We start from the raw sequence: 56,812 nt of genomic DNA on the forward strand, positions 1-56,812 counted from the left end.
GTCTTCATCATTAGCCGCTCGCAGGACAAGATCGATGCGGCCGTGGCAGCGCTGGGCGGCGATGCAGCCGGCCAGGTCGCCGACGTGCGCGACTACGAGGCGGTCGAAAACGCGGTGGCGGCCTGCGAAGCGGCGCACGGACCTATTGATATCGTCGTATCGGGGGCTGCCGGCAACTTTCTTGCGCCCGCGGCGGAGCTGTCGTCGAAGGGATTTCGCACCGTCATCGATATCGATCTGGTGGGCAGTTTCAACGTGCTCCGCGCGGCTTACCCGCATCTGCGCCGGCCGGGTGCAGCGGCTCTGACCATCTCGGCGCTGCAGTCCTTCATGCCGGCGCGCCAGCAGGTGCACGCCTGCGCCGCCAAGGCGGGGATCGACCAGATGATGCGTTGCCTGGCGCTGGAGTGGGGGCCGCAGGGCATCCGGGTCAACTCCATCGCGCCGGGGCCGATCGGCGATACCGAGGGCATGGCGCGATTGACGCCTACCCCGGAGGCACAGGAGCGGCTGACCGCGACCATCCCCCTGCGGCGTTACGGCGAGAGCAGTGATATCGCCGATCTCGCGGTCTATCTGTGCTCGGAGGCCGGGCGCAACGTTACGGGGGCGCTCATGGTCAGCGACGGCGGTCAGACCGTGGGCGGCAGTGCTATAGAAATGGGCCAGTAGCGCGGCTGCTGATGCCATTTCTCTATCGTGGAAACCGCCAGGAGAATCACTGTGGCGGAAGCCTTTACTGTCGAAGCGCTGCGCACAGCCGGCGGTCGGCGCAATGGTGCGCTGGCGTCGTGGCAACTTGCTGCGGGCAGCTGACTTCCTCCGCGCTGGAGAGCCATCGCCGCGCCGCGCAGGCGGTGCAGGCTATGACCTTTCAACGCCAAGACGAGCTGCATGGTCCTGCATGGCCAGCCTGGAACCCCTTCTTTTGAGAGGCGCCAGCACGCCATGCGCAGGCTAAGTTGAACTGGGCTTCACAAGCTGACGCGGGTCAGCTGCAAGGACCATGAACCAAACGAGCTATCCGCGAGCCGAGCGCGAAGTGCTGGAGCGTATCGTCTCCAAGCCGACTTTCCACAGGATTCACGCCCTGCCCGTCCTGGCCTGGCAGGAGATTCTCCTGGTCGCCGGTTGCTACGGTGCATTGATCGGCAGCTGCTACCTTTTTCTCGCCGGGGCTCTCCCCTACGGCGCTGCGCTGGTGATCAATGCGCTGGCGATCTACGCCATCTTTACGCCTCTGCACGACGCCGCGCACGGCTCGCTGTCCCGGAATCCAGCCGTCAACGACCTGCTCGGCACCATCGCCGCGCTGCCGCTCTTCCCCGGCTTCACGGCGCAGCTGTATCGCTTTCTGCATCTGGAGCACCACCGGCATACCGGCATTGCGCACTCCGACCCGGACGAGGTCATGGTCTCAGCGCGGATGCCCGGGAAGCTTTTCGTCTGGGCCTTCATCGATATCTACTGGATCGCCTGGTATGCGCGCCAGTTGAAGGAGCGCCCGCTGCCGGAGGTCGCCGGAGCTGCCGCCAGCGCCGCCTTCTTCATCGCATGGCATGGGCTCTGGCTGGCCTCCCCCTTCGCCTTGCAGTTCATTCTGTTGTGGCTGATTCCGCAGCGCCTCGGCTTGATGCTGCTCACCTATACCTTCGCTGCGATCCAGCATCCGGAAGGCGTGCGCCAGGACCAGCGCCCGCTCCAGGCGACGCGTATGTTCCGCGGGGGCTGGCCGATGCGCTGGATGACGCTCTCGCAGTCGCAGCACCTCGTACATCACATGTTCCCGGCAGTGCCCTACTATCGCTACAACGCTGCCTGGAGGCTCGCGGAACCGGAGCTTCGCGAGCATGAGATCGTCTGGGATTGGCCCGTCGGGCCGCTGCGTCATCCGGGCGAGCCGCGCTCGCCCTCGTCCGAGCTCCCGCTGAGGGCTCGCGTCGCCGAGGTGGTTCAAGTCTCGGAGGCGGTGCGCGCCTATCTGCTCGAACCGGCGGAGGGATCGCCCTTTCCGTCCTATTCCCCGGGAGCGCATATTGATGTAGAGGTGGCGCCCGGGCGCATACGCCAGTACTCCTTGGTAAGCACGCCGCGAGCGGATGGCCGTTATCGCATAGGCGTGAAGCGGGAAGACCACGGGCGAGGTGGTTCGCTGGCCGTTCACGAGGGGTTTGCGCCCGGGAACGTCATCAATATTGGCGTGCCGCGCAACCACTTCCCTCTGAAGACAGATGCCGCCAGCGTCATTCTCGTGGCGGGGGGTATCGGTATTACCCCCCTGCTGGCAATGGCTGATGCGCTTCATGCGCAAGGCACGCCATTCAGACTGCATGCCTGTGCCCGGAGCCGCGGTTTGCTGCCTTTCGGCGATGAACTGCTCGCGGCGCCCTTTGCCGAGCAGGTACGTTTTCACCTCGGTGACGATGCGGTCATGCCGCGCCTTGGTGCTGCGGATCTTCCCGCGTGGAGCGCCGGGCAGCACATGTATCTGTGCGGGCCGGAGGGCTTCATGGATCACGTCACCGAGCTCGCCTCGGCGCGGGGCTGGCCCGCGGACGCGATCCATACGGAAAGCTTTATTACGGCTGCCTCTTCTGCTGCTACAGACAAGCCCTTCACCGTGACGCTCGCGCGTTCGGGGAAACGCCTCGAAGTGCCGGCCGAACGTTCCCTCCTGGAAGTGCTGCATGCGCATAACTACGCAGTGCCCTCGGTGTGTACTCAGGGCTTGTGCGGAACGTGTGCCTGCACGGTGCTCGAGGGCGAGGTGGAGCATCGCGATGCTGTGCTCAGCCCTGAGGAGCGGCAGGCCGGGAGCATGACGACCTGCGTCTCCCGCGCAGCCGGGGAAGGCTTGCTGCTGGATCTCTGACGCGATCTCGCGGAGCGGCAGCGTACTGCGCCCTGCCCCCGAACTTTCGTCGGGTCATTGGGGCGCCGGCAGCTCGGAGGATTCTTTAGTGTCGATGAATAGGATTCGAAAGTGATCAGTCAGCTTGCCTTGCCCGTCTCGTTGGCCACCGGCCTGATGCTTACCGTACTTTCGCCGCTGACTTATGGCAGCGACGACGAGCCCGAGGTCACGGACCTCGGTGAAGCGGTCGGAGAGTTCGTGAAGACCTGTTATCCGCGCTATCGAGAGATCGATGCGGCTGTGGAAGAAGCCGAAGCCGGCGAGGTGTCCTACAAGAAGATTCCGGGTTTCCCCTATCTGCGCACCGATCGGATGCTTGCGGATGTGCTGCCAACGCTTTCGAGTCGCGAGGAGATTGATCTTTGGCTGAGGGAGCTGCGCTACAACGATGCCTTCGCCAGAGAGATCGAACTCAGGAATCTTGGCTGGTCCGTAAGCGAGCGGGCGAATGCGATGGACGACATGCGGCTTTGTGGCGTCTGGCTGTCGGCGATGGAGTTGCAGGAAGACGAAAACTGGCAACGTCTCACGCGCACGCTGGAATATTCGGACACACTCGCCAAGCCGTCCGATGAAGCTGACAGTAGCGCCGCCGACGACATTCTGGTGGGCAAGCGCATAGCCGAAGAGTCTCAACCCGGTGGCGAGAACACGAGCGCGTTCGAGTTCTGGCGCGCCGCGCCGCACGAGGATACCGCGCGCGTTCTGGATGAATTCGACGAGCTTCCCCGCGACCGTCTCGGGCGTGTCGGTATGACCAGCAATCTGTGGAAGGCGCTGGCAGTCCATCATGCGCCGAGGCTGGCAATAGCGCCGGACGCCCCCTCTGAGAGGCCACGCCGGATCCATTGGAAGGGTGGCGAAATGCGAGGGGATAGCGGTAAGCCGACAGTCTATTACCTGCCGACTTTCACGCGAATCGGCGACGAGATGCTGCTGCAGTTCAACTACGTCATGTGGTTTCGTGACAGCGCGCCGCAAGGTGACGACGGCTCGCTTCGCGGACGTGTTTGGCGGGTAACCCTCGATTCGGACGGTGAGGCGCTTGTCCACGAGACGATTGCGACGACCGGTGAAGACTATCGCTGGGTGCCCGCCGATTCGGATGTCTTGGCCGGGGATGGCGGCGAGTCGGAGGGGCGCGTGCCGCGCATTGCGGCACGCGCCCGCGTCAAGGATGGGGGTTCGCCGGTCGTGGCGGATAGTGCGCGTCGTGATGCCGATCACCGTTATGAGCTGGTTTCCTACGATGACCTTCTCTTCCTGCCAACCGAGGGCGGCGGCACGCGCAGCGTGTTTGATGCGGAGGGCCGTCTGCTCAAGACGCGGAGCGGTAACGCCCTGGACCAACAGCAGCTTCAGCACATACGGGTCGGTGGCGAAGCGGACGATCCGGCCTTCTATGATGCGGAGTTGTTGCGTCGCCTGGTGAATCTGGCGCGAAAGGACGCCGAGCGCTGAGTCGTTTCCGGTTGCTTGTTCCCCGGGGCCGCCTGCTAAGGGATTGGCGGCTTCCAGGGCGAGAACCGCGGCGCCTATAAGAGGCTGAGCTGTCCTTGGTGCAGAGGCGGGCGGAAGCCGCTGCAGTCCAGGTCGAAAGCTTCACGCCCGGCCATCTTGTTGCGCCGGCAGGCCAGCCGGAAGCGTTGCGCGATGAGCTCGGCAACATGGCCCTGGCCGCTCATGCGGTGGCGGAAGTCGCTGTCGTTATCGCGTCCGCCGCGGCTTTGCTGCACGAGGCTCATGACGTGCGCAGCGCGGTCGGGAAAGTGGGCTTCGAGCCAGTCGCGGAACAGCGGCGCGACCTCGTGCGGCAGGCGCAGAAGGATCCAGCCGGCGCGCGCGGCGCCGGCATCGGCGGCAGCTGCGACCAGGGCTTCGATCTCGTGATCGTTGATCGCGGGAATGATCGGCGCCAGCAACGTGCCCACGGAGACGCCGGCGTCGCGCAGTTTGCGGATCATGCGTAGCCGCGTGCCGGGCCCGGCCGCACGCGGCTCCAGGCTGCGCTTGAGGCCGGCGTCGAGGCTCGTCAGGCTGATCCATACGCCTACAAGATTATGCTCGGCGAGTTCGGCCAGCAGATCGAGGTCGCGCTCGATGAGTGCGCCCTTGGTCGTGATCGTCAGCGGATGGCGATGCTCGAGAAAGCATTCCAGCAGCTCGCGGGTGATGCGCAGATCGGCTTCGACCGGCTGGTAGGGATCGGTGTTGGCGCCCAGCGCGATGGGGCTGACCGTGTAGCCGCGGCGGCGCCAATGCTGACGTAGCAGCTCGACGGCGTTGGGCTTGTAGAGCAGCTGTGTCTCGAAGTCGAGCCCGGGCGAGTAGTCCCAGTAGGCGTGGCTGGGACGGGCGTAGCAATAGATGCAGCCGTGCTCGCAGCCCATGTAGGGGTTGATGGAGTTCTCGAAGGGAACATCGGGCGAGCTGTTGCGGCTAACGATGCTGCGGCTCGTGACGGGGTGCAGGACCGTCTCCAGCCGTGGCGCGGGCGCTTCGGGGTCGTCGCCCGGCCAGCCGTCGTCGGCAGCCTCGCGCCCGAAGGCGCTGAAGCGGTGGCCGATATTGTCCGTGGCGCCGCGCCCCTTGCGGGGCGGAGTCTTCTGCGTCATACCGTCCTCCTTGCCGCCGGCAGGGCATCATGAGCGCTCGAGTCCATCAGGGAAGCATCGTGGAAGGCAACGCAATCATCCTGCATCACTACTGGCTTTCCCCTTTCTCGGAGAAGATCCGGCTGCTGCTTGGCCATTGCGAACTGGATTGGCTCTCCGTCGAGCAGCCGCCGCGGCTGCCGCGCCCCGAGCTGACGCCCCTGACCGGCGGTTATCGCAAGATGCCGGTGATGCAGATCGGCGCCGATATCTATTGCGATACGCACGTCATGGTGCCCGAGTTGATGCGTCGCGGCGGACGGCCCGAGCTGCTTCCGGCAGCGCGCGCCGATGAGATCACCGAGCTGGCCGACTGGGTTGACTCGCGGCTTTTCATGACTGTGATCACCGCCTCCATGGGGCTGTCCGCGGTCAATGCGCTGCGGCGCGACCACGGCTACGGCTGGGGCGAGCTGCTGCGCGTGATCACCGATCGCGTGCGCATGATGCGCGGCGCTGACGTGCCGCGCATTCCGCCCAAGCAGGCGCGTGCCGAACTCAAGGAGTTTCTCGATCGCTTCTCGCAGGAGATGGAAGGCGCATATCGCTTTGGTGAAGTACCCACGCTGGCCGACTTCTCGCTCTTTCATGTGCTGGGCTTCGGGCATGCAACGCTGCGCGCCGGCTTCCTGGATGCCTACCCGCGCCTGCTGGAATGGTACGCCCGCATGGGCGCCATCGGGCATGGCCGCTACCGCGACATCTCGCGCGCCGAGGCGCTGGCCGTGGCCGCGGAGAACGAGCCGGCCGAGCTGCCGGTCTTCGACGGTGGGGTGCCCCAGGGCCTAGCCATCGGCGATGCCGTGCGTATCGCGCCGGCGGATTACGGCACGACCCCTACCGAGGGCGAGCTCGTCGCCGCCACCGCCGAGCGCTGGACCATCGCGCGCGACGCCGGCGAGCTCGGTCGGCTGCATGTGCACTTCCCCCGCCAGGGTTTCCGCATAGCCACGCGCTAAGCGCTTTCGTGAGCAACTGAGCCTCCCCGCATCACGGAAAGTTTGGTTCGGGGCTGCCGTACCCCCTGACCTATTGATGCCTCCGGCAAGCAGGCGGAAGAGCTGCTGGAGCCCACAACAGGGCCGCGAGGCCGCCGGCGGAACGGAAGAGGCAGCGTTGTTAGCTACTGGCTGCAGCGGCGCACCGTAAGTGAGCTGCTTGCCGTCGTCGGAGTGATGGATCGCGAACGGGCCAATCGCTTGTGCTATGCCCAACCGTTTCGTGCCTTTCGAGGCGCTTCTCCGCCGGTTGGGCTGCAGGGGGCAGTGCTCCAGTCCGCGCAATGTGCTTCCCGTCGCCCTTTTGCGGGCGCCCTGAGGCCGCGTCATCGCCTTGGTGCGCAGCCCCGGAAGGCACGCCGGCGCGGGCTCTCGGCCCGCTCTGCCAAAACTACCCGGTGGGGTAGTGCCTGGCCCGCCGGGGCCTCCTAGCATCCCTTTCATAACGACTCGTCAGAGCGCCATGCAAAAAGGCGTCGTGGATGGAGGAGAACCCGGCCAGCGTAGCGCGTACCCGCTCAGGGATGCGGCGCACAGCCACCTCCGATGTCCTTCCGGCGGGTTCTCGGGATACCCGTAAGCAGCCGAACGGCTGCGTACGCGTCGATGACGTCACAGGAGGCAGTCATGGCAGCAAGCGCCGAAGAAGTTCAGAACCTCACCAACGCCGAGAGCAGCGGGTCGCGGATTCATCAGTGGCCGGCATCCCCCAAATCCGCACTGGGCATCTCCGGCGCCGAGCCGCCGATGACCGACATCGAGGTGGAGTTCCAGCAAACGCTGCGGCGCTTCGCGCTGGAGGTCATGCGCCCGATCGGTCGCAAGCTGGACCGCATGACGCCCGCGGAGATCATCGCTGATGACTCTCCCTTCTGGGAGTTCCGCAAGAAATACCTCGAGCTGGGCATCGATCTCGCACAGCTCTTCGAGATGCCGCCGGAAGTGCGCTCACGCATGTTCTGCCTGATCTTCGAGGAGCTGGGCTACGGCGACGGGGGCCTGGCAATCTCGGTAGGCGCCGGCGTGCTGCCGCAGTATCTGTCGGCGCTGTTCGGCAACCAGTTCCTGATGGAGCGCTTCCCGCAGGAAATGCTCGGCTGCTGGGCTATCACCGAGCCGGACCACGGCAGCGACACCCTCGACCCGACCGGTGCGGCCCGCCACGCCGACGGCAAGGTCAGTCGCTCCAACTGCATCGTCAGCTTCAAGGGCGACAAGATGGTCATCAACGGCCAGAAGTCGGCCTGGGTCTCGAACGGAACGGTGGCCGAAGTATGCATCCTCTACGCCGCCGCCGATACCGGTAAGGGCGCCGACTACGAGCACGGCTGCGTCGTCGTGCTACCGCTGGACCTGCCCGGCATCTCGCGCGGCAAGCCGCTCGACAAGATCGGACAGCGCGGCGATCCCCAGGGCGAGATCTTCTTCAACGACGTCGAAGTGCCCATGGAGTATCTGCTCGCCGGACCGGAGGATTTCCAGCGCGCGGTCTATTGCATCCACGCCGAAGCCAATGTGCTGATGGGCGCGACCTGGACCGGCGCCGCCCGCGCTGCCGCGGACATGGCCTTCGAGTATGCCCACGAGCGCAAGCAGGGCGGCGTGCCGATCATCCGCCACCAGCGTGTCGCACAACGCATCTTCGAGATGTACCGCAAGGTCGAGGCCGGCTGTGCGCTGACCCGCCGCGCGGCGCACTACAACCAGTCTGCCGACGTGCCGGCGCTGCAGGCGGCGATGATGGCCAAGGTCAGCTGTACGCAATGGGCGCACGAGGTCACCAGCGAGGCGATCCAGATCTTCGGTGGCAACGGTCTCACGGCCGAGTACCCGGTTGAAAAGATGTTCCGCGACGCGCGCTCCTCGATGATCGAGGACGGCTGCAACGAGCTGCTTTCCATCAAGGGCGGTTACCTGATCAGCGACGCCCAGAAGGGCGCCTAGAAGCCAGCGAGCAAACGGGCGCAGACCCGACACGGGGGCGGTATGAAACAGCAGGCCATTGTCGCCGGCGCGGGTATGACCCGCTTCGGCAATCATCGCGACACCGGGCTCAAAGCGCTGGCGGGGGAGGCCATCCAGGCCGCCCTCGCCGACGCCGGCATCGACGCGCGGCAGCTGCAGGCTGCCTACATGGGCAATGTCGCGGCCTCGGTCATCACCGGCCAGGTCTGCGTGCCGGGCCAGATGGCGCTGCGCGAGCTGGGTGTGGGCCGCATCCCGGTGGTCAATGTCGAGAACGCCTGCGCCACGGCCTCCACTGCCTTCGAGCAGGCCTGCTCGATGATCACGCTGGGTCGCTACGACATCGTGCTCGCCTGCGGCTACGAGAAGCTTTACCACGAGGACAAGCAGCGCACCTTCTCGGCCTTCACCGGTGCGGTGGACATCGAGAACATGGACGCGGTGCTGGCCGATATCACCGAGCGCGTGCAGGCCGCCGGCATCGAGGCCGATCTGGAAGGCGCCGGCAAGACGCGCTCGCTGTTCATGGATATCTACGTGGCCTGGGCCGTCGAGCACATGAAGCGCTACGGCACCACCCGCGAGCAGTTCGCGGCGGTGTCGGCGAAGAATTCCTTTCACGGCAGCCTGAATGCGCGGGCGCAGTACCGCGAGGAGCTGACTGTGGAGGACGTGCTGGGCGCGCGCGAGATCGCCTGGCCGCTGACCCTGCCGATGTGCTCGCCGGTCGGCGACGGCGCGGCGGCCGTGGTGCTGGTCAGCGAGCGCAAGGCGCGTGAGCTGGGCCTGGGCGACAAGGCGGTGCGCGTGGCCTCCAGCGTGCTCGCCAGCGGCTGGGACTACACCGCCGAGGACGACGTCGAGCTGCCCGAGGTGGTCGCCCGCCAGGCCTACGAAGAAGCCGGTGTCGGCCCCGAGGATCTGAGTTGTGTCGAGCTGCACGACGCCTCGGCGCCCTCCGAACTCATCTACTACGAACATCTGGGGCTCTGCGAGAAAGGCGATGGTGGCGCACTCATCGAATCCGGCGCCACACGCCTGGGCGGCCGCGTCCCGGTGAATACCTCCGGCGGCCTGCTGCGCAAGGGGCACCCCATCGGCGCCACCGGCATTGCCCAGATCGTCGAGCTCACCGAGCAGCTGCGCGGCACGGCGGGTGACCGCCAGGTCGAAGGCGCGCGCGTCGCACTCGCCGAAAACGGTGGTGGCTACATCGGCCGTGACGCGGCTGCCCTGGTCGTCAGCATCCTGACCCGATAGAGACGAGGCCAAAATGGAAGAACGCAACGAGCTGATTCTCGGCCACATCATCGAAGACTGGGCCGAACGCGACCCCGACCGTCAGATCCTGACCTTCGTCGAGATCGGCGCCGACGGTGGCTTCATCGAGACCACGCGCAGCTACCAGCAGCTGCTGGACAACGGCCGGCGACTGGGTCAGGCGCTGCAGGAAGCCGGCATGGGCTCGGGCAAGCGTTTCGGCATCATGCTGCAGAACCACGCCGAGTTCGTCGACGCCATGGTGGCGAGTTCGGTGGCAGACACGGTCTTCGTCCCCATCGACCCGCGCACGCAGGGCGACAAGCTGCGCTATATGCTCGACTTCGCCGAGTGCGAAGGGTTGGTCACTGCCGACTACGCCCTCGATCAGGTGCTGGCGATACTGCCCAAGCTACCGCACCTGCGCTGGGTCTGGGTGCTGGGCAGCGGCGAGCTGCCCGCCGAGCTGCCAAATGCCCAGCGCGTCGACGATCTGCTGAATAGGCCGGTGCCGGATCTGCCCATGGCCGCGCAGGATCCGAATGCGCCCATGCAGATGCTCTACACCTCAGGTACCACCGGGGACCCGAAAGCCATCCTCGCGCCCTATGCGCGCTGTGGTGGCATTGCCTCGCTGGGCTCGGTCATTGGCCTGCGCGAGGACGACCGCCCCTATACGGGACTGTCGCTGACGCATGCCAACGCCCAGCTCATCACGCTGGGCAATGCGCTGAAGATGGGTACGCCGTGCGTCATCTCGCGCAAGTTCACGAAGTCGCGGCTGTGGGACATAACACGTCATTACGGTTGCACGATGTTCAACCTGCTCGGCGGCATGACCACCGCCATCTACAGCGAGCCACGCAAGCCCGACGACGCTGATAACCCGGTGCGCTACGTGCTGGCTGCCGGGATGCCGGCGCAGATCTGGGAGTCCTTCGCCGAGCGCTTTGACGTCGACATCTTCGAGTTCTATGCCACGGCCGAGGGCGGCATGTGCATGAACCCGCCCGGCACCGGCCCGGTGGGCAGCATCGGCCGGCCACCGCCCACGATGACGGCGCGGGTGGTCGACGAGGACGACAAGGACTGCCCGCCCGGCGTGCCCGGCGAGCTGATCTTCCGCAACGCCGACGGCAGCGTCGCGCCGGTGGCCTACTACAAGAATGCCGAGGCTTCCGAGAAGAAGACGGCCGGCGGCTGGTTCCGCTCCGGCGACATCGGCAGCGTCGACGAAGACGGCTGGTTCTTCTTCCACTTCCGCAAGGGAAGCGCGATCCGCCACAACGGCGACTTCATCAATCCGGCCTTCGTCGAGAAGACGATGGCGGAGCACGACAGCGTCGACGACGTCTTCGTCTACGGCGTGCCGGCCGCCAACGGCGTGCCGGGGGAGAAGGATGTCGTAGCGGCCATCGTGCCCCGCGACGATGCAGCCTTCGATTCCGCGGAGCTATTCAAGCACTGCCGCGCGAGCCTGGAGCGCAACTTCGTGCCCAGCTACATCCAGGTCATGGATGAGATTCCCAAGACCGCCTCCGAAAAACCGCAGGAGCGCTTCTGTCTCGAAGCTTTCGAGAAGCATCAGGAGCGCGTCCACACCGACACCGAAACTCTCAGAAAGCAAGCGTGAGGAGAAAACAATGAGCAAACCACAGGTCGTTATCTACGGGGCAAGTGGCTACACCGGCAAGCTGATCGCCTGGCATCTGGCCGAGCGCGACATCCCTTTCATCGCCGCTGGCCGCGACGCCAAGCGGCTGGAAGAGGAAATGGCCAAGGTGCCCGAGCTGAAGGGCCATCATTACGAGTGCGTGGCCTGCCCGCTGGAAGAAAAGGCCATGACCGAGCTCTTCAGCGGCACGACCGTGGTCTACAACATCGTCGGCCCCTTCATGCAGCTTTCCGAGCCGGTCGTGAAGGCCTGCCTGGCTGCCGGCGTCCACTACCTGGACACCACCGGTGAGCAGGACTGGATCATGATGCTGGAGGATAAGTACGGCGACGCCTTCAAGGCCAAGGATCTGCTGCTCTGCCCAGCCAATGCCTATATGTGGACGGCCGGCGAGATCGCCGCCGAGATTGCTCTGGAGACGCCGGGCGTCGACACCCTCGACATCCTCTACCTGGCGGACTCCAACACCAGCGTCGCCTCGACAGCCTCCTTCCTGCGCATGTGCTGCCGCGACCAGTACTACCTGAAGAACAATGCGTTAGAGGTCTGGCCGCACACCAAGGATTACACCGTCAGCGTCCCCGGCATGAATCAGACCTATCAGGCGGTGCCGTGGAGCGGCGCCGCCGAGCCGGTCTGGTACCGCACCGATGATCGCGTGCGCAACTGCGAGGTGCTGGTGGCCTTCAAGAACCGCGACATCATGAACTGGGTCGTCGGCCGCATCACCGAGTGGTATGAAAAGCACCGCGACATGCCGCGCGAGGAATTCGAGAAGATCAGCAATGATTGGGGCCGCGGTCTGGTCAGCGAGGAGCCCGCGCGCGAGGTGCGCGAGGAGAACCGCAGCATCCTCACTTGCCACGCACGCGGCAACACCGCTTCGCGCACGGTGGTGCTGCGCGGCAACTCGCCCTACATCCAGGCCGGCGTCTGGGCCGCCGAGTCGCTGCGCCGCATCCTGATCGGGAAGCTGCGCGCCACCGGCTTCGCCTCGCCCTGCAAGGCCTTCGGTCATCGCGAGCTGCTCGCTGCCACCGTCGAGTGTGGTTACCTGACCTGGACCGACACCGCGAACTGAAGCGGACCAGGCGCGGGCCCGAAACGGCCCGCGCCAACCAAAAGATAGGCGGCAGCTATGGGACGACTGCAAGGCAGGAACGCGCTGGTCACCGGCGGCGCGCGGGGACTCGGCGAGGCGCAGTGCCAAGCGCTGGTACGCGAAGGCGCACGCGTCGTCATCGCAGATATCGATGTCGCGGCAGGCGACGCGCTCGCCGCGCGCATCAACGGCGAGGGCGGTCACGCGCTAGCGCTGGAGCTGGATGTCACCAATGAGTCGCAGTGGGAGCGCGTCATGCAGCTCGCCACCGAGGAACTGGGCGCGCTGGATATCCTCGTCAACAACGCAGGCATAGCCGCTCTCGGTAGCGCTGAGGACACCACGCTGGAGGATTGGCGGCGCGTCATGGCCGTCAATCTCGACGGTGTCTTCCTCGGCACGCGTGCTGGCATCCGCGCCATGAAGCAGCGCGGCGGGGCGATCATCAATATCTCCTCGATCAAGGGCATCATCGCCGACACCTTCACTGCCGCCTATGACGCCTCCAAGGCCGGCGTGCGCAACTTCACCAAGTCCGCTGCGCTGCACTGCGCGCACAGCGGCTACGGCATCCGCGTCAACAGCGTGCACCCCAGCTACATCATGACTGACATGGTCAAGGATGCCGCCAGCACGATGCCCGACCCCGACGGCTTCATGGCCGAGCTGCTCGCCAAGCATCCCATGGGGCGCCTCTGCGAGCCCGAGGATGTGGCCAATGCGGTCGTGTACCTGGCTTCCGATGAGTCCGGCTACGTCAATGGCAGCGAGATCGTCGTCGACGGGGGCTATACCGCCCAGTAGTCGTTACTTCTGCGCGGCGTCGCTCCCGGCTCGAGCAGTGCGCGGATGCATCGATGCCTTCGTGCTTGGCGGAGGCCTGGCGCAGGCGCGTCTTAGGACTTGGTGTGCAACCGCACCATCATGCGCGAATAGCCGCGTACGAAGTTCGACTGCACGTATTCGGGTTCGCCCAGCACTTCGATGCGGTCGAAACGCGTCAACAGCTCTTCCCAGAGGATGCGCAGCTGCATCTCGGCCAGGCGATTGCCCATGCAGCGGTGGATGCCGAATCCGAAGGACAGGTGATTGCGCGCCCCCTTGCGGTCGATGATGAAGGCGTCCGGATCCTCGATCATCCGCTCGTCGCGGTTGCCGGAGGCGTACCACATCACCACCTTGTCGCCCTTGCGGATGGTCTGACCCTGCAGTTCCACATCCTGCTTGGCAACCCGCCGCATGTAGGCCAACGGCGTCTGCCAGCGGATGATCTCCGAAACCATGTTGGGAATGAGTTCGGGATGGACCTTGAGCTTGTCGAACTCTTCGGGAAACTGGTTGAGCGCGAGCACACCGCCGGTCATGGAGTTGCGGGTGGTGTCGTTGCCGCCGACGATCAACAGCGCCAGATTGCCGAGGAACTCCATCGGCCGATGGATCAAGTCCTTGGTGTCGTCGTTGTTGAGCATGAGGCTGATCACGTCGAAGCCCGGCGCCTCCCCTGCTTGCTGCCGGGCTTGCTTGGCGTGCCACAGGCCCGAGAATGCCTTCGCCACCTCGGCGACTGCGGGGAACAGCTTGTCGCGGTCTGCCAGGCCCCCGGTTGTTTCCGGGCTGGCTGCGGCGATATCCGACCACTGCACTAGCTTGTGGCGCTCTTCGTAGGGGAAATCCAGCAAGGTCGCCAGCATGCGCGCGGTCAGCTCGATGGACACCGTGCGCACCCAATCGAAGGGCTGATTCAGCGGAAGGCCGTCCAGCACTTCCTGGGTGCGCTGGCGAATCAGGTTTTCCATCTCCTTGAGATTCTGTGGCGCCACCACCCCCTGCACCGCGTTGCGCTGCTGGGTATGCCGGGGCGGATCCATAGCGATAAAGGTTTCCACCGCCAGACCCGGCGGCCGATCCCCGAGCGTGATGATGGGCTCGGCGGAAAACAGGTCGTGGCTCTTGTCGACAAAGCGGATGTCTTCGTAGCGCGTGATGGACCAGAACGGGCCGAAGGGGCTGTTCTTCTGATAATGCACGGGCTGCTCGTCGCGCAGTCGCTGGTAGTACGAGCGCCACAAACCCTGCCGCCAGAGAAAGGGGTTGCTGAGGTCGATGTCCTCGATCTTCAGTCTGGATGCCTCGGGCAGGGGGGCTTCTGCAAAGGCGGGTGCCGGCGGCGCCAGGCCCGCTTTCTCAAACATCTGCTGGCCCAGCTGCGCGGCCTTGATCTGCCAATGCATGGGCACTACGGAAGCGCTCAGGTTCATCACGGTGGTTGCGATACGCATATTCGGTACTCCCGTCACATCTGGAACTCGGGAAGACGAAGCACCAGGCCATCGAGCGCATCCGTCACCTTGATCTGGCACGCCAAGCGGGAAGTGCTGGCCCCTTCGGGCGTCATTTCCAGCATCTGTCGCTCCTCGCTGCTCATCCCGCCGGTCCGGTCGAACCACGCCGCATCCACAATCACGTGACAGGTCCCGCAGGCACACTCGCCGCCGCAGTCGGCATCGATACCCGGAACCATGTTCTCGGCTGCATGCTGCATCACGGATTTTCCTGCCTCCAGCTCGATATCGTGCTGAGTGCCGTCGTGCTCAATGAAGATGAGTTTCGCCACGTCATGTTCCTCCTCTGTCTGATGATCTCGGGGCACCGCTCACGGCGGTGCCTCCGGTGCATGCCGGAGAGATTGCTCGCAGCGGGCGCAGGGCAACAGGTCGGGAATTGACAGTGGGGAGTCATTTCAAGACACTCTCAAGAGATTCTCGGCGGTTGCTCACCCTGATCACGCCTACGCCCCCCGACGGCAGCATCACCTGCGCCAGCATCCCGACCACCTACACCCGCGTGATCGCGCAGGAGCTGGGCATGCACGCCCGGGAACTGCCAAGGCTGCTGCTTGCCACCACATTGACCGTGGAGACGCTGCTGGACGAGCACACGCGGTTGAGCGGCGAGGAACAGATCCAGATTCTGGAGAACGCCCTGCAGCTCTCGCCCGACCCAGGCCTTGGGCTGCGGGTGGGCCGCCGGCTAACTCCCGCAGCGCATGGTCCCATGGGCTATCTGGCCAGCAGCAGCCCCAATCTGCTGGCCGCCCTACAAGCGTTTCAGACCTTCGTGCCGACTCGCTTGAGCTTTGCCCGACTGGAATTGCATCCGGTCGACACAGACATGGTGGTCGAATGCCACTTCGACCAGGAGATGCGCCCGGAAGTCAGTCGATTCTTGGCAGAAACCTGTGCGGCCGCTTTTTTCGCCTGCGCCGAATTCATCATCGGGCGGCCCGTCGACGAAGCTGAAACGCACTTCACCCATCCCGACCCCGGCCCGGATATGGACTACCGGCACTACCTGCCGGGCCGGGTGCTGTGCGCCAGTGAACAGATGGTCCTGCGCATTCCCATGACGGTCTGCGAGATTCCCAATGTCCTGGCCAATCACGAGAGCTATGCGCTGGCGCAGACTCAGTGCGAAAGGCTGCTGGCCGAGCTTCGCGCGCATCCGCACAGCCTTCGCCGGAAGATCGAGACCATGATGCTGTCGTACCCGAGCGGTTCCCTGACCGAAGAAGCAGCCGCCGCAGCCTTGTTCATCAGTAAGCGTACGCTGGCGCGAAGGCTCAAGTCCGAGGGCACAGGCTTTCGCGAGATCCGCGACGACATCCTCGCGCGCCAGGCAAAGAATCACTTACTGGACAACCGGCTGTCAGTGGATGCCACAGCGGCACTATTGAACTACCACGACAGCGCCAATTTTCGACGCGCCTTCAAGCGCTGGTTCGGTGTCTCACCGGATCAGTATCGACTCGGCCATCTGCGTTGACGACCGGCCGCCGTGCTGCCCCCACTGCAAGACGGCAGCCGCATGGGCTCGCAATGCGCCAGCCCGATTCTTTCGCAGGGCCCGCACTTCGAGAGGTCCGCGTGATGAGCGGATCAACTCGGTGTCGCCGCTTGCCGCGTCGGCGTGTCGGCGCGCCGTATCGTCGGCTGCCGGGGCCGGTCCGCAACAGATTGCCCTGCAGAACGCAGCGTGACGCGAAGCCATCGGCATCCGGTCAGCTTGGCGGTATCAACCAGCAACGATGGCAGGTATCTGGTCCACGGCGCCGGCCCACCCTTATTGGCGGGCCGGTGATCGGGGCTTAGTCGCCGTAGCTCAGGCAGATCTTGCCGAAGTGTTTCTGCGATTCCTGATAGCGGAAGGCGTCGGCGATCTGCTCCAGCGGGAAGCTGCGGTCGATGATCGGCTTGATGCCAGTGGCTTCCAGCGCCGCCACCATGTCGAGCTGCTGCTCGCGGCTGCCCACCGTGATGCCCTTGAGGCGGATCTGCTTGACCATCATCGATGCGGTCGGGATGTCACCGCTCATGCCGGTGAGCACGCCGATCAGCGCGACATGGCCGGCGTCACGGCAGGCCGCGAAGGACTGCGCCAGGTTGCCGGGGCCGCCGACGTCGACGACGTGGTCGACGCCGCCGGCGGGGCACAGCGCGGCCGCTGCCTTGCCCCATTCCGGTGTGTCGCGGTAGTTGATCAGGTGATCAGCGCCCAGCGCCCGCAGTCGCTCCAGTTTCTCGTTGGAGGAGGAGGTCGCGATGACCTTGGCACCAGCGGCCTTGGCCAGCTGCAGCGCGAAGATCGATACGCCGCCGGTGCCCTGCACCAGCACGGTTTCGCCTGGCTGCAACCTACCCTCGACGAAGAGCGCGCGCCAGGCGGTGACCGCAGCGCAGGGCAGCGTGGCGGCTTCTTCGAAGCTGTAGCCCTCGGGGATCCGCGTGAAAGCGGTCTCCGCGTTGCAGACCTGCTCGGCCGCGTAGCCTTGTGCGGTGTCTCCCGGAATGTTCGCCCAGCACTTGGCGTGGACAGGGCGACCGGAGTGCCACAGCGGGAAGAAGGTACTCATCACCCGGTCGCCCGGCGCGAAGAGGGTGACGCCGTCGCCGACGGCCTCGACTTCGCCGGCAACATCCGACATCGGGATGCGACCGTCCTCGGTGGGCGCGGCCCCGGCGGCCACGAGGTAGTCATGGAAATTCAGGGAGCTGGCGCGGGCACGGACGCGGATCTCGCCCGGACCCGGCTGCGGAGTCTCGGCTTCGGTCAGCTCCAGCTTGTCGAGACCGCCGGGTTTGCGCAGGCGAATGGCTTTCATGGACACCTCTTGGAAATTGGAAAGGAAGCGGGCGACGGTCTGGCCACCCTGCCGGCTAGCCCGCCGTGCCGCCGTTGTCGATGGGAAGGGCCACACCGTTGACGAAGCTGGCGCCGTCGGAGGCCAGGAAGACGGCCGCGGCCGTGACTTCCTCGGGCCGCCCGAGCCGACCCTGCCGCGCATCCAGCATATCGCCGGCCGGTACGCCGTATTCCTTCTCGTAGGTGTCCTTGAAGCGGCTGCCCATGTCCGTGGCAATAACCATCGGGCAGAGTGCGTTGACACGCACGCCGGCTTCGCGGAACTCCTGCGACAGCGCCTTGCTCATCTGGATCACCGCACCCTTGGAGGCGCAGTAGAGCGACAGCAACGGCCAGCCGATGAGCCCGGCCGCCGAGGCGAGATTGATGATGTTGCCGTGCGTTTCTGCCAGATGCGGGAAGGCGTGCTTGCAGCCGAAGAAAACGCCCTTGACGTTGATCGCCATCAGGCGATCCCACTCGGCCTCGCTGATATCGGTGACCGGTTTGATGGTCTCTATGCCGGCGTTGTTGATCAGGCAGTCGAGCCCGCCCATGGCGGCGACCGCATCGGCGACGAGCCGGGCGACATCGGCTTCAACGGTGACATCAGCGCGCAGCGCGTGCGCCTGACCCCCGGCTGCCTTGATCTCGGCGGCGACCGCCTGCGCGCCGCTCTCGTCGATGTCGCTAACGGTAATAACAGCGCCCTCGGTGGCGAAGCGCAGCGCGAAGTCTCGGCCTAGGCCGGCGGCGGCGCCCGTGATGAGCACCCGCTTGTTCGTCAGTTGCATAGAGACTCCTGGTCGCGATTCAGAGTGCGGGGGAAACCTGCGGAAGGGCTGTGCTGCGCAGGAAGCCCAGGTAGAGCAGTGAGTAGGCCAGATCGACGCAGGTCAGCAGCATGAAGACCAGCGGTGCGCCACCCATGGCCCAGAAGCCCACCGTGACCGCCCAGACGCCGAGCTTTCCGACAAAGCCCATGAAGGCGATGCCGCGATTTGCATCGGGGTCGCGGCTGACCATGTAGTAACCGACACCGAAGATCGTCACCAGCCACCAGAACAGCGCATACCAGAGGGCATCGGTCGGCGATCCTTCGAATCCCATTACGGTCATCGTTTGTGCCGGAAGGAAGACGAAGGCTGCCGTGACGAGGATGTTGAAGACGGCGCCGGTGAGGAAGATCAGTTGCCAGTGCTGTCGGCTCATGGCGTGCTCCCCTGCGTTGTGGCCGATGGCAGTATCGGTTTGGGGGGGGATGCCGCACTGTGTTGCCGCTGCGGGGCGGTAGAGCGTGCTTGCCGTCATGACTCCTCCTGGACTTTTGGGCGCGCGGGGCGCGTCGCGCCGCTTCTGTGGCGGCGCTGTATCGATTGGAGGCTAGGTGGCGGCCATTGCGCCGGGAACTACACGAACGGGTAGTTTCCGCAGCGGCCCAGCTGCGGCGCAATGCAGCTACTATGCGTGGCACTACATGGCGCAACCCGCGGGGAGCTTGGAGACGCTCCCTGGCGAGAGCGGGGCGCCGCAGAACAGGGCCCAAAAGCCCGGGACCGCAATCATGACGCTACCCAGTCGAACTACCCCCGCGGAGTCGCCCATCGCCGTCACCATGGCCTGGGCGCAGGCGGGCGAGGTCGACGTCGACGCCGGAGTCCGGCGCGAGGCGATCCTGGACCGGATCTTCGGGGATCCCGCGCCGCGCCTTGTGCTCATGCAGGGGCCCGCCGGTCACGGCAAGACCACGCTCATGCAGCAGGTACGCGCCACCGTCGAGGCCGATGGCGGGGTGACGGGCTGGCTGTCGCTCGATGAGGGAGACAACGATCTCGGCCGGCTTTTCCGGCACCTGCAGAAGCTGCTGGAGGAACTGGAGACGCAGTCCGCCGGTCGTCAGCCGGCGCGCAGTGCGGCACCCAGGGCCACCAGCCGCGCGCCGCGCTCGGACTGGATGGTGGAGCGGCTGGCGCGCATCGACGGTGAAGTGGCGCTGTTCCTGGACGAGTTCCAGTTGTTGCACAGCCGTTCGATTCTCTCCTTCTTCCGTGACCTACTGGAGCGGCTGCCGGAGAACACGCGCCTCTTCATCGGCTCGCGCACGGTGCCCGAGCTGGGGCTGGCGCGCCTGGTGGTCAGTGACCAGGCCCTGATCCTGCGCGCGCAGGATCTGCGTTTTTCGCCGGCGGAAGCGCGTGCCTTCTTCGCCGCGGCGCGGGACTTATCGCTGAGCCGCGACGAGCTGGATGCGATCTACGGGCGCAGCGAGGGCTGGCCGGCCGCCATGCAGCTCTATCGGCTGTCGTTGGCGAGCCACAGCGTGCGCCAGTCGCTGAAGGATATCGGCAGCTTCCGGCCGCGCGAACTGACCGATTATCTCGCCGACAATGTGCTCGGCCTGCAGTCGCCGGATGTGCAGAATTTCCTGCGCCGTACGGCTCAGCTGCGTCGTCTCTGCGGCCCGCTCTGCGATGCCGTTCTGGAGCGTGACGACTCCCAGCAGATGCTGCAGTCGCTGGAGCGTGGCGGACTGTTTCTGCGCAGCCTCGATTCCGACAACATCTGGTTCAAGTACCACACCCTCTTCTCTTCCTTCCTCGCCGAGCAACAGCGCGAGATGGACCCTGACGTGGTGCGTTGCATTCACCGCCGCGCGGCGCGCTGGTATGCGGAGAATGGCTACCACGAAGAGGCCATGCATCACGCCATTGCCGCACGCGAATACGCGCTGGCTGCGGAGGTGCTCGATACCTGGGCGACCCGTCTCATCATGGACGGCAACCTGATGACGGTGGAGCGCTGGTACGACCGGCTCTCGCTCGACGATATCGCCGCCCACCCGGATCTTCTCGTCAAGGTGGCCTATGCGCTGGCCTTCCTGCGCAGGCGTCAGAAGCTCGGGCCGGTGCAGCGGCTGCTGGAACGCTTCGCCGCCGGCGACGATGCCGAGCTGGCCGCGAAGATGAGCGTGGTGCGCTCGATGCTCCTCATTATCCAGGACGATATCCTGGGCGCGCGCAACGTCATCGCCACGGTCGATCTCTTCACCAGCAGCGACGACCCTTTCCGCGGCTTCGAACTGGGTGCCGGTGCCAATCTCGAGGGTTATCTGGGGATTGCCGCCGGCGACAGCGAGCACGCCCATCAGCATCTCTCGCTGGCGCGCGCGCACAGCGAGAACGCCGGAGCCCCCTTCAGCTGGGGGTATTCGGTAAGCACGGCAGGGGTGAATCTGCTCATGCAGGGCATGCTGCAGGAGGGCCTCGAGAAGTTCCGCCAGTGCATGGCCGAGCCGCGCATTACCCTCGACGAGTCGGTGGCCTCGGCGGTGCTGGTCGCCTGCTACGTCCACGCGCTCTATGAAAGTGACGCCCTCGACGAAGCCCAGCACTACTTCGAGCAGTTCCGCGAGGTGATCCATAACGCCGCGCTGCTCGATTACATGGCGCTGGCCTATATCGCGCAGGCGCGCATTCTGGATGCGCGCGGCCGCTCGGCGCAGGCGCAGGAATGCCTTGATGAGGTCGAGTCGGTGGGCTACGCCAGCAACTGGCCGCGGCTGCTGCGCGTCATCAACTGGGAGCGCGTGCGTCGCGCCATCGTGCGCGGCGAAGTCGACCGCGCGCATTCCATCGCCAGTCGCATCAACGCTGAGCCGCCGGCGCGCCCGGAGGGCTGGCTGCCTTTCTGCGAGGACAGCGAAGGCGACGCCATCGGCTGTATCCGGCTGGATATTGCCGGCGGTCGCCCGGATAGCGCGCTGACGCGGATTGCCGAGGAACTGCCACCGGCGGTGGCGCAGGGTCGCGTGCGGCGCCAGATCAAGCTGCACACCCTGGAGGCCATGGCCCACCGCGCGCGTGGCGACGGCGACGACGCGCTGGGTGCGATGCGCCGTGCCCTGGCGCTGGCCGCGCCAGGAGGCTTCGTACGTAGCTTCAGCGAGGAGGGTGCCGAGGCGCTGGAGCTCGTCCGCGAGGTGCAGGTTGCCGCTGCCGGCGAGCCCGCTCCCGAGGAGGCTTTCTGCAGCTTCGCGCAGCGGGTCATCGCGCTGGGCGGCGGCGAAGCCCATCCGGTTCGGCCGCCGCTGGAGGGCGCTCACTATCAGCCGCTGGAGCCCCTGACCGAGCGCGAGAAGCAGATTCTGGCGCTGGTGGCCGGCGGTGCGTCGAATCGCAAGACCGCGGACGCGATCTTCGTGTCCGAAAACACCGTCAAGTTCCACCTCAAGAACGTCTACTCCAAGCTGGGTGTGAGCAGCCGCGCGCAGGCGATCAATGCTGCGCATCAGATGGGGCTTATCTGACGGTCTGGCCGAGGAAGGTGTTTACGTAAAGCCTTCCTTGAAAGACGAGTCCCTGCATGGGGCAGCGTTGGTACCGTCTCGCTCGCGGTTCCGCGCCTCGTAGCAATGACGCTACCGAATGATGCCGAGCGGAGGGCGCGGGTTACTTTGGTTTCGGCCAAAGTAACCAAAGCCATGGTGTCCGCCGGGTGGCCTGCCGCGGCTGCGCCGCGTCAGGTTCCCGAGTCGGGCGACGTGCTCGGAGCACGCGCGAACAGGCCATCCATGGCCTGGTCGCGCTCGCTCGGCATCCATGCCTCGCGACTCCTGCGCGCGCCGCCCGCCTCGGCCACCCTCAAAGGGCACACTTCGTACTGGCTCGTCGCTTCGCGACATCGCGGTAAGAAAGCTTAGAGCCCGAAGCCTTTTGCGTGAATCCGCGAATGTCGCCTCAGTCCTCGGAAGCCGGCCCGCGCCACAGCACCTCGTAGAGGTCGTGGCGGCGGTCCTTCCAGTTCTGCACGGTGCCTGCCTGGCGCGCCTGATAGAGGGCATCCAGATCCAGATCGGCGAAGGCGATCTGCTCGACGTTGGGGGTGGTGTCGGCGGCGACGCCATCGCGCGCGAAGGGGAAGTCGCAGGGCGTGACGATGGCGCTCTGCGCGTAATGGATGTCCATATTGTGGAAGCGCGGCAGATTGCCGACGTTGCCGGCGATGGCGACGTAGACCTGGTTCTCGACGGCCCGGGCGTGCGCCGAATAGCGCACGCGCAGATAGCCGTTGCGCTCCTCGGTGGAGAAGGGCACGAAGAGCATCATGGCGCCCTGATTGACCAGATGCCGGCCCAGCTCGGGGAACTCGCTGTCGTAGCAGGTGAGCACGCCGATGGTGCCGCTGTCGGTCTCGATGGCGCGCACGACGTCGCCGCCCTCGATCTGCCACCAGTAGCGTTCGCCGGGGGTGGGGTGGATCTTGGGCTGCTCGTGCACGGAGCCGTCGCGCAGAAAGACGTGCGCGACGTTCTGCAGGCTGCCGCTAGCGGTTATCTGCGGGTGGCTTCCGGCGATGATGTTGATGTTGTAGCGGATCGCCAGTTCCTGGAAGAGCTCCTCGAGCTGCTCGTTGTAGTCGGCCAGCCGCCGGATGGAGTCCTGCGGCGACATCTCCCGGTCCTCGATGGAAAGCAGCTGGAAGGCGAAGTATTCGGGGAAGAGCACGAAGTCGGACTTGACGTCGGCGACGGCGTCGACGAAGTGGGTCACGATCTTGGCGAACTCGGCAAAGCTGTCGATGCCGCGCTGCAGATACTGCACGACGGCCAGTCGCACGACGTTGGCCGGCCGGTCCGGCGCCGAGGCGGTCTTGTTGCCGGAGCTTTCCACCGCACGGTTGCGCCACACCATGTGGGTGGCGTGGCCCACTGATTCGCGATCGGAAGGTAGGTAGTTGCGCAGCACGCCGATGCACTCGAAGCCTTGCTGCAGCTGGAAGCTCATCACCGGGTCGCGGATGCGGCGCTCGCGCACGGCCTCGCAGTAGGCCTCGACATTCTCGTATTGCTTGCGTCGCCGCCCGTAGCTGGGGAGGCGCCCGCCGAAGACGATGCCCTTGAGCATCTCGTCGACGCAGAGCTTGCGGCGCGCCGAGTACAACCGGTGCCCGATGCGCAGGCCGCGGTAATCGGGGTCGACGCAGACCTCGTAGGCGTAGAGCCAGTCGCCGTCGGGATCGTCGGTGCTGCCATAACCGGCGCCGGTGATCTGCCGCCAGTTGTGCTTGGCCAGCGCGCGTTCCTCCGAGGCCCGCAGCGAGGCCGAGTACCCGACGACGGTGTCCTCGTAGATCGCCACCATGTGCCCCTTCGGATAGTGATTCAGCTGTCCGCGTAGCTGGTCGGGGGTGTAGGGGCCCATGTCCTTGTAGACCTTCGCCACCAGCGCGTTGATGGCGGGGATGTCTTCGGGAGTGGCCTGGCGGATGTAGAGCTTCTGGCCGCGCTTGGGCATGGTGGAACTCGAAGTTGGAGGAGAAAGCGCCGGTCGGTGCCGGCGCGCGCATACCTTAAGGGATTCTGCGCCGCTGCTGGCCGCTGCGCGCTGTCATCAAAGCGTCACCAAATTGTCATGCTCTGACAACGGTGGCCGTCGAGACTGCGCGCGTCTTCCGGAAGACTGGAGTCAGGCCATGCGCATTGCCTATGGTGTCATGGGTTACGGTCGCGGCCACGCCATGCGCACGATGAGCGTGTTGCCGGCGCTGATGGCCGAGCACGAGGTCACCGTCTTTGCCGGCGGCGACGCCCATGAGGTGCTCGCGCCGCTGTATCCGACGGTGAAGATCCCCACCATCGGCTACCGCTACAACGATCGCGGTGGTCATTCCCTGCTGCGCACCGTTGGCGGCAATGCCGGCCCCATGGCCGACTTGCTGCTGGGCGGATCCGGCATGGCGGCGGTGGAGGAGGCCATGCGCAGCCGCGGCATCGATCTGGTGATCTCGGATTCCGAGGCCTGGACGCATCGCGCCGCCGCGCGCCTTCGCATTCCGCGCATCAGCTTCGACCACGTCGGCATCATCGCCTGGTGCCGGCCGCACTTTCCGCCGGATCTGTGGCTCACCGGTCAGCGCGATGCCATCGGCTACCGCAGCCTCATGGGCGAGCCCGAGCGGGTGCTGATCTCAAGCTTCTATCCGGCCGAGCCCTATCGCGACGACGCACGCATCGTCGGTCCCATGCTGCGCGAGGTCGTCAAGGCGCAGAGGCCGACCAGCGGCGATTATCTGCTGGTCTACTTCAACAAGGGCGCGCACCAGTACCGGGCGCACGTCGACCGCACGCTGCGCCTGCTGGACATGCCGGTGAAGGTCTATGGCACGCCCTGGCAGGGCGTCAGCGAGAACCTTGAGTTCTGCGCGCCCAGCAACGACGGCTTCGTGCGTGACATGGCGGGCTGCCGCGCGGTGCTGTCCACCGCCGGCAACCAGCTCATCGGAGAGGCCTTGCATTTGGGCAAGCCCATTCTGGCGGTGCCCGAGGATGCCTTCGAGCAGCGCCTGAATGCGCACATGATCGAGCGCATGGGCGTGGGTATGCGCGTCAATGCGGCGGATCTGACGCCTTCGCACGTGGATCGTTTCCTCGCGCGCGAGGACGGCTTTGCGGCGCGTTGCGCCGACTACGCCGGCGACGGCCGCGACGAGGCAGTGGTCACGCTGCAGCGCTTCATTGCCGAGCTGCGGCAGGGCGATGCGGCACGCAAGCCGGTAGCGCGCCGCTCCGTGCAACTCGCAGCGGGCTGAGCGCGTCGCCGCGTGGCGGCAGCCGCTACCATGCGGCGCTCCCTTTCGAGTCCCGGGCATGTCCGTTTTCCCCCAAGCCGCTTCCGCGCGGATCGCTACGCTCTGCGCGCTGTCGCTGGCCGCCTCGCTCGGCCTCGGTAGCTGCCTGCACGCGGCGGCCCCAGACACGCCTGCGCCGATGGTGAAGATCGCGGATGCCGCGCTCGTCGAGTTGAGTGGGCTTGCCCCGGGCAGCGATGAGGGGCTTTTCTGGGGGCACAACGATTATGGCAACGCTGCGCGCCTGTTCCGTCTGGGCGCCGACGGCGCGGCGCACGGTCGCGTGATGATTGCCGGCGCCGCCAACCGCGACTGGGAGGATCTGGCCTGGCGCGACAGTGATGACGGCCGCTGTCTGTTAATCGGCGAGATCGGAGACAATCGCGCCCACTACGAGGCATCCGCCGTGCATTTTCTGCCCGAGCCGGGGCCCGACGCCGAGCAGGCGGAGATCGCGGGCAGCCTGCGCTTCGCCTATCCGGAAGGTCCGCGTGACGCCGAGGGTCTGGCCTTCGACGCGCGCGAGCAGGCGATCTACGTGTTGTCCAAGCGTGCCACGCCACCGGTGCTTTACCGCCTGCCGGCGGGCCCGGATTGCGCGCCGGCAACGAATGAGGAGGCTCTGGCGGATCCGGTGGCGGAGCTGATCCTGCCGCCGCCGCCATTGTCAGCGCTCTTCGCCAGCCCGCGCCGGGGCCTGATGTTCAATCTGCCCACCGCGCTCGCGATCAGTCGCGACGGCGCGCGTATGGCGGTGCTTAGCTACGGCGCGCTCTACGTCTTCGACCGGGCCGAGGGCGAGGCCTGGGCCGGGGCGCTGCAGCGTATGCCGGGGCGCGCGATCTTCACGCCGATGCGGCAGGCCGAAGCTCTGGTGCTTGAGACCGGCGGGCGCGCGGCGCTGGTTGGCAGTGAGGGGCGACCCGGGCGCCTGCAGCGCGTGCAGTTGCCGCCCTTCGACGCGCAGCGCGCGACGCGTCCGTGGCTCAGGGAACTTCCCGCGCCACTGAGCGACCAAAAGCGCTGAGCCGGGCGGCAGCTCTGCTAGTGTCCTGTTCCTCAGATGCTCTTGCATGGCGCGTGGTCCTCGTCGCGTGTGGTGGCGTTGCGAAAGCGCTTTGTATCCCTGTTACGACTGCCTTACGCGCTTAGCCCGTCACGACGACGACTCGCGTCATTGATCAAGATATATACGGAACAGGACGCTAGCCTCCTCGGCGCAGAACATCGGCACACAACTAAGGGAGAATCCCATGCCCCGACACATTCGCATCGTCGCGACCGTTCTCGGTTGCGCGCTTGTCGGTACTGCCTGGCCGACCCAGGCGCAGCTGCAATCGGGCGTCATCGAAGCCAATTTGGACCGCGAGGTCGCGCCCGGCGACGATTTCTACCGTTACGTCAATGGCGACTGGCTGGCGCGCACGGAGATCCCTGCCGACCGTTCCAACTACGGCAGCTTCAGCATCATTCAAGACCGCACGCGCGAGCAGCTGCGCGTCATTCTGGACGCGCTGCGCACCGGTGAGCCCGAGACGCCGGAGGGCCGCAAGCTGGGCGCTCTCTATGCCAGCTACATGGATCTCGATGCGATCGAGGCGCGCGGCATCGCCCCCGTGCAGCCACTGTTGCAGCGTATCGCGGGGCTGGAAGAGCGCGCGGCGTTGCCGGGGCTGCTCGCCGAGTTGCAGCAGATCGGCGTCGACCTGCCGGTGGGTTTGTCGATCTACCGCGACGCACGTGCACCGGACCGCTATGCGCTCTACCTCAGCCAGTCCGGTCTCGGGTTGCCCGACCGCGAGTACTATCTTTCGGAACACAGCCGCTTCGCCGAGCTGCGCGGCGCCTATCGCGAGCACGTCGCGCGCATGCTGGCGCTGGCGGGTCTGGATCGCGCCGGCGAGCGCGCCGACGCCATCGTCGAGCTGGAGCGCGGGCTGGCCGACGCGCACTGGACGCGGGTAGCTTCTCGCGATCGCGAAGCGACCTACAACCCGGCGCCGGTTGACGAGCTGGCCGAGGCGGCGCCGGGCTTCGATTGGCGCGCCTTTTTGCACGCCCTCGGCGAGAAGCGTCCGGAGCAGGTAATCCTGCGCCAGCCCGATGCCATCGCGGCGACGGCCCGTCTGCTGGCCGAGGCTGATCTCGATACGCTCAAGAGCTGGTTGGCCTATCACGCGCTGGCTGAGCTGGCCCCATACCTGAGCTCGCCGCTGGTCGCGGAGCATTTCGGCTTTCACAAGGCCGAGCTCAGCGGCGTCGAACGTCAGAAGCCGCGCTGGAAGCGCGCCCTGGCCGTCGTCGAGGACGCCATGGGCGAGGCGCTGGGCAAGCGTTACGTGGCCAAGCACTTCCCGCCCGAGCAGCGTGCGCGCGTGCAGCGCATGGTCGACTATCTGGAGCGCGCCTATCGGCAGCGCATCAGCAAGCTGGAATGGATGGGCGACGCCACGCGCGAGGAAGCGCTCGACAAGCTGGCCCGCTTCTCCACCAAGATCGGTTATCCCGACGCATGGCGCGACTACGGTGCGCTGGAAATCGCCGCAGACGATCTCTTCGGCAATGTCCTACGCGCGCGCCGCCACGAATTCGCTTATCACTACGGCAAGCTCGGCGGACCGATTGACGACGACGAGTGGTTCATGACGCCGCAGACGGTCAACGCCTACTACAGCCCCGGCGGCAACGAGATCGTCTTTCCAGCCGCCATCCTGCAGCCGCCCTTCTTCAATCCGGCGGCCGATGACGCGGTGAACTTCGGCGCCATTGGTGCGGTGATCGGTCACGAGATCGGTCACGGCTTCGACGATCAGGGCTCGCGCTTCGACGGCCACGGCCGCATGCGCGACTGGTGGACCGAGGCCGACCGCGAGCGCTTCGAGGCCCGCACGCAGGATCTGGTCGAGCAGTACGACGCCTTCTGCCCGCTGGAGGACCACTGCGTGAATGGCGCGTTGTCTTTGGGCGAGAACATCGGCGATCTCGGTGGTGTCAGCATCGCCCGGCTCGCGCACCGCATGGCGCTGGCGGACGCCGGTCGGCCGCGGCAGCGCGATGACGCCCTGTTCAGCGGCGATATCGGCCTGCGCACGTCGCCAGCTACTCTCAGCGACGCGACCATCGACGGTTATACGCCGGCGCAGCGCTTCTTCATCGGCTGGGGACAGATCTGGGCGCGCAAGTATCGCGAGGCGGAGCTGATCAACCGGCTCAACAACGGCCCGCATTCTCCCGACGAGTTCCGCACCAACGGCGTCGTGCGCAACATCGACGCCTGGTACGCAGCCTTCGGTGTCGATGCCGAGGCCGAGCTCTATCTACCCCCGGAGGATCGCGTGTCGATCTGGTAGGGCTTAATACAGCGTTCACTGCGCGCCCGGCATATTGCCGGGCTGGTTTACGGCCCGCTGCATCTTCGGCGTATCCGCTAGGCTTAGCGTCGCGCCGGATGGCCGCATGAGGAGCGATCGAGGAATGACGACAGGGAGTCCGCGGCCTTCGCGCCGCCGCCGGCAGGAAGGCCAGCATCGGGCGGGGGTGGCGCGCGCGCGCCGGGGGCGAGCATGAGGCTGCATCTATGGCTGCTGGCGCTGGCGCTGACCGCCGTGGGCGTCGGAACCGTTTGGTACAAGCATTCCGTGCTCGGCTTCCCGCTGGAGGCCGAGGCCACTACGGACGCATGGATTGTCGAGGCGCGCCTCGGCTTCGAGCCGATCGGTGGCGCCGTCAAGGCGCAGTTGTCGCTGCCCGAGAGCCCGCCCGGCTACCGCATCCTCGAAGAGAACTTCATCTCGCGCGGCTACGGCGTGGCCGTCGAGCGCATTGACCAGCAGCGCACGGCAGTCTGGACGCAGCGCCGTCCCAGCGGCCGGCAGGCGCTCTTCTACCGCGCCACCCTCGTTCCCGACAACAGTGAGCGCGAGACCGATGCGCCGGTGCCCTTGCCGCCACCGGTCCCGGACTACGAGGAGCCCTATCTGCAGGCGGTGAACTCGGTGCTGGACGAGGTACGCAGCCGCTCCGCGGATGTGGCGACCTTCGCGTCCAGGCTGGTGCAGATGCTGGCCAGCCCCGAAAGCAACGACAACATCCGCCTCATGCTGGAGGGCAAGCGCTCGGATGTCGACAAAGTGTCCACCGCTATCCACATGCTCGCCGGCGCGCGAATTCCGGCACGCATGGTGCGCGGCGTTCGGCTTGAGGATGGCGCTCGCGACCTGCAGCCCAGCGCCTGGCTGGAGGTGCACAACGGTGAGGAATGGGTGCCCATCGACCCGGCCAATGGCAATACCGGCTATCCGCCGAATTTCGTGAAATGGTGGAAGAGTGCCGCCGACCCGGCGCAGGTGACGCGCGCGCGCAACGTCAATGTGCGTTTCGCGGCCAAGCGCAGCCAGCTCGACGCGCTGCAGGCCATTCGCGAGCGCGCCTCCGACAGCGTGCCGATGCTGGTTGAGTTCTCGCTGCTCAACCTGCCGGTGCAGACGCAGAACCTCTACCGGATCCTCCTGCTGGTGCCGCTGGGGGTGCTGCTCATCGTCTTTCTGCGCAATGTCATCGGCGTCAAGACATTCGGCACCTTCATGCCGGTGCTCATCGCCATAAGCTTCCGCGAGACACAGCTCATCGGTGGCATCGTGCTCTTTTCGCTGGTCACTGCCCTCGGGCTTTCCGTGCGCTTTTATCTGGAGCGGTTGAAGCTGCTTATGGTGCCGCGGCTGGCCGCAGTGGTCATCGTGGTGATCCTGCTCATCGCCCTGCTCAGCGTCATCAGTTACCAGCTGCGGTTGCCGGCGGGGCTGTCGGTATCGCTTTTCCCCATCGTCATTCTGGCGATGACCATTGAGCGCATGTCCGTCGTATGGGAGGAGCACGGCGCCGGCGAATCGGTCCGGCAGGGGCTGGGCAGTCTGCTGGTGGCCGTGGCCGGTTATCTGCTGATGTTCCACACCAACATGGAGCATCTGATGCTGGTCTTCCCCGAGCTGCTGCTGGTGGTGCTGGCACTGGTGCTGCTGCTCGGTCGCTACACGGGCTATCGCCTCACTGAGCTGCTGCGCTTCCGTAACGTCGAGGCGCCCTGATGGCCTGGATCGCCGCACCTTGGACGCTGAAGCGGGCCGGTATCGCCGGCATGAACTGGCGCAACGCCGCGCTCATCGCCGAGCAGAATCCGCGGCGCTTCTATCCCAGGGTCGACGACAAGCTGCTGACCAAGAAGCTGGCCCAGGCCGCCGGCATCGCCGTGCCCGCACTCTACGCCGAAGTGCGTACCAACCACGACGCTGCCGACATGCACGGCATCCTGGATCCTCTGAGCGACTTCGTGGTCAAGCCCGCGCACGGCGCTGGCGGTGACGGCATCTTCGTCATCGACGGTCGCGCGGGCGAACTCTTTCGCAAGTCCAGCGGCGTGTTGGTTACGCACGAGGCGATCGCGCATCACGTCTCGAACATCCTGTCCGGCATGTACAGCCTGGGCGGTCGGCCGGATACGGCGATGATCGAACAGCGCGTCGTCTTCGATCCGCTTTTCGCACGAATCACGCATCAGGGCGTGCCCGACATTCGCACCGTGGTTTACCGCGGCGTACCGATCATGGCCATGGTGCGCCTGCCGACGCGCCTGTCCGACGGCAAGGCGAACCTCCATCAAGGCGCGGTGGGCGCCGGCATCGACATGGCTACCGGCTGTCTGCTCAGTGGCATCTGGCGCAATGAGCCGGTGACGCATCATCCCGATTCGCAGAATTGCATCGCCGGGCTGGCCATTCCGCAGTGGGACGAACTGCTGGCGCTGGCGGCTCGCTGCTACGAGCTCACCGGCCTCGGTTATCTGGGCGTCGATGTCGTGCTCGACGCCTATGGCGGGCCGCTCATGCTGGAACTCAATGCCCGGCCCGGGCTAGGCATTCAGCTCGCCAACCGCGCTGGTCTGCGCGCGCGCGTGGAGGCAGTCGACGCAGACGCTCCCCTGGGAGCAACGGCTGCCCAGCGCGTCGCGTTCTCCATGCAGCGCTTCGCTGGGCCGGCCGTGGCCTGATCAGTCGCGTGCCAGCCGGCGCTCGTGCTCGGCGACAGCGGCCCAGGCCGCTTCGCGCTGCGCCAGCGGAATCGACTGATTGGCCGGGCTGGTTGAGGGCAGCCGCAGTACGCGCAGCTCCGGTCGCCGGCGCAGGCACGTGGCTTCCAGGTGCCTGCGAAACATCGTGGCCGCGCGCGCGCCGTTGAGCAGAACGGTGTCTATGCCCGGTGCCTTGTCCAAGAGATCCGGCACATCGTTGGGCCGCTCGCTGGCACGGTCGATGGCGCCATCGAGGCTGCCGCGACGTTGGCAGGCCGCCAGCACGTCCCAGAGCGCGACGCCGCAGTCGCACAGTGCCTGCAGCCGCTCGGCGTAGGGAGCCGCCGCGTCGATGCCCAGATGGCGCTCCATCATCGGCCAGAAGAGATTGCGCGGGTGCGCGTAGTAGCGCTGCTCGAGCAGAGAGGCCGCGCCGGGCATCGAGCCCAGCACCAGCACGCGTGCGCGGCTATCGGCCACCGGCGGCAGGCTGTTCAGCCGCGGCGCGCTGTCGGCGCCCACGGTGCTACTGGAAGCGGCCGTCGACGATACGCCCCTCGTCATCGAGCTTGGCGAAGAAGCGGCTGTTGTTCATGCGCAGCTCCTTGGTGGCGATGTCGCCGGGCAACACCAGGGTAATGTCCGGATAGACCTGACGCAGCTGCTCGGGTGTCGGCTCGTGGGCGGCGATGAACTCACGGAAGGCGGGCACGTCGCGGACGTTGCCCTCGCGCGGGGGCGGCAATTCGCGGTCGGTGGAGGTGGCGCAGCCAACCAGTAGCAGCCCGATCAGCGGTAACACGAGCAGGCGAAGGGAGATCCGGGGCATGGACGATCCAGAGGTACACGTTGGGTCTTGATTATGCGGCTTCTGCGCCTACTCTGGTGCCAGCGCCACCGGCTCGGCCAAGGGCAGCGTGCGGAAGTCGACAGCCGGTAGCTGGTCGCGCGCGCCCGCAAAGAAGGTGGGTAGATTCACGCCCAGCGGCAGTGGGCGCAGCGGTTCGGAGAGTGGGCGGGTGAAGTCGTCCCAGTGCACTGCAAAGACGCGTCCTGCGCCCGTGGCGCCCACCACTTCATCGAGATATCGCGGCAGATCGTCGATCAACGCCACGCCCAGCATCACCGCGTCGGCCTGCACGTCTGCGAGCGCGCCCGGTGTGAAGCCGGCGCTGCCGTGATGCAGCAGTCGCGCCTGCGGGTGCGTCACCAGGATCGACCAGGTGTGCTGCTGGCGATAGGCCAGCGGTGGTTCCGGTGGCTCCAGCGGTGCCTCGATGAGCCCCCGCGGCCGGCCGCCGGTGGCGCCGGCATGACGCGAGGCGATGAAGCGCAGCCGGAATTCGCCGGCCGTGATCTCTTCACCGTCGGTCACTGTGCGCAGCTGCGCCTCGGGTAGCCCGGCGCCGCGGCCAATGTTGGCTACGCCCTCGGAGCCCAGCAGTGTGGCGCCGGTCAGGCGTGCCACCACGCCGGCATCCAGGGCGTGGTCGTAATGCGCGTGCGACACCGCCACGGCATCCAGCCGTTCGATGCCCAGCCGCTGCAACCAGGCGCGGATGCGCTCGGCATCCGGCGCCGTCGGCCGATTGGTCAGCAGTCCGAGCTTGCCGGGGCGGCGCGTGAAGAAGGGGTCGATCATGACCGCGCTGTCGCCGGCGCGCAGCAGCGCGGCCGAAACCCCGAGCCATTGCAGGGTGACCGCGCCCTCACTGCTTTCGGCGAGATCCGACGGGTCCGGCCCGCTGCGTGGCCAATGCAGCCAGGCGGTGAGCAGTCCGGCGAGCAGCAGCAGGAGCAGCAGGAGGGCGAGCAGGGCGCGCCGCATCATGTCGCCCCGTGGGCGCTGGCGTGCAGGATGCGCACGCGCTGCGCGCCGACAGCGTGACCGATCGTCGGCGTCAGTCCCGCCTCCGAGGGCTGCTGCAGGCTCGCGCTGCGCCAGCCGCAGCGTCTCGCCTGTTCCAGCGTATCGGCCGCGTCGCGGAAGTGCAGGCGCACCGCGCCGCGCACGGCCAGCGACAGCCCGCCGATGAAGCCGCGCGTGGGCCAGTCGGCGTTGTCGGTGGGCAGATAGACATCGGCGAGATAGAGCGAGTCGGCGAATCCGGCCATGGAGCGCGCCGCCTCCTGCCAGAGGCGCTCGACGGCCCCTGCCGGCAGGTAGTTGAGCAGGCCCTCACTGATCAGCGCAATGCCCTGGCTGCGGTCGCGCTCGGCCAGCAGACCGGCGAGGCTCTGCGCGCCCTCGTGCCGGGTGGCGTCGAGGGCGCGCACGTCGTGGCCGGCGCCGAGCATGCCGGCGTCGGCCAGGAGGCGCCGCTTGGTGTGCGCCATCGCCGGCAAGTCGGTCTCGATGTAGTGCAGGGCCTCGCCGAAGCGTTGCTTCATGCGCCAGCCGCGTGCCGAGTGACCCGCCGCCAGTTCGATGACCTGCGTGACGCGTCCGACGGCGACCGCTTCGGCCAGCCAGGCGTCGATGGCGCAGTGTCGCGCGCGCAGCATGCCCTCCAGCGGCAGGCGTCGACCCAGCGGCGCGCCCAGTCGCAGGGCGCCGGCGAGCAGGCGCTCGCTGCGCGGGTGCAGCACCGCCGGAGACAGCCCGTAGCGCCGCCAGACCGCACCGGTGAAGCGGGCGGTAGGGCTGACGCGGGTGAAGCCGGAAAAGGGCATGGACGCTGCCTCCGCGCTAAGAGCCGTCCAGAATAGCGGCAGCGCGCCGTCGCCGCGTGCTGGTCGCGGACATGACACACTGTGCGCATGGTGCCGCGAAATGTAGACAAGGGGGCGCGGGTCGCCCGATGAATGATCACCTGGGTTATCTGCGACGATTCGTGGCGTCGCCGGGGCAGATTGGCAGTATTGCCCCGAGCTCGCCTTTCCTGACACGCGCGATGCTGCGCGGCGTCGACTGGGGGGGCATGTGCACGCTCGTGGAGCTGGGCGCGGGTACCGGCGTCTTCACCGCCGCCATCGAGGCAGCCCGCCTTCCGGAATCACGTTTTCTGGTCTTCGAAAAGGAGGCCGGCTTGCGTACCAAGCTGCAGAGCCGCTTCGCCACTGCCGAGTTGCACAGTGACGCCGCGATGCTGCGTGAGCTGGTGGGTGACGGCGGCGCCGACTGCGTGATCTCGGGGCTGCCCTTCGCCAACTTCCGCCCCGCGCTGCGTCGATCGCTGCTGCGCGACATCCGGGCCGCGCTGCGACCGGGCGGGATTTTTGTCGCCTTCCAGTATTCGTTGCAGATGCGTGGCGAGTTACGCGGCCGCTTCGACGAGATGGACCTGGAACTGGTGTTGCGCAACGTTCCGCCGGCCGTGGTCTACCGTTGTCGCAATCGCGTTGCGCCCGAGTGCGATCCGCTGCCTGTGGCGCTGCCGGGCGAGCCGCTTGCCGCCGGCAGACCCGACGAGCGCCAGCCACTGGCGATGCGATCGCCTCGACAGGGCGGCTGATTCCCAGTTGGTGATCCCCGGCTAGCGATCCGTGGCCAGTCGATGGCTCACACGGCCCGGCCCCGATAAACGCGGCCGTAGGCCGCGTCGTGCGATTTCTCCTGCGACTTCTTCTTCTTCGGCGCGCCGGATGCCTCCGGTGCCCGGCCGCGATAGCTGTGCCGGCTGACTTCCTCGCTGCTGGGCGGCGGTTGTTCCAGTACGCGCTTGACGGCCGTGGCCAGCGCCTCCTGCAGTCGGCCCATGCGCAGTGGCCGGCTGATGCCGTTCTCGGGACAGGCCCCGACCGGGGCGTAGGGGACGAGCACGGCGTCGTTCTCGGCGGCGAAGCGCGCGCCCAGATCTTCGCCCTCGGCGTCGCCGGTGTTGAGAATGATGATCTCCGCGCGGGCGGCGTCGCTTTCCCAATGCAGGTCTGCAGGCAGACGGCTGGCGATGACGGCGGTGGCTGCGACCAGCGCGCGTGACTGTGTGTCGGCGACGCCGAGCAGGGCCACGGTGACGGTGCTGCGCTTCATGGCGGCTCCCGGGGGATGGGATGCAAGACGTTGCAAGAGTTGCGCCAGGTCGTGCGCCCGTCGTGGTGGGCAGCGCTTCCTCTGCCGGCGCCGCCGCGGCGCAGTCGCTGCCCCGCCAGCGTGCGCGCTGCACTGCAGCGGGTCAGTCGGTGAGGCGCCGGTACATCACGAAGGCGTCTACCTCGCCGAGGCGCGGGTGGTGGAAGGCGCCGGGCAGGCGTCCCACCGTGGCAAAGCCCATGCGGTCCCAGAGCGCCTTGGCGCGTGTGTTGCTCGCCACCACCAGGTTGTACTGCATGGCGCGATAGCCCAGCCGACGCGCTTCAGCCAGCGAATGCCGGCACATGGCGGTGCCCACCCCCTTTCCGCGCGCGTCGGTGGCGACGATATAGCCGCAGTTGCAGACGTGCGCGCCCAGACCCGGCTGATTGGGCTTGATCAGGTAGCTGCCCAGCAGCCGGCCGTTCGCCTCGGCGACATAGCTGGTCTGCGGCGCGGCGATCCAGGCCTGGTAGGCGGCCTGCTCGTCGATCTCGGGCGAGTGCGGGTGGCTCTCGCCGGAGCGGAACTCGGCCTCCAGGATCGGCCACAGCGCCGGCCAGTCTTCGTCGTGGAAGTGGCGAATCACGGGCATGGCATGAGTTTGCGGCGGTTGGGCGTACGATGAGCGGGGACGAACAGACGCTTCGTGCCCGGCCCGACCATCCTGCCATCGCTGCGGTGCTAGGGGTAGCTCGGTGAGCGCTGGCATATGTTCTGCAAGTATTTCACCTTGCGAGATGGCTTCGGCGGTAAGTCGGCGAGGAGGCAACATGAAGCGAGTCAAGGATTCTTCGGGCTATGCGCTCTGGCTGGCGGCGCTGCTGTCGGGGCTGCCTCTTTTTGCCTGGCAGGCGCACCGGCTGCGCCGCGATACACCCAGGCTAGAAGGCGCCGCCGGCCCGACGCGGGGCCGTATCCGCGGCCGCGCGTCTGCACTTGCGCTACACGCCGTGGGTGAATCCACTGTCGCCGGTGTCGGCGCGCCGGATCATGCCCATGCGCTGGCGGGAAGATGCGCGGCGGCCCTGGCGTCGCGCAGCGGCCGCGCCGTGCACTGGCAGGCGCATGGCCACAACGGGGCGACGGCGCGCGATGTGCGCTATCGCTATGTGCCCGAGATTGCGCACGATGCCGCCGTGGTGGTGATCGCTCTCGGCGTCAACGATGTGCTCTCCGGCTGCGCGCCCGAGACGTGGCGCTACAACCTGCGCAAGCTGCTGGCCTCGACCCGCCGGCGCGCGCCCGGTGCCGTCATCGCGCTGAGCGCGGTGCCGCCGATGGGGCACTTTCCGGCCATTCCGCAACCCCTGCGCGCCATGCTGGGCGTACGCGCGCATGCCTTCGACCGCATCATCAGCATCGAGGCCGCCGCTTGTCCGCAGGCGGTCTATGTGCCGATCCCCTTCGAGGGCGGTACCGATTATTTCTGCGACGATCGCTTCCATCCCTCGCCGCTGGGTTATGAGCGCTGGGGTGCCCTCATCGGTGAGGCAGCGGCGCTGCGCCTTCAGTCGGGCTCGACGTCGGCGTAGCAGTTCGGATCGAAGCGCGGCGTGCAGACGGCGAGGAAGACCAGATCCTCGTCGCCGTCGTTGGCGATGCGCTGCGGTGCCCCGGCCGGAATCCGTAGCGTATCGCCCGGCGCGAGGCGGAAGCTCTGTCCGGAAACCTCTGCCGTGCCGTGGCCGGCAAGGCCGACATAGCGCTCGACCGTACCGGTGAGGGTATGCAGCCGGGTCGTGCCGCCGGCCGGCAGGCGTGCTTGCACGATGGAGACGGCCTCGTCGGCCGGGTCGTTCCACCACTCGCTGATCCAGCAGCCTTCCTCGAACCAGTAGGGTTCCGGCGCCTGTGCGTGGGTGGTTGCGCTGCGCCGTTCGCGCAGCTGGCGGTAGAGCCCGGAGATATCGTCGTCGCCGAAGCCCTCGGCGACCAGCCGGTTGTAGTCGGCGGCGGTACGGTCGACGACCGGCAGCGGCAGTCCCTTGTCGGCGGCCATGCGCTGGCAGATGCGCAGATCCTTGAGATGCAGGGCCATGCGGAAGCCGGGGGCGTACTCACCGGCGGCCATGCTGCGACCGCGGTTGTTGACGAACCAGGAGCCGGCCGCGCCGGAACCCACAACCTCAACGACCTGATCCGCGTCCAGACCGGCGGCCTCGGCCAGCGCCATGCCCTCGCAGACGGCCTGATTGATGCCTGCCGCCATGACCTGGTTGACGGCCTTGCAGATCTGGCCGGCCCCGACCGGTCCTAGGTGCACGCGGCGCGCGCCCATGGCATCGAGCAACGGCGCGGCCTCGGCGATATCGGCCTCGGCGCCGCCCAGCATGAAGGTCAGCTTGGCCTGGCGCGCACCTTCGGCGCCACCGGTAATGGGCGCGTCGATAAAGCGTGCACCCACCTTTGCGAGTCTCGAAGCGGCTTCGCGCGCGGTGGCGTCGGCCACTGTCGAGGCGTCGATCACGAGCTTGCCGGCGGCCTCCGCAACGCAGAGGGCGTCGACGACCTCCAGGATCTCCGCATCGGCGCGCACGCAGATCACGATGATGTCGGCCCGTTCCCAGAGTGCGGCCGGATGCTCGGCGTGGCATACGCCCAGCTCGGCGGCGCGCGCGGCGGCCTTATCGTGGGTATGGCTCCAGACGCCGGTCAGATAGCCGGCTGCCTGTAGATGTCCGGCCATGGGCGAACCCATGGTGCCCAGTCCGATGAATCCGGCCTGCATGACTGCTCCCGATCGAATGGTCGTGTTGGAGGGGATGAGCGTGCTTGCAACAATCGCCCTTACCGCCAATGCTGCAAGGCATGGCAAAACTACGCATGCGCGACGGCGCCAAGCTCAACTATATCGAGGTCGGACGCGGCGATCCGGTCATCCTGCTGCACGGCTTCGCGATGCGGGGGGCGCACTGGCTGCCCTTTGTCGCGCGCCATGCGCACCGGCATCGTTTCATCCTGCCCGATCTGCGCGGCTTCGGCGGCTCGCACGAGCTGCCCTTGTCCGGTGAGCGGCTGCTCGACCAGCACGCCGACGATCTGCACGATCTGATCACCGGTCTGGGGCTGCGCGAGGTGGCGCTGGCCGGTCTGTCGATGGGTGCCTGCACGGCGCTGCAGTACCACCAGCGCTACGGCTTCGACGCGGTGCGCTCCTATCTGCACATCGACCAAGGGCCCTGCGTGCGCAACGGTCCGGACTGGCAGTGGGGGCTGATGGGGCCCGAGCAGCACGCGCTGCTGTCGCCCTGGGCCGAGCTGATGACGCAGATGGCGCCGTGGCGGGAGCGTTCCTTCGGCGCCATTCCGCGCGAGCTGCGTCGCCGCTTCTGGGGCGCCCTGGCCGAGTTCTACGGCGCTGCCTTCCATCGTCGCGGCTGGCAGCAGGCCGTCAACATCACACGCATCGAGCGTGTGGCGCGGGCCGCCTTCCCGGTCACCAACTGGCCGGTCTACATGGCCTGCCTGCAGGCCTATCTGCACAACGATTACGACTGGCGCGACTCGCTGCGGACCCTGGACAAGCCGATGACCGCCATCGTGGGCATGGAGTCGGCGCTCTATCCGGCCGAGGGCCAGCTGCGCATCGCCGACTATGCGCCAACGGTGCGGATCGAGCGCTTCGCAGGCTGCGGGCACGCTGTGCCCTTCGAGGCGCCGCTGCGCTTTGCGCGGACCTTGTCCGGATTCCTGGAGGAAGCGCGGCAGCCGCTGGCTACGGCTCCGCCGCCCGAGCTGCGGCGCGCTCAGGCAGCCTGATCGGCAGCCGCGCGCGAGCGCGGCGCCAGCCAGTCCGCGGCCCAGCGCCAGGTGGTTTCCGGCGCGCGTGCGCCGCCGAAGACGCCGGCGTGCCCGCCGGGGGCGACACGGAAATCCTGGTCACCGCTGGCCACGACGTCCAGCACGTGCCGTGCCGAGGCCTCGGGCACGATGCGGTCGGTATCGCCGGCGATGGCCAGCAGGTTGCAGTCCAGCCCGCGCAGCAGGCTGCTGCGCGCTTCGCCCAGCGGAATCTCGCCGCGCGCCAGCGCATTGTCCAGGCCGACGCGCACGATGAAGTCCTGCACGATGCCGCCGGGGTAATCGTGCATGCGGTTGAACCAGGCCGCCGTGGTGGCGTGCTCGACGACGTATTCGCGGTCGCCGAGGTTCATTAGCAGGTCGATGTAGGCCGCCAGCGTACCCTTCGGGTTGCTGAGCTTGAAGGCTACCGAGGCGGCGATGCCCGGGATGCGCAGGTACTTCGGGTTGATGTTGTGCACGCGGAAGCCGGTGAAGCGGCGCACCAGCCGGGTCGGCAGGCGCAGGCGCTGCAGCAGCTCGCCGGCTGCGCCCATCTCGTGATAGTCGACCGGGCTGGCGATGGTCACCAGGTTGCGGATGCCCGGATCGCGCGCCCAGCCGGCGTAGATCAGAGCGAAGAGTCCGCCCATGCAGTAGCCGAGCAGGGAGATATCCTGCGTCCTGGCGTGCGCGCGCAGTGCCGCCACGGCCGCCGGCAGCTTCTCGGTGCAGTAGTGGCGCAGGCCGAGGTGGACATCGTCGGCATCCGGGTCGCCCCAGTCGACGAGATAGACGGCAAAGCCTCGGGCGCGCAGATAGCGCACCAGGCTGCGGTGCGGCAGCAGGTCGAAGATCATGGTGCTGGCGGCCAGCGGCGGTACCAGCAGCAACGGCACGGCGTGCTCCTGCCGGGCCACGGTCAGCTCCTGCTCGCCGACAGTGATGCGGTCATTCTCCAGCGGCGAGTAGTAGCGCAGACGCATCAAGCCGTCGTCGAGAAGCACCTCAAAGGGGGTCTGATCGGCGGCGTAGAAGGCTTCGCTGTCGGTGGCGCGTTCGACGGCCACGCTGAGCCATTGCAGCGCCTGCTCGCCGGCGGCGGCGCCGCGGCGTATCAAGCTGTCGGCCAGACGCATCACGCTTCGCTGAGGTAGGTATAGCCGGACAGGCCTGCCTCCAGCTCGGAGAGCAGGGCAGAGGCCTCGCGGCGCGGCAGGCCGAGTCCGTTGATCTTGCTGCGGTAGCTGCGCATCAGCGCCTCGGGCGCGAAATGCACGTAGCGCAGCAGGTCGCTGGCGGCGTCCCCCTGCTCGGGCGATTCCAGCCGCCAGCCGTCCGGCGCTGTTTCGTCCAGCACAACGTTGACGGCGTTGGTGTCGCCGAAGAGGTTGTGCATGTCGCCCAGGATCTCCTGATAGGCGCCGACCATGAAGAAGCCGAGCCAGTAGGGCTCGTCGGTGCGCAGGCTGTGCGCGGCCATAGTGGCCTCGATGCCGCGGCGGTCGACGTAGTGGTCGATGCGGCCGTCCGAGTCGCAGGTCAGATCGCACAGCGCCACGCGCTGGTCGGGACGCTCGTCGAGGCGATGGATGGGCAGGATGGGGAAGACCTGCTGGATGGCCCAGATGTCGGGCAGCGACTGGAATACCGAGAAGTTGCAGAAGTACTTGCTTGCCAGGCGCTGCTCCAGCTCGTCGAGTGCCTCGCGGTGCGCGCGGATGCTTGGATCCAGGCGTGCGCGCACGCCCTGGGCGATAGCGACGTAGAGCTGCTCGGCGCGCGCCCGCGCCGCAAGATCCAGCAGGCCGTGGCTGTACTGGCTGTGCACGTCGCCGAGCCAGGCCGCGGCATCGTAGAGCAGCTCCAGTGGCGGCCGCGCATCGAGCTGGGCCTGCACGCTGTGCAGCTCCTGCAGCGGCGCCGGGTCTTCCGCGCCTGGTTTCGGCACCGGTCCGGAGGGCACGGCCTCGACGTCGACGACGTCGGTGATCAGCACGGCGTGATGCGCGGTGAGCGCGCGGCCGGATTCGGAGATGACTTCCGGCTCCGGGTGGCCGCCTTGCGCGCAGGTGTCCTTCAGGCTACGCAGGATGGCTGTGGCGTATTCGCGCGGCGAATAGTTCATCGAGCAGTAGGAGCGCGAGCGTGTGCCCTCGTAGTCCACGCCCAGACCGCCGCCGACATCCACCACGGTCACCGGTGCGCCGGCGTTGCGCAGCTCGGCGTAGAAGCGGGCCGCTTCGCGCATGCTGCGGTGGATGTCGCCGACATTGGCGACCTGCGAACCAAGATGGAAGTGCAGCATCTGTACCGCCTCCAGCTGCCCGGCGGCGCGCAGCGTGTCCAGCGCGCGCAGCACCTGCGTCGCCGACAGTCCGAACTTGGAGCGCTCGCCACCGGTGTTCTGCCACTTGCCGGCGCTGATGGCGGCCAGACGCACGCGCAGGCCGATGCGCGGCGCCACCTTCAGCGCTTCAGCCTCGCGCATGACGATGGCGAGCTCGGAGAGCTTCTCGATGACGATGTAGACGCGGTGGCCGAGCTTCTCGCCGATCAGCGCGCGCCGGACGTAGGCGCGATCCTTGTAGCCGTTGCATACGATGACCGAGCCCGGCGCGGCCGAGCCCAGGACGGCAGCCAGCTCGGGCTTGCTGCCGGCTTCCAGGCCGACCCGGTCGCCACCCGCGCGCACGATGCCTGCCACTACTGTCTGCTGCTGGTTGACCTTGATGGGATAGACCAGGGTGTAGCCACCGGCGTAGTCGAGCGCGGCGCGTGCCTCGTCGAAGGCATTGACCAGGGATCGGATGCGGTCCGCGAGGATGTCGCCGAAGCGCAGCAGCACGGGCAGCTCCAGGCCTTCGCTGGGCAGGCGCCGGGTCAGCGCGGCGAGATCGATGGCCGGTCCGCCGGCGCCGCGCGGCTGCACGAGCAGATGGCCCTGCTGCCCGACGGCGACATAGCCTTCGCTCCACTCGGGAATGTTGTAGGCGGTCGCCGCGTCAGCGGGGCGCCAGCTGGAATCGGTCATTGCAACAGGGCTGTTTGCTTATACTCGGCGGCTGCCAATCCGGGGAGAGCGACTCATGACGCTGCCGCAGAACAACTGGTTCACCGAAATCGACGAAACCACGGGCACGGCATTGTCGCTCAGACTGGGCGAGCACGTGCACGGCGAGGACACGCCGATCCAGCGTATCGACATCTACCGCACCGATACCTTCGGCTACCTGATGACCATCGACGGCTGCACGATGGTGAGCACGCGCGACAACTTCCTCTATCACGAGATGATGGCGCATCCGGTGCTCAACGCCCATGCCGCGCCGAAGCGCGTGGCCATCATCGGTGGCGGCGACTGCGGCACCCTCAACGAGGTGCTCAAGCACCCCGAGGTGGAATCCGCGATTCAGATCGAGATCGACGAGCGCGTCACGCGCTTGGCCGAGCAGTATTTCCCGGAGCTCTGCGCGCGCAACGACGATCCGCGCGCCGAACTCTTCTTCGGTGACGGGCTGGCCTGGATGCGCGACGCCGAGCCGGGCAGCGTGGACGTCGTCATCGTCGATTCCACCGACCCGGTGGGGCCGGCCGAGGGGCTGTTCGGCCCGAAGTTCTACGGCGACGTGTTCCGCGCGCTGGGCAAGGACGGCCTGCTGGTGCATCAGTCGGAATCGCCGCTGCTGCATCAGCAGCTGATCGTGGCCATGCATCGCGCCATGCGCGAGGCAGGTTTCGCGCAGACGCATCTGTTGCACTTCCCGCAGCCGATCTATCCCTCGGGCTGGTGGAGCGCCTCGCTGGGTTGCAAGCGTCCGCTGACGGCGGAGGAACGCCTCGATGAGCGCGCCATCGCCGCGTTGGAGACGCAGTACTACAATGCCGCCACGCATCGCGCGGCATTTGCCCTGCCCAACTATCTGCGCGAGCAGCTCGACGCGCTCTGAAGCGCGCCCTGCAGGTCAGCCGCAGGCGCGGTCGACGAGACCCTGCTGCATGGCGATGATCTCCTCGCGCTCGGTCTCGCTCAGCTTGCGCTCTTCGCCGCTGTCGGTGGTCTCCACCAGCCGGTCAGCGTTGCGGTAGCGCTCCAGGGTCTCACGCGCCTCGGTGCATGCGGCGGCCGCATCGGCCCCGGCCTGCTGCGTTGGCGTCTCGTCACGGTTTCCGGACGCCGGGGCGGCGTTGTCGGCAATCGCGCCCGAAGGCTCGAAGAGCTGGTAGTCGACGGTAGCCGGTGGCCGGTCGCCGAAATGCAGATGACCGCTGCTGTCGCGCCACTGATAGACCTCGGCCCCGGCGGGGGCGCTGGCGCCGGAGGTCAGCAGCAGCAGTGCGAAGCCGAGCGCTGCGCTTGCTCGTGGAGAATGCTGACTCATGCGGCTAGTCTAGCCGCTCATGAGCACCACTGACCAAGGCCCGAGGCTGCTGACGCTGGCGCGCGGGAGTTACCGCGTGTGCGCTTGCGGTGCGCAAGTGCTCTGTCCATCGGATTGCCGGCGCGCCGATGAAGCGATTCCTCTGCAGGTTCGGCGCCGGGCCGAGCGCGTTTGGCTTTGCCGCTGCGGCAGGAGCGCGCGCTGGCCACACTGCGACGGCAGCCACAATCGGTGATAGCGACCCCCTCAGGACGCTGAGGCCACCGGCCGCTGGGGCAACTGGTCGAAGGCGTGTTCGACGAGGCCGCTTCCGGCTCCCTCGGAGGTGTGAAAGACGGCGTCGGCGCCGGCGCGTTTGAGCAGCTCGATCTCGTCGGCGTAGTTGACCGCTGCGGCGATCTGGCCGTGAAAGCCGTCGCGCCGCAGCTGCTGTATGGCGTACAGGTTGCCGGCCCTTCCGGGCATGGTGAGCAGCACCAGGCGCACGCGGTCGTCGACAACGAGCTTGTCCCAGAAGTCGGAATCCACCCCGTCGCCCTCGACGACATTGAGCCCTTCGGCGCGCATCGCCTGCACGCGCTCCACGCGATTCTCGACGCCCAGCACGCGCATACCGTACTTGCGCGTCAGCTGCAGATAGGCGCCGTGACCGATGCGCCCCATGCCCAGCACTACCGCGTCGGCGTCGTCGACCTGGATCGGGCTGTCGTGCGTCAGCAGTTCCCGACTCTCCAGGCGCCGCAATCTCGGCGCGAAGCGGCGATAGATGGTTTCCGACGCGCTGTTCAGCGGCGCCGCGAGGACGAAGCTCGCGGCTACCGCCAGTGCCAGTACGGTGAGCCAGTCGTTGCTCAACATGCCCTGCGCAACCGCAACGGTCCCCAGGATCAGCCCGAACTCCGAGAAATTGCTCAGACTGAGCGTTGACAGCATGCTGCTGCGCAGTCGCATGCGGAAGCGGGCGAAGATCAGCAGATAGAGCGCACTCTTGAGCGGCAGCAATGCCAGCAGCAGCAATGCCGCGCCGGCCAGCTCCCAGCGCAGCTCGGCGCCCAGGCCGAGGCCGAGGAAGAAGCAGATCAGGAAGAGCTCCTTCAGATTGAAGAGGGACTTGGCCAGCGGGGAGGCAGCTGGATGTGGTGCCAGCAGCATGCCCACGACCAGCGCGCCGAGATCACCTTTGACGCCCAGCGCCTCGAAGAGGCTGTAGCCGAGCACCAGCGCCAGTGCGATGCCGTAGAGCACTTGCAACTCGCCGTGGCCGACACGTTCGAGCAGGCGCTGCAGCAGCGGCGCCAGCGGGATGAGCAGGAAGAGGCCGAGTGCCCAGGGGCTGGGCAGTGCGCAGTGGAGGCCGCCATGAAGGCGACCGCGAAGACGTCCTGCATGACGAGCACGCCGATGGCGACGCGTCCGTAGAAGGAACCGGCCTCGCTGCGCTCTTCCAATGCCTTGACGACGAAGACCGTGCTGGAAAAGCTCAGCGCGAAGGCCAGCAGCAGCGCTTGCGCGCCTTCCAGCTCGGTCAGCAGCGGCCAGGCCAGACCGCGCGCCAGCAGCATCAGCAACAGCGCGAAGAGCAGCGTGGTTCCGGCGAGATGCATGGAGGCCGCTGCCCAAACCGGCTTCTGCAACAGGAAGCGGATGTTGAGCTTCAGCCCGATCGTGAACAGCAGCAGGGTGACACCGAGGTTGGCAAGCACCTCGAGCACGGGCGTGCTGCCGTAGCCCGCCGCATTGAGGATGAAGCCGGCCAGGAGGAAGCCGAGCAGCGGCGGCAGCCGCGCCGCGATCGCCGCGAGGCCGCAGGCCAGCGCCACGATGACGTACACCGGCTCCAGCGCCATTGCGGCCTGTCGCTTGCGGTCGGTTGTTGGTCTGCTTGCTGGTGCGGGCCGCTAGACGGCGCCGTCGCCGGTTTCGCCGGTACGGATGCGCACGGTCTGCTCCAGCGTGCTGATGAAGATCTTGCCGTCGCCGATCTGCCCGGTTTTTGCTGCGGACTGAATCGCCTCGACGGCGCGATCGATCATGTCCTCGGGAAGCGCGACCTCCAGCTTGATCTTGGGCAGCAGGTCCACCGTGTACTCGGCGCCGCGGTACAGCTCGGTGTGCCCCTTCTGACGACCGAAGCCGCGGACTTCGGTCACCGTCATGCCCTGCACGCCGATGTCGGCCAGCGCCTCGCGCACGGCGTCGAGCTTGAAGGGCTTGATGATGGCGGTAAGCATTTTCATGGCGTGTTGTCCCTGACGACCTTGCAGCGAGTGTAGCAGCAGCCCACGCGGTTACCGGCTGCCATAAATGGACCGGCCCGCGCGGGGGGCGGGCCGGTGGGTACGACTTTGGCCGAACGACTAGGCCACCTGACGCTGCTCCTCTTCGACCTCTTCGTGCGAGGTCGTGCCGGCGAACTGCGCGAAGTAGGATGCCGGGAAGTCGTCGGTCTGGATGGCGTCGTAGCGCGCCGCGTCGTATTCGGCGACCAGATCGCGCTCCTCGGCCGAGAGCACACCCTTGGACACGGCGTCGGCCAGCTTCTTCTCGGGCGTGTGACCGTCCAGCTCGCCGGCGGACAGCGCCTTGAAGTACTTCAGGTAGGGCTCCTCGGCCTTGATCAGCAGCTCGAAGGTGTGCTCGATGCGACCGATGGGGTCCTCCTTGCCCCCGTTGACGTAGACCAGCTGCGTGAGCTCGTCGCGCAGGCGGCTGGGTGCCATCAGGCTCTCGGCGATTTCGCCGGTGAGCGCATCCGAGGGCTCGCGGTAGGGCCGGCCCCAGGGGAAGACCATGGTGCGCATCAGCCCGGCCATGGGCCGGCTCGGGAAGTTGGCGAAGAAGCCGTCGAAGGCCTTGTGGATTTCGGCCAGGCAGTTGTCCAGCGCCCAGCGTGCATGCGTGACGTGATCCTCGCGGCTACCGTGGTGGCGGAAGTACCAGAGCACGCCGGAGGCGATATAGAGCTGCGACAGCACGTCGCCCAGTCGTGCCGACAGACGCTCCTTGCGCTTGAGGTCGCCACCGAGCATGCCCATGGTGACGTCTGAGACGAAGGCCAGCGAGGCACTCATGCGCTCCAGCTGCCGGTAGTAGTCGGACAGCGGGCCGGCCTCGGGGGCACGTGCCAGCTTGGCGCCGGTCAGCCCGAGGGTGAAAGCGCGCACACCGCGATTCACCGAATAGCCGATGTGCGACCACAGCTCGCGATCGAAAGCGCTCAGGTCGTCGGCGCGCGCGGCCTCCATCTCCGGGAAGACGTGCGGATGGCAGCGGATGGCGCCCTGACCGAAGATCATCAGGTTGCGCGTCATGATGTTGGCCCCTTCCACCGTGATGGCGATGGGGGCTGCCTTGTAGCCGGCGGCCAGATAGTTGCGCGGACCCTGCTGCACGCCCCGCCCGCTATGGATGTCCATGGCATCGATGATGATGCGGCGCATCATCTCGGTCATGTGGTACTTGGCCACGGCTGTGACGACCGACGGCGTGCAGTGATCCACGCCCGAGGCAGTGAGCAGGCGCATCGATTCCAGGGTGTAGGTTAGGCCGGCGATGCGGCCGCTGGCCTCCTGCACCCCCTCGAACTTGCCGATGGCGAGCTTGAACTGGCGGCGGATGCGGCCATAGGCGCCCGTCATGCGATAGGCGGCCTGGCCGGCGGCGGCGGCCAGCGCCGGCAGCGAGATGCCGCGGCCTGCGGAGAGGCACTCCACGAGCATGCGCCAGCCGCCGCCGGCCTTGTCGGCGCCGCCGATGATCCAGTCGATGGGGATGAAGACGTCGCGGCCCGTCACGGTGCCGTTCATGAAGGCGGAGCCGGGATAGTGGCGGCGGCCGACTTCCACACCCGGATGATTGGCCGGTACCAGCGCGCAGGTGATGCCGTACTCCGTCTTGGAGCGATCACCCAGCAGACCGTCCGGGTCCTCCAGCTTGAACGCCAGGCCGACAACGGTGGCGATGGGCGCCAGTGTGATCCAGCGCTTGGAGAAGTTGAGGCGGATGCCCAGCGTGCGCTGGCCGTCGATTTCGTCGTAACAGACCACCCCGTTGTCGGGCATGGCGGTGGCGTCGGAGCCGACTTCCGGGCCGGTCAGGCCGAAGCAGGGAATCTCCTTGCCGGACACGAGACCGGGCAGCCACTTCTTCTGCTGCTCGGGCGTGCCGTAGTGCACCAGCAACTCGCCCGGGCCGAGTGAGTTCGGCACCATTACCGTCACCGCCACGGCGATCGACTTGGTGGCGATCTTGGTGACCACCGCAGACTGCGCCACGGCCGAGAAGCCGAGGCCGCCGTGCTCGGCCGGGATCAGCATGGACAGGAAGCCGTTGTCGCGGATGTAGGCCATGACCGGTTCGGGCACGGCGCGTTGCTCGAACTCGATCTCCCAGTCGTCGATCATGCTGCAGAGCGTCTCGACCTCGTTCTCGAGGAATGCCTGCTCGGCTTCGGTGAGCTGGGTGGCCTGGAAATCGTGCAGCTGCTGCCAGTCCGGGCGGCCACGGAACATCTCGCCTTCCCACCAGACGTCGCCGGCCTCCAGCGCTTCGCGCTCGGTGGATGACATCTCCGGCAGCACCTTCTTGAAGGCCGCAAAGATCGGTCGCGTCGCGACTGCGGCTCGCAGCGGGCGGATCGAGAAGAAGGCGAATGCGGCGAAGACAAGGCCCAGCACGCCGAGCCCGACCGGGCCCAGGTAGCCCGTCGCGGCGGCGGCAATCAGGCTAGCGCCCAGAACGCCGGTCCAGGCGAGCAACGGTGCCCCGGTAAATGCCAGCGCCCAGGCGATGGCGACGGCGGCAAGGGTGATGATGAGAGTTGTCATGATGATGGCACTCCGTGTAAGACGGTCAGACCACGGCCTGCAGCGGCGGATCCTGCTGCTGTCCGGACGTGGATTGGTTCTTCTCCTCTCGCGCACGCGGTATCAGCGTCTCGATCATCAGACGCAGATAGTCGTTGAACTGCTCGTTTTCGGGGATGGCTTCCGGCACATCGCGCCGGATCTGCAGATTGCCCATGAAGGTGGCGTAGGCGAAGGTCGACCAACGCCGCGCGTCGCCCTCCGGCAAACCCAACGCCCGGTAGCACTCGTAGAGATAGGCCAGGCGTCGCTCCGAGACGCGACGCACGGCCGCCTGAATGGCTGGCCGGTCGCTGGCCGCGGCCAGCGCCAGATAGAGGCGCCCCGAGCGATAGCTGGCGTTGGCGGCCTTGAAGACCCGCACGACGCGTTCGTAGGGGTCGGTGGTGTCACCGACGCGCACCATGATGTCGTCGGTTTCCTCGCGCTCCCAGCGCGTGAGGGCGGCCTCGATCAGCGCGTCGCGGTTGGCGAAGTGCCAGTAGAAGCTGCCCTTGGTTACGCCCAGGCGCCGGGCCAGCGGTTCGATGGCCACGCATTCCAGGCCCCCGGCCGCCATCGCGTCCAGCGCGGCTGCCGCCCAGTCGTCGGCGCTGAGGCTCTGCTTGTCGGACCCGGGACCCTGCGCGTGCTTCGCTGCTGGCATTAATGGCTCCATACGCTTTAGTATGGAGTGTAGGCATACGCTGCCGTATGGTCAATCTCTGTTCAGCACCGGTGCGGGCGATCAGGTTGATCCTGCAGTTGGCTCTTTGTTGTAACTGTGTGTGTGCCACGATAATCAATCGATGACTGCGAACCGGAGATAATGATCATGAAGAAGCTCTTCTGGCTTGTTCCAGCGCTTGCGCTGATGACGGCGCCTGGCGCCGCCCTTGCCGGGGTGTCCGAGGAAGAGGCCGAGCGTCTGGAGGAAGGCGGCGATCTCACGCCCTGGGGCGCCGAGAAGGCCGGCAACGAGGACGGCAGCATCCCGGCCTGGGACGGAGGCCTGACCGAGATTCCCGACTGCTATGAGGGCGAAGGCTCCTGGTATTGCAACCCCTTCCCCGATGACGAGCCTGCCTACGTCATCACCGCTGACAATGTCGACGAGTACGCGGATCTGCTGTCGGAAGGCCAGAAGGCCATGTTCGAAACCTATCCGGAAAGCTACAAGATGCCCGTCTACGAGACGCGGCGGAATTTCCGGAATCCCGAGTTCATCTATGAGGGCACGCGCCGCAATGCCACCGAGGCCAATCTCGGCGGCGGCGGCGAAGCGCTCGAAGGCGCCATCAATGGCTATCCCTTCCCGATCCCGAAGAGCGGTCACGAAGTCATCTGGAACCACAAGACCCGCTATCTGGGGCGCTGGGTGCAGCGCTGGAACAACCAGTTCGCGGTGACGCAGAACGGGCGCTACAACCGGGTGACGATCCGCGAGGACGTCTATTTCCCCTACAACTTCCCCGGTAACGAGCCCGAGGATCTGGATAACGTCCTGATCTACTTCCTGCAGGTGGTGACGGAGCCGCCGCGTCTGGCGGGCACCATCACTCTGGTGCACGAGACCATGGACCAGGTGAAGGAGCCGCGGCGTGCCTGGCAGTACAACCCCGGCCAGCGCCGCCTCCGTCGTGCGCCGAACGTGGCCTACGACAACCCGGGTACAGCTTCGGACGGTCTGCGCACGAACGACCAGACCGACACCTTCAACGGCGCGATGGATCGCTACACCTGGAAACTCGTCGGCAAGAAGGAAATGCTCGTCCCGGCCAACAGCTATCCGCTGCACAATCAGGATCTCAGCTACGACGACATCGTCACGTCGGGGCATATCAACCAGGACCACACGCGCTACGAGCGCCGCCGGGTCTGGATCGTGGACGCCGAGACGAAGCCGGGCACCACGCATATCTACAAGCGCCGGAAGTTCTATGTCGACGAGGATGGCTGGCAGATCCGCCTGGTCGATATCTACGATCGCCGCGACGAGCTGTGGCGCTTCCAGGAGGCGCACACGGTCCTCGCCTATGACAAGCCCTTCCAGGTGCCGATCGGTGAGACCATCTACGACCTGCAGAATGGGCGTTATCTGGTGCAGGCGCTGAACAACGAGCATCCGGAGAATGTGGAGCGCGAGTTCGATGCCGACTACTTCAAGCCTTCCAACGTTTCGCGCCAGGCCACCCGCTGATCGCATGATCCGCGGTCGCTTGCGAATCCAAGGGCCCCGCTAAAGCGGGGCCCTTTCGTTTGTGGGCTCAGTCCTTTTTCCGCTTGCCCGAGTCCGGCGCCTTGCTCCAGGTGTTGGCGTCCTTTCTCCGATCCTCTCCGGAGCGCCGGTCATCGGTTTCGAAACGGAAGCTGTCGCGGCGGTCGCCGCCGCTCTTGCGACGATCCTTGCCCGAGCGGCGTTCCTTGATCAGGCGCTCGCCCTTGCCGGTGAGTCCTGACCGCTCGTCCTCGCTCATGGCGCTATCCGTTGGTGTAAGCCTTAATCCACGATACGCCTCAGTCACACCACCGCGAAAGTCGCGCCGCCATGAAAGGGCCGCCAGAGCTTGCTCAGCGAGCGCTGGCGCTCGCCGCCGGTCCGAGCCCGCAGGCCTGTAGCACGCGCTTCCAGGCTGCCGCGTGGGAGCGCGATTCATGAAGGAGGCGGTTACCGAGTCCGCCCTCGGTGACCGCCCAGACCTGTGCCCGAAAGGTGGCTACGGCGGCAGGAGGTTTCGCGTCGGCAGGCCACAGTGTCTTCAGGGCTTCGTGCATGGCTTCACCTGCTCGGTCGAGCTTGGCCAGCAATGGCTGGATGTTGCCGAAATAGCGCTGCTGCAGGATCGTCTGCAACACGCGCGCCTTCGGCGTCGGTCGCTGCTGCGGGCAGAGACGCGTCGTGTCGATAGTGTCAAGCAGCGTGGTGGCTGCCGACAGGCCGGCGAGGCTGGTCTGCATGGCCTTTAACCAGGCCCCGCCGTAGCGTTGGCGCTCGAGTTGCCGATAAGCCTGCGAGAAGGCCTTATCCGCCTGCTCGCGCTTTCCCTCGAGCGCAGCTTGCACGGCTAGGACGAGCTGCTCCAGGGCGTCTCCGGGCATGCCGGCCTCGGAAGGCACCAGTGCGTCGGCCGAAGGGCTCCACCAGTCGGCCATGGCTTGGCTGCCCAAGCCGGCGTTCCATGCCCGGGCCCTCATGGCTACCGACTTCTCTTCCAGGAGCTCGTCGATGCGCGCGAGCAGACGTGCATCCTCTTTGTCCGAATGGTTCAGCGCTTCGCGGCATTGCTTTAGGCGCTGCGTGATGCGGCCGTCTATGGCCAGATGCGCGGCAGCGTCGGCGTGCCGGCCGAGGATGCTGTTGCGCTGAGCCAAAAGTTGCCCGATATCGCAGCGACTCAGGCGAAAGATTTCCAGGACGCTACCGCTGACTTCCGGCACGGGAAGTTGCCGCTCGCGGCCACGCGGATAGCGCAGCGTGTCTGTTGCGAGGGCCTCGGCGGGTGCTTCCACGCCGGTGACGCGCTCGAGGCGGGCGAGGTAGTCCGCATAGATCGATGCCACCGGATCGCGGGCACAACCCGCCAGCAGCAGCGAAGCCAGCAGAGTTGGAAGGCAGCGCATCGCGGAATGCTAATGCAGCGCTGTCGGCCATGGCGCGCTGTCCAGCTACTCGCCGACTGCTACCGGAACTCGCCGATGCAACGAGCGATGCATGGTCGCCATCACGTCCAATGACTGGAAGACCCCGCTGCTCGCGCAGCCGTTGGGGTGTGTGCTCTGGTTCACCGGCGCTTCAGTAACCGGTCAGTAACCTGTAGTCCCAAAACACAACGGAGACGGGACATGGCCGATAGCACGACGCAGAGTCAGGAACTCGAGAAACTGAAGGCTGACATAAAGGCGGTCCGCGACGATATCTCGAAGCTGACATCGAGTCTGGCAGGCGAGGCACAGAATCGCGCCCAGGCCGGAGCGCAGAGCATGCGTGATGCCGCCGGTACGGCTCAGCAGGAGCTGCATGCAGCGAGCGAGAATCTGCAAGGCCAGATTGCCGCGCGTCCCTATGCCAGCGTCTTCACCGCCTTCGGAGCGGGACTGCTGCTGGGCGTCATGCTGGATCGTCGCTGAGTGGCGCCAGGCCTGCCGCGTGCATTGCATGTGCTTGCCGCAATGCTGCGCAGACCCGAGCCGCTCTGGCCTATCGCCTCATGAACTTCATTCAACGCTCAGTCCAGCAGTACCTGAAGTACTGGATCGTCATCTTGCTCGGTCTGCTGGGTTTGAGCTTCCTGGCTTTGTCCGGCTATCTGGCCCTGCAGCAGGTCATGCCGGCAACGCTGGCGGCACTCATTGTCGGGGCGGTGAGCCTGTTGAGTGCCTTGCTCGTCTATCTGCTGTTCCTGCGACAACCCGCTGAGGCGTCGCCGCCGGCGACCGAAGAGCAGTCACAGGCGGATCTGAAGGAAAGCGCCGTCCAGCTCGCGCAGCAGTATGCAGGCCGCATTCCTGCCGAGATCGAGCGGCGGCCCGAGGCGGCAATGGCAATCGCGTTGGGGGTTGGCATTGTGCTGGGCGTCAGCCCGCGAGCACGCAGCCTGCTCGGCAGCACGCTGAAGCTCGGCGTAAAGCTCGCGGAAGAAGAGCTCAACCGACGCAGCTGATCCCTCAGCTTCCGGCCCACGAAGGGCTCTCGGTCTCTGTGCCAAACCCACGAAAAAGCCCCGGACGATGCCGGGGCTTTTTCAGTGTCGGTGCGGCGAAGGGGCTCAGTCGCCGCCGTTCTCGCTGTCCTCGCCGTCTCCGTTGTCACCTTCGTCGGCGACTTCAATGAGCTCGACCTCGAAGACAAGGGTTTCGTTCGGGCCGATGCGGTTGCCCGCGCCCTGCTCGCCGTAAGCCAGTTCGGGCGGAATCACGAGCCGTGCCTTGCCGCCTTCCTGCATCTTCTGCAGGGCCTCGGTCCAGCCGGGGATGACGTTGCCCAGCGGGAAGGTCGCCGGCTCGCCGCGCTCGTAGGAGCTGTCGAATTCGGTGCCGTCGATCAGCTCGCCCTTGTAGTGAACGGTGACCGTATCGCTTTCGGAGGGGGAAGCGCCTTCGCCCTTCTCAAGCTGCTCGAACTGCAGGCCGGATTCGGTGACCTCGACGCCATCGCGCTGGGCATTCTCTTCCTGATACGCGGCGCCCTTCTCGGCGGCCTCGGAACCCTGCTGTGCCTGCTGCTCGGCCTGCTTCTTCTGGAGGCGCTGGGCGACCTGATTCTTGATCTCCGCGCGTTCTGCCTCGTCGATGGCGAGATCCTCGCCTGCGTAGGCCTCGCGGATGCCGCGGTCCAGCGCGTCGAGATCGACCTCGCTTTCGTCCACGGCCTGCAGCGAATTGCCGAGGTCGACGCCTACCGCATAGCTGAATCGGGCGGCGTCGCTGTCCAGCGCGGCCGGAGCCTTGCTGCTTTCATTGCCACCTTCCTGCTGGCCCTGACAGGCGATGAGCAGAACTGCTGCCGAGGCCACGGCGGTCAACTGAATCTTCCGCATATGATAATTCCCTGATTGATTGTGAATTCAATGGCATTGGGGTCAATTGCCCCTTTACTCCACAGCCTACACCGATTGGCCGCTCGTTGCGGAGATAGCGTCGTGCCCCCGCCGCGCCACCAGTTGCAGGATGGTTTGCTGGATATCGGGGCTGAGCAGCTCCAGCGCCGAGCGCGCCAGCGGGTGGATCCGCTCGCCCACGAGGATGTGATCGTCGACCTGCCGGGCGATGAGCCCGAGCCGAATCAGGGTATCGACATACCCGCGAAACAGGGTGCGGTCGAAGAACTCGGGCGCCATGCGACCGGTGAGTACGGCAATGCGCTCAGCCAGGCTACGGCAGTCTTCCTCGAACTGCTTGCGCGCGATGGGCGCCTCGCCGGCCTCGGCTGACAGCATCACCGCCGTCATGCAGTAGCGCTCCAGCGTCTCGCCAGTAATGCGCGACAGCATCGAGAGAATGGCCGAGGCGGAGCTGGTGACCTCCGGCCGCAACAGATCCGTACCCTCGCGCTGCAGCAGGCCCAGCGACTCCATGGTGGCCAGCGTATCGGCCAGCGCCTGCCGCCCCTGCGCGTCGGGCCAGCGAAGGAAGAACTCGGTGCGCAGGAAGGGGTAGAGCCCCTCGGTTGCATCAAGCAGCTGGGCTTCGGGGATGCGCACACGGCTGCGGAACATCGCGGCGATCAGCGAGGACAACGCGAAAAGATGCTCGATGTTGTTGCGGTAGTAGGTCAGCAGCGTGGCCTGCTTGCCCTCGGCGAGGAGGATGTCGCCCCAGGGGTGCGGGATACGCGACAGCCGCGCGATGGGCGTCGCCCAGGCCAGTACTTCACCGGCATCGCTGACCGGGATGTTCATGTCGGCACTGTAGGGCTGCGCCCGTAGCAGGCGGATGAGCAGCTCGATCTGCTCGCTGAGCTCGTTTTCGGCGGCTGCCTTCTGCGGCGCGGCCAGCAGAGCGACCGCCGTCAGCGCTACCGGATAGGCGACCACCGCGCTGTTGATGCGGCTCATGACCTCCGTCGCCAGATCGGCTACCAGCGCATTGAAGCCTTCGGGGCGGCGCGGCTGCATCGCGCTGCCGAAGCCTTCGCGCCACCCCTCCAGCTTGCGATCGGCGAACTCCTGCAGACGCACGGCCTCGCCGAAGCTGATGTAGGGCTTGCCGAAGGATTTGGTGAGCACCTTGGTGGCCTTGAGCAGGCCCTGGGCGGATTCCTTCTGCTTGGCTGTGCCGCGAAGCTCGCTGGCATAGCTGTTCGCTTCCGGGACGCGGTCGTAGCCGAGGTAGATGGGAATCACCGCTACTTTGCGCGCGCGCTGGCGCAGCGCTGACTCGGTGATCATCGCCATCAGCCCGGTCTTCGGTTGCAGCAGGCGGCCGGTTCGCGAACGCCCGCCTTCCGGGTAGAAGCTGATCGAGTAGCCGCGCGCGATGAGCATGTCGACATAGGCGCGAAACAGCGCCGTGTAGAGGGGGTCGCCCTTGAAGCTGCGCCGGATGTAGAAGGCGCCGCCGCGGCGCAGCAGTCCGCCGACCGGCCAGAAATTGAGATTCACCCCGGCAGCGATGTGCGGCGGTGCCACGCCGGCGTGATAGAGCACGTAGGAGATCAGCAGGTAGTCGAGATGGCTGCGATGCGAGGCCGTGAAGACGATCTCGTGCGTCTGCGCCAGCTGGCGAACCCGCTCCAGCCCCTGTACCTCGATGCCCTTGAAGATTCGATGGAAGACCGGTGTCAGCAGGCGGTCGAGGAAGGAGAGCGTGGTGGTGGAATAATTCGCCGCGATCTCCTCCGCGATGCGGCGGGCGCGCTTGCGGACCTTGGCCGCGCTCTTCTGTGAAGAGGCGATTTCCTCCTCGATGGCGTGACGCACGGCCGGCAGGCGAAGCAGGCCATCGATGAGCACGGGTCGCCGCACCAGGCTGGGTCCGAGGGTGGCCGTGCGCACGCGCAGGAAATGAATGTTGAAGACGCGCGCGAGCTTGCGCAGTGCGCGGCGTGGCTGTGTCGTGCCACTCATGAAGCCGCGCAGCGATACCGGCTCCGAGAAATGCGCCAGCAGGTTGCGGCCGTTGAAGATGGCGATGAAGAGCTTGTGCAGGCGGCCCGCGCCGAAGCTGTCGGCGAAAAGGATTCGGAACAGCGAGGTTTCCTTCTCCGGCTGCCTTCCCCAGAACAGTGACACCGGTACCAGCTGCACGTCGTAGTTGTCGCGCTGCTCGGCTTCCGCGAAGAGGCGCTCCATGCTGTCGACGTCGCGGTTCGGGGCCAGCAGCGCCGGCAGGTAGATAAAGGTGGCGCGCCCCGGTTCAGGCAGGCTATGGCCGATGCGTTGCGGTACGGGTAGGCCCTGGGCGCGGCAGATGCGTTGCAGTGCGAAGAGGTCCAGCCAGCTGCGCTGCGGCAGCACGTAGCAGACCGGTTGTTCACCAGAGAGCTTCAGCGCTCCGGGCAGGCCGTCCGGCGTGCTGCGATGACGCAGCCAGGCCATCAGCGGCCGGCTCATAAGCCAGCACAGCCAGAAAAGCGCGGATTGCAGCATGGCTCCCCCTCTCCCTCGGTTGGCGAAGGCCGCGAACGCGTGGCGACGTTATGCTGCCGCAACCTTCCTACAGGCGCGCATCATGCAGCAGGCGGGCAGTACAGGAGAAATACCGGCGATCGACGCCGAACGTATCGCGGCGGCGCGACGCTTCGCCCGTCGCACGGCCTGGGTGCTCGATTCCAGCATCCGCCTGCCCGTAGTCGGTTACCGCATCGGTTTGCAGCCGATCATCTCGCTGGTGCCCGTTGTGGGCGACGTCGCCGGC

49 protein-coding genes and 1 pseudogene (2 of these 50 cut by a window edge) are annotated in these 56,812 nt (G+C 66.5%); 25 read left to right on the forward strand and 25 right to left on the reverse strand.

What is annotated here, in order from left to right:
* From U743_RS16365 to U743_RS16375, 3 genes are all read left to right on the forward strand, one after another.
* Positions 1–672, forward strand: the 3' portion of a protein-coding gene (locus tag U743_RS16365; RefSeq protein ID WP_043769872.1) for an SDR family oxidoreductase. Its footprint begins 114 nt before the window's first position; 672 of the gene's 786 nt are visible here — the last part of the coding sequence; its start codon lies off the left edge, out of view; it ends in the stop codon at positions 670–672.
* Between the two features lie 370 nt (positions 673–1,042).
* Complete coding sequence (locus U743_RS18380) at positions 1,043–2,872, forward strand: fatty acid desaturase (protein ID WP_198022083.1); 1,830 nt, start codon at positions 1,043–1,045, stop codon at positions 2,870–2,872.
* 111 nt (positions 2,873–2,983) lie between these two features.
* Entirely contained in the window at positions 2,984–4,375 is a 1,392-nt protein-coding gene (locus tag U743_RS16375; RefSeq protein WP_043769874.1) for a hypothetical protein, read from the forward strand.
* A gap of 74 nt (positions 4,376–4,449) precedes the next feature.
* On the opposite strand, the gene U743_RS16380 is transcribed toward U743_RS16375, so the two are convergent.
* Positions 4,450–5,529 carry a PA0069 family radical SAM protein gene (locus U743_RS16380; RefSeq protein WP_043769877.1) on the reverse strand — a complete coding sequence of 360 codons (1,080 nt, stop codon included), beginning with the start codon at positions 5,527–5,529 and terminating at the stop codon, positions 4,450–4,452.
* A gap of 29 nt (positions 5,530–5,558) precedes the next feature.
* On the opposite strand from U743_RS16380, the gene U743_RS16385 reads away from it, so the two are divergent.
* From U743_RS16385 to U743_RS16410, 6 genes are all read left to right on the forward strand, one after another.
* Positions 5,559–6,527 (forward strand): glutathione S-transferase family protein, encoded by a 969-nt coding sequence (locus tag U743_RS16385; RefSeq protein ID WP_084191615.1) that lies wholly within the window; start codon positions 5,559–5,561, stop codon positions 6,525–6,527.
* A 666-nt stretch (positions 6,528–7,193) separates the two neighbouring features.
* Positions 7,194–8,510, forward strand: coding sequence for an acyl-CoA dehydrogenase family protein (locus U743_RS16390; protein WP_084191616.1), 1,317 nt, complete (start codon positions 7,194–7,196; stop codon positions 8,508–8,510).
* 42 nt (positions 8,511–8,552) lie between these two features.
* Entirely contained in the window at positions 8,553–9,791 is a 1,239-nt protein-coding gene (locus U743_RS16395) for a thiolase family protein (RefSeq protein WP_043769882.1), read from the forward strand.
* A gap of 13 nt (positions 9,792–9,804) precedes the next feature.
* Positions 9,805–11,424 carry an AMP-binding protein gene (locus tag U743_RS16400; RefSeq protein WP_043769884.1) on the forward strand — a complete coding sequence of 540 codons (1,620 nt, stop codon included), beginning with the start codon at positions 9,805–9,807 and terminating at the stop codon, positions 11,422–11,424.
* A gap of 10 nt (positions 11,425–11,434) precedes the next feature.
* Positions 11,435–12,547, forward strand: a complete 1,113-nt coding sequence (locus tag U743_RS16405) for a saccharopine dehydrogenase family protein (RefSeq protein ID WP_043769886.1) — start codon at positions 11,435–11,437, stop codon at positions 12,545–12,547.
* 57 nt (positions 12,548–12,604) lie between these two features.
* Positions 12,605–13,372: a glucose 1-dehydrogenase gene (locus U743_RS16410; protein WP_043769889.1), complete on the forward strand. Its 768-nt coding sequence runs from the start codon at positions 12,605–12,607 to the stop codon at positions 13,370–13,372.
* 92 nt (positions 13,373–13,464) lie between these two features.
* Here U743_RS16410 and U743_RS16415 read toward each other — a convergent pair whose 3' ends face one another.
* Both U743_RS16415 and U743_RS16420 read right to left on the reverse strand, forming a co-directional pair.
* Entirely contained in the window at positions 13,465–14,847 is a 1,383-nt protein-coding gene (locus tag U743_RS16415) for a cytochrome P450 (protein ID WP_043769893.1), read from the reverse strand.
* A gap of 14 nt (positions 14,848–14,861) precedes the next feature.
* Positions 14,862–15,182 (reverse strand): 2Fe-2S iron-sulfur cluster-binding protein, encoded by a 321-nt coding sequence (locus U743_RS16420; RefSeq protein ID WP_043769895.1) that lies wholly within the window; start codon positions 15,180–15,182, stop codon positions 14,862–14,864.
* Between the two features lie 155 nt (positions 15,183–15,337).
* Here U743_RS16420 and U743_RS16425 point away from each other — a divergent pair, with 155 nt between their 5' ends.
* Positions 15,338–16,390, forward strand: coding sequence for an AraC family transcriptional regulator (locus U743_RS16425; RefSeq protein WP_052368306.1), 1,053 nt, complete (start codon positions 15,338–15,340; stop codon positions 16,388–16,390).
* Positions 16,391–16,712: 322 nt separating this feature from the next.
* On the opposite strand, the gene U743_RS16430 is transcribed toward U743_RS16425, so the two are convergent.
* From U743_RS16430 to U743_RS16440, 3 genes are read right to left on the reverse strand one after another with little or no spacing between them, the layout of a single operon-like run.
* Positions 16,713–17,726: a zinc-dependent alcohol dehydrogenase family protein gene (locus tag U743_RS16430; RefSeq protein WP_043769898.1), complete on the reverse strand. Its 1,014-nt coding sequence runs from the start codon at positions 17,724–17,726 to the stop codon at positions 16,713–16,715.
* Between the two features lie 55 nt (positions 17,727–17,781).
* Positions 17,782–18,540, reverse strand: a complete 759-nt coding sequence (locus tag U743_RS16435) for an SDR family NAD(P)-dependent oxidoreductase (RefSeq protein WP_043769901.1) — start codon at positions 18,538–18,540, stop codon at positions 17,782–17,784.
* Between the two features lie 19 nt (positions 18,541–18,559).
* Positions 18,560–19,057 (reverse strand): hypothetical protein, encoded by a 498-nt coding sequence (locus U743_RS16440; protein WP_156966483.1) that lies wholly within the window; start codon positions 19,055–19,057, stop codon positions 18,560–18,562.
* 253 nt (positions 19,058–19,310) lie between these two features.
* On the opposite strand from U743_RS16440, the gene U743_RS18385 reads away from it, so the two are divergent.
* A complete protein-coding gene (locus U743_RS18385) occupies positions 19,311–22,052 on the forward strand; it encodes a LuxR C-terminal-related transcriptional regulator (RefSeq protein ID WP_198022084.1) in 2,742 nt (913 codons plus the stop codon).
* A 430-nt stretch (positions 22,053–22,482) separates the two neighbouring features.
* Here U743_RS18385 and U743_RS16450 read toward each other — a convergent pair whose 3' ends face one another.
* Positions 22,483–24,039, reverse strand: a complete 1,557-nt coding sequence (locus U743_RS16450) for a bifunctional GNAT family N-acetyltransferase/carbon-nitrogen hydrolase family protein (protein WP_043769904.1) — start codon at positions 24,037–24,039, stop codon at positions 22,483–22,485.
* A 178-nt stretch (positions 24,040–24,217) separates the two neighbouring features.
* Between U743_RS16450 and U743_RS16455 the strand changes: the two genes are divergently transcribed.
* The 5 genes from U743_RS16455 to U743_RS16475 all read left to right on the forward strand — a co-directional run bounded on the left by U743_RS16455 (position 24,218) and on the right by U743_RS16475 (position 31,415).
* Complete coding sequence (locus U743_RS16455) at positions 24,218–25,333, forward strand: glycosyltransferase family protein (protein ID WP_043769908.1); 1,116 nt, start codon at positions 24,218–24,220, stop codon at positions 25,331–25,333.
* Between the two features lie 58 nt (positions 25,334–25,391).
* Complete coding sequence (locus U743_RS16460) at positions 25,392–26,399, forward strand: hypothetical protein (RefSeq protein WP_043769911.1); 1,008 nt, start codon at positions 25,392–25,394, stop codon at positions 26,397–26,399.
* A gap of 226 nt (positions 26,400–26,625) precedes the next feature.
* Positions 26,626–28,722, forward strand: coding sequence for a M13 family metallopeptidase (locus U743_RS16465; RefSeq protein WP_043769912.1), 2,097 nt, complete (start codon positions 26,626–26,628; stop codon positions 28,720–28,722).
* A 213-nt stretch (positions 28,723–28,935) separates the two neighbouring features.
* On the forward strand, positions 28,936–30,456 hold the full coding sequence (locus U743_RS16470) for a UUP1 family membrane protein (protein ID WP_043769916.1): 1,521 nt from the start codon (positions 28,936–28,938) through the stop codon (positions 30,454–30,456).
* Positions 30,456–31,415 (forward strand): alpha-L-glutamate ligase-like protein, encoded by a 960-nt coding sequence (locus U743_RS16475; protein ID WP_043769918.1) that lies wholly within the window; start codon positions 30,456–30,458, stop codon positions 31,413–31,415. Before U743_RS16470 ends, U743_RS16475 begins: the two co-directional genes overlap by 1 nt.
* Here U743_RS16475 and U743_RS16480 read toward each other — a convergent pair whose 3' ends face one another.
* Genes U743_RS16480 through U743_RS16495 form a run of 4 tightly spaced genes read right to left on the reverse strand, consistent with a single transcriptional unit; the run spans position 31,416 to position 34,109 of the window.
* Positions 31,416–31,958, reverse strand: a complete 543-nt coding sequence (locus tag U743_RS16480) for a DNA-deoxyinosine glycosylase (protein WP_043769921.1) — start codon at positions 31,956–31,958, stop codon at positions 31,416–31,418. It abuts the gene before it with no gap.
* A 4-nt stretch (positions 31,959–31,962) separates the two neighbouring features.
* Positions 31,963–32,265: a hypothetical protein gene (locus tag U743_RS16485; protein ID WP_043769923.1), complete on the reverse strand. Its 303-nt coding sequence runs from the start codon at positions 32,263–32,265 to the stop codon at positions 31,963–31,965.
* Positions 32,266–32,313: 48 nt separating this feature from the next.
* Positions 32,314–33,267: an MBL fold metallo-hydrolase gene (locus tag U743_RS16490; RefSeq protein WP_084191619.1), complete on the reverse strand. Its 954-nt coding sequence runs from the start codon at positions 33,265–33,267 to the stop codon at positions 32,314–32,316.
* Entirely contained in the window at positions 33,264–34,109 is an 846-nt protein-coding gene (locus U743_RS16495) for a class I SAM-dependent methyltransferase (RefSeq protein WP_052368309.1), read from the reverse strand. Before U743_RS16495 ends, U743_RS16490 begins: the two co-directional genes overlap by 4 nt.
* Positions 34,110–34,237: 128 nt before the next feature.
* Between U743_RS16495 and U743_RS16500 the strand changes: the two genes are divergently transcribed.
* Positions 34,238–34,891 carry a class I SAM-dependent methyltransferase gene (locus U743_RS16500; protein ID WP_198022085.1) on the forward strand — a complete coding sequence of 218 codons (654 nt, stop codon included), beginning with the start codon at positions 34,238–34,240 and terminating at the stop codon, positions 34,889–34,891.
* Positions 34,892–34,938: 47 nt separating this feature from the next.
* On the opposite strand, the gene U743_RS16505 is transcribed toward U743_RS16500, so the two are convergent.
* Both U743_RS16505 and U743_RS16510 read right to left on the reverse strand, forming a co-directional pair.
* Positions 34,939–35,409, reverse strand: coding sequence for a hypothetical protein (locus tag U743_RS16505; protein ID WP_043769924.1), 471 nt, complete (start codon positions 35,407–35,409; stop codon positions 34,939–34,941).
* 142 nt (positions 35,410–35,551) lie between these two features.
* Positions 35,552–36,043 carry a GNAT family N-acetyltransferase gene (locus U743_RS16510; protein WP_043769927.1) on the reverse strand — a complete coding sequence of 164 codons (492 nt, stop codon included), beginning with the start codon at positions 36,041–36,043 and terminating at the stop codon, positions 35,552–35,554.
* Between the two features lie 178 nt (positions 36,044–36,221).
* Here U743_RS16510 and U743_RS16515 point away from each other — a divergent pair, with 178 nt between their 5' ends.
* Entirely contained in the window at positions 36,222–36,983 is a 762-nt protein-coding gene (locus tag U743_RS16515; protein WP_052368311.1) for an SGNH/GDSL hydrolase family protein, read from the forward strand.
* Here the strand turns inward: U743_RS16515 and U743_RS16520 are convergent.
* Positions 36,959–38,179, reverse strand: coding sequence for an NAD(P)-binding domain-containing protein (locus U743_RS16520; RefSeq protein WP_084191620.1), 1,221 nt, complete (start codon positions 38,177–38,179; stop codon positions 36,959–36,961). The two genes, U743_RS16515 and U743_RS16520, sit on opposite strands and share 25 nt — an antisense overlap.
* An 80-nt stretch (positions 38,180–38,259) precedes the next feature.
* Between U743_RS16520 and U743_RS16525 the strand changes: the two genes are divergently transcribed.
* On the forward strand, positions 38,260–39,210 hold the full coding sequence (locus U743_RS16525; RefSeq protein WP_198022086.1) for an alpha/beta fold hydrolase: 951 nt from the start codon (positions 38,260–38,262) through the stop codon (positions 39,208–39,210).
* Here U743_RS16525 and U743_RS16530 read toward each other — a convergent pair.
* A complete protein-coding gene (locus tag U743_RS16530) occupies positions 39,198–40,370 on the reverse strand; it encodes an alpha/beta fold hydrolase (RefSeq protein WP_052368312.1) in 1,173 nt (390 codons plus the stop codon). The genes U743_RS16525 and U743_RS16530 overlap by 13 nt on opposite strands.
* Positions 40,370–42,265, reverse strand: coding sequence for a biosynthetic arginine decarboxylase (gene speA / locus U743_RS16535; RefSeq protein WP_043769932.1), 1,896 nt, complete (start codon positions 42,263–42,265; stop codon positions 40,370–40,372). The genes U743_RS16530 and speA overlap by 1 nt, the downstream gene beginning before the upstream one ends.
* A 55-nt stretch (positions 42,266–42,320) precedes the next feature.
* On the opposite strand from speA, the gene speE reads away from it, so the two are divergent.
* Complete coding sequence (speE, locus tag U743_RS16540; protein WP_043769935.1) at positions 42,321–43,181, forward strand: polyamine aminopropyltransferase; 861 nt, start codon at positions 42,321–42,323, stop codon at positions 43,179–43,181.
* 15 nt (positions 43,182–43,196) lie between these two features.
* Here the strand turns inward: speE and U743_RS16545 are convergent, their stop codons facing one another.
* The gene (locus tag U743_RS16545; RefSeq protein ID WP_043769938.1) at positions 43,197–43,613 is read right to left on the reverse strand and encodes a DUF4124 domain-containing protein; all 417 of its coding nucleotides are present in this window, start codon (positions 43,611–43,613) and stop codon (positions 43,197–43,199) included.
* Between the two features lie 19 nt (positions 43,614–43,632).
* Between U743_RS16545 and U743_RS19810 the strand changes: the two genes are divergently transcribed.
* The gene (locus U743_RS19810) at positions 43,633–43,848 is read left to right on the forward strand and encodes a CDGSH iron-sulfur domain-containing protein (protein WP_084191622.1); all 216 of its coding nucleotides are present in this window, start codon (positions 43,633–43,635) and stop codon (positions 43,846–43,848) included.
* Positions 43,849–43,859: 11 nt separating this feature from the next.
* Here U743_RS19810 and U743_RS19675 read toward each other — a convergent pair.
* The 4 genes and pseudogenes from U743_RS19675 to U743_RS16565 form a co-directional block, all read right to left on the reverse strand.
* Positions 43,860–45,454 (reverse strand): annotated as a pseudogene (locus U743_RS19675) (cation:proton antiporter domain-containing protein).
* 57 nt (positions 45,455–45,511) lie between these two features.
* Positions 45,512–45,850 carry a P-II family nitrogen regulator gene (locus U743_RS16555; protein ID WP_043769940.1) on the reverse strand — a complete coding sequence of 113 codons (339 nt, stop codon included), beginning with the start codon at positions 45,848–45,850 and terminating at the stop codon, positions 45,512–45,514.
* Between the two features lie 120 nt (positions 45,851–45,970).
* A complete protein-coding gene (locus U743_RS16560; protein ID WP_052368313.1) occupies positions 45,971–48,439 on the reverse strand; it encodes an acyl-CoA dehydrogenase in 2,469 nt (822 codons plus the stop codon).
* 25 nt (positions 48,440–48,464) lie between these two features.
* Positions 48,465–49,124 (reverse strand): TetR/AcrR family transcriptional regulator, encoded by a 660-nt coding sequence (locus tag U743_RS16565; RefSeq protein ID WP_084191623.1) that lies wholly within the window; start codon positions 49,122–49,124, stop codon positions 48,465–48,467.
* Between the two features lie 168 nt (positions 49,125–49,292).
* Here U743_RS16565 and U743_RS16570 point away from each other — a divergent pair, with 168 nt between their 5' ends.
* Positions 49,293–50,657, forward strand: coding sequence for a DUF1329 domain-containing protein (locus U743_RS16570; RefSeq protein ID WP_198022089.1), 1,365 nt, complete (start codon positions 49,293–49,295; stop codon positions 50,655–50,657).
* A gap of 67 nt (positions 50,658–50,724) precedes the next feature.
* Here U743_RS16570 and U743_RS16575 read toward each other — a convergent pair whose 3' ends face one another.
* Together U743_RS16575 and U743_RS16580 are read right to left on the reverse strand one after the other, a co-directional pair.
* Positions 50,725–50,934, reverse strand: a complete 210-nt coding sequence (locus tag U743_RS16575; protein WP_043769943.1) for a hypothetical protein — start codon at positions 50,932–50,934, stop codon at positions 50,725–50,727.
* 94 nt (positions 50,935–51,028) lie between these two features.
* Entirely contained in the window at positions 51,029–52,078 is a 1,050-nt protein-coding gene (locus U743_RS16580) for a DUF3080 family protein (protein WP_043769945.1), read from the reverse strand.
* Positions 52,079–52,300: 222 nt separating this feature from the next.
* On the opposite strand from U743_RS16580, the gene U743_RS16585 reads away from it, so the two are divergent.
* Both U743_RS16585 and U743_RS16590 read left to right on the forward strand, forming a co-directional pair.
* Positions 52,301–52,585 carry a DUF883 family protein gene (locus tag U743_RS16585; protein WP_043769947.1) on the forward strand — a complete coding sequence of 95 codons (285 nt, stop codon included), beginning with the start codon at positions 52,301–52,303 and terminating at the stop codon, positions 52,583–52,585.
* 134 nt (positions 52,586–52,719) lie between these two features.
* Positions 52,720–53,118: a phage holin family protein gene (locus tag U743_RS16590; protein WP_156966486.1), complete on the forward strand. Its 399-nt coding sequence runs from the start codon at positions 52,720–52,722 to the stop codon at positions 53,116–53,118.
* A 105-nt stretch (positions 53,119–53,223) separates the two neighbouring features.
* Here the strand turns inward: U743_RS16590 and U743_RS16595 are convergent, their stop codons facing one another.
* Together U743_RS16595 and plsB are read right to left on the reverse strand one after the other, a co-directional pair.
* Positions 53,224–53,994 (reverse strand): FKBP-type peptidyl-prolyl cis-trans isomerase, encoded by a 771-nt coding sequence (locus U743_RS16595; RefSeq protein ID WP_052368315.1) that lies wholly within the window; start codon positions 53,992–53,994, stop codon positions 53,224–53,226.
* A gap of 66 nt (positions 53,995–54,060) precedes the next feature.
* A complete protein-coding gene (gene plsB, locus U743_RS16600) occupies positions 54,061–56,544 on the reverse strand; it encodes a glycerol-3-phosphate 1-O-acyltransferase PlsB (RefSeq protein ID WP_052368316.1) in 2,484 nt (827 codons plus the stop codon).
* 82 nt (positions 56,545–56,626) lie between these two features.
* Here plsB and U743_RS16605 point away from each other — a divergent pair, with 82 nt between their 5' ends.
* Positions 56,627–56,812 carry the 5' portion of a DUF4112 domain-containing protein gene (locus U743_RS16605; RefSeq protein ID WP_084191838.1) on the forward strand. The gene runs 327 nt beyond the window's last position, so the window shows 186 of its 513 coding nt (coding positions 1–186); it begins with the start codon at positions 56,627–56,629; its stop codon lies beyond the right edge, outside the window.

It is taken from the genome of Algiphilus aromaticivorans DG1253 (assembly GCF_000733765.1).
Taxonomy (GTDB): Bacteria; Pseudomonadota; Gammaproteobacteria; order Nevskiales; family Nevskiaceae; genus Algiphilus; species Algiphilus aromaticivorans.

Bases quoted from the DNA above. Each gene is read 5' to 3' on its own strand.
- U743_RS16380 (WP_043769877.1), bottom strand. From the start codon at position 5,529: ATGACGCAGAAGACTCCGCCCCGCAAGGGGCGCGGCGCCACGGACAAT.
- U743_RS16385 (WP_084191615.1), top strand. From the start codon at position 5,559: ATGAGCGCTCGAGTCCATCAGGGAAGCATCGTGGAAGGCAACGCAATC.
- U743_RS16390 (WP_084191616.1), top strand. From the start codon at position 7,194: ATGGCAGCAAGCGCCGAAGAAGTTCAGAACCTCACCAACGCCGAGAGC.
- U743_RS16395 (WP_043769882.1), top strand. From the start codon at position 8,553: ATGAAACAGCAGGCCATTGTCGCCGGCGCGGGTATGACCCGCTTCGGC.
- U743_RS16400 (WP_043769884.1), top strand. From the start codon at position 9,805: ATGGAAGAACGCAACGAGCTGATTCTCGGCCACATCATCGAAGACTGG.
- U743_RS16405 (WP_043769886.1), top strand. From the start codon at position 11,435: ATGAGCAAACCACAGGTCGTTATCTACGGGGCAAGTGGCTACACCGGC.
- U743_RS16410 (WP_043769889.1), top strand. From the start codon at position 12,605: ATGGGACGACTGCAAGGCAGGAACGCGCTGGTCACCGGCGGCGCGCGG.
- U743_RS16415 (WP_043769893.1), bottom strand. From the start codon at position 14,847: ATGCGTATCGCAACCACCGTGATGAACCTGAGCGCTTCCGTAGTGCCC.
- U743_RS16430 (WP_043769898.1), bottom strand. From the start codon at position 17,726: ATGAAAGCCATTCGCCTGCGCAAACCCGGCGGTCTCGACAAGCTGGAG.
- U743_RS16435 (WP_043769901.1), bottom strand. From the start codon at position 18,540: ATGCAACTGACGAACAAGCGGGTGCTCATCACGGGCGCCGCCGCCGGC.
- U743_RS16440 (WP_156966483.1), bottom strand. From the start codon at position 19,057: ATGACGGCAAGCACGCTCTACCGCCCCGCAGCGGCAACACAGTGCGGC.
- U743_RS18385 (WP_198022084.1), top strand. From the start codon at position 19,311: ATGACGCTACCCAGTCGAACTACCCCCGCGGAGTCGCCCATCGCCGTC.
- U743_RS16450 (WP_043769904.1), bottom strand. From the start codon at position 24,039: ATGCCCAAGCGCGGCCAGAAGCTCTACATCCGCCAGGCCACTCCCGAA.
- U743_RS16455 (WP_043769908.1), top strand. From the start codon at position 24,218: ATGCGCATTGCCTATGGTGTCATGGGTTACGGTCGCGGCCACGCCATG.
- U743_RS16460 (WP_043769911.1), top strand. From the start codon at position 25,392: ATGTCCGTTTTCCCCCAAGCCGCTTCCGCGCGGATCGCTACGCTCTGC.
- U743_RS16465 (WP_043769912.1), top strand. From the start codon at position 26,626: ATGCCCCGACACATTCGCATCGTCGCGACCGTTCTCGGTTGCGCGCTT.
- U743_RS16470 (WP_043769916.1), top strand. From the start codon at position 28,936: ATGAGGCTGCATCTATGGCTGCTGGCGCTGGCGCTGACCGCCGTGGGC.
- U743_RS16475 (WP_043769918.1), top strand. From the start codon at position 30,456: ATGGCCTGGATCGCCGCACCTTGGACGCTGAAGCGGGCCGGTATCGCC.
- U743_RS16485 (WP_043769923.1), bottom strand. From the start codon at position 32,265: ATGCCCCGGATCTCCCTTCGCCTGCTCGTGTTACCGCTGATCGGGCTG.
- U743_RS16490 (WP_084191619.1), bottom strand. From the start codon at position 33,267: ATGATGCGGCGCGCCCTGCTCGCCCTCCTGCTGCTCCTGCTGCTGCTC.
- U743_RS16495 (WP_052368309.1), bottom strand. From the start codon at position 34,109: ATGCCCTTTTCCGGCTTCACCCGCGTCAGCCCTACCGCCCGCTTCACC.
- U743_RS16500 (WP_198022085.1), top strand. From the start codon at position 34,238: ATGAATGATCACCTGGGTTATCTGCGACGATTCGTGGCGTCGCCGGGG.
- U743_RS16505 (WP_043769924.1), bottom strand. From the start codon at position 35,409: ATGAAGCGCAGCACCGTCACCGTGGCCCTGCTCGGCGTCGCCGACACA.
- U743_RS16510 (WP_043769927.1), bottom strand. From the start codon at position 36,043: ATGCCCGTGATTCGCCACTTCCACGACGAAGACTGGCCGGCGCTGTGG.
- U743_RS16515 (WP_052368311.1), top strand. From the start codon at position 36,222: ATGAAGCGAGTCAAGGATTCTTCGGGCTATGCGCTCTGGCTGGCGGCG.
- U743_RS16520 (WP_084191620.1), bottom strand. From the start codon at position 38,179: ATGCAGGCCGGATTCATCGGACTGGGCACCATGGGTTCGCCCATGGCC.
- U743_RS16525 (WP_198022086.1), top strand. From the start codon at position 38,260: ATGGCAAAACTACGCATGCGCGACGGCGCCAAGCTCAACTATATCGAG.
- U743_RS16530 (WP_052368312.1), bottom strand. From the start codon at position 40,370: ATGCGTCTGGCCGACAGCTTGATACGCCGCGGCGCCGCCGCCGGCGAG.
- speA (WP_043769932.1), bottom strand. From the start codon at position 42,265: ATGACCGATTCCAGCTGGCGCCCCGCTGACGCGGCGACCGCCTACAAC.
- speE (WP_043769935.1), top strand. From the start codon at position 42,321: ATGACGCTGCCGCAGAACAACTGGTTCACCGAAATCGACGAAACCACG.
- U743_RS16545 (WP_043769938.1), bottom strand. From the start codon at position 43,613: ATGAGTCAGCATTCTCCACGAGCAAGCGCAGCGCTCGGCTTCGCACTG.
- U743_RS19810 (WP_084191622.1), top strand. From the start codon at position 43,633: ATGAGCACCACTGACCAAGGCCCGAGGCTGCTGACGCTGGCGCGCGGG.
- U743_RS16555 (WP_043769940.1), bottom strand. From the start codon at position 45,850: ATGAAAATGCTTACCGCCATCATCAAGCCCTTCAAGCTCGACGCCGTG.
- U743_RS16560 (WP_052368313.1), bottom strand. From the start codon at position 48,439: ATGACAACTCTCATCATCACCCTTGCCGCCGTCGCCATCGCCTGGGCG.
- U743_RS16565 (WP_084191623.1), bottom strand. From the start codon at position 49,124: ATGCCAGCAGCGAAGCACGCGCAGGGTCCCGGGTCCGACAAGCAGAGC.
- U743_RS16570 (WP_198022089.1), top strand. From the start codon at position 49,293: ATGAAGAAGCTCTTCTGGCTTGTTCCAGCGCTTGCGCTGATGACGGCG.
- U743_RS16575 (WP_043769943.1), bottom strand. From the start codon at position 50,934: ATGAGCGAGGACGAGCGGTCAGGACTCACCGGCAAGGGCGAGCGCCTG.
- U743_RS16580 (WP_043769945.1), bottom strand. From the start codon at position 52,078: ATGCGCTGCCTTCCAACTCTGCTGGCTTCGCTGCTGCTGGCGGGTTGT.
- U743_RS16585 (WP_043769947.1), top strand. From the start codon at position 52,301: ATGGCCGATAGCACGACGCAGAGTCAGGAACTCGAGAAACTGAAGGCT.
- U743_RS16595 (WP_052368315.1), bottom strand. From the start codon at position 53,994: ATGCGGAAGATTCAGTTGACCGCCGTGGCCTCGGCAGCAGTTCTGCTC.
- plsB (WP_052368316.1), bottom strand. From the start codon at position 56,544: ATGCTGCAATCCGCGCTTTTCTGGCTGTGCTGGCTTATGAGCCGGCCG.